Source organism: Luteolibacter algae, assembly GCF_042683045.1.
In the GTDB taxonomy this organism is placed as follows: Bacteria; Verrucomicrobiota; Verrucomicrobiia; order Verrucomicrobiales; family Akkermansiaceae; genus Luteolibacter; species Luteolibacter algae.
In genome coordinates this window covers 1-56,846 of sequence record NZ_JBHUIT010000026.1, presented here as the reverse complement: position 1 = coordinate 56,846, position 56,846 = coordinate 1, and the positions used below count along the sequence as shown (strand labels likewise).

General features: G+C 53.1%; 54 protein-coding genes (1 of these 54 running past the window's edge). 20 read left to right on the top strand and 34 right to left on the bottom strand.

Annotation, left to right across the window (positions count from 1 at the left end; all coding sequences use genetic code 11):
- A protein-coding gene (locus ACFSSA_RS11620; protein ID WP_386820620.1) for an alpha/beta hydrolase crosses the window boundary here: on the top strand, positions 1–233 show its 3' end. It extends 568 nt beyond the left edge of the window; 233 of the gene's 801 nt are visible here — the last part of the coding sequence; its start codon lies beyond the left edge, outside the window; its stop codon occupies positions 231–233.
- Positions 234–246: 13 nt separating this feature from the next.
- On the opposite strand, the gene ACFSSA_RS11615 is transcribed toward ACFSSA_RS11620, so the two are convergent.
- The gene (locus tag ACFSSA_RS11615) at positions 247–663 is read right to left on the bottom strand and encodes a protein kinase family protein (protein WP_386820619.1); all 417 of its coding nucleotides are present in this window, start codon (positions 661–663) and stop codon (positions 247–249) included.
- A 132-nt stretch (positions 664–795) separates the two neighbouring features.
- Entirely contained in the window at positions 796–3,318 is a 2,523-nt protein-coding gene (locus ACFSSA_RS11610; protein WP_386820618.1) for a DEAD/DEAH box helicase, read from the bottom strand.
- A gap of 203 nt (positions 3,319–3,521) precedes the next feature.
- Between ACFSSA_RS11610 and ACFSSA_RS11605 the strand changes: the two genes are divergently transcribed.
- The 3 genes from ACFSSA_RS11605 (at position 3,522) to ACFSSA_RS11595 (ending at position 5,728) form a co-directional block, all read left to right on the top strand.
- Positions 3,522–4,355, top strand: coding sequence for an FKBP-type peptidyl-prolyl cis-trans isomerase N-terminal domain-containing protein (locus ACFSSA_RS11605; protein ID WP_386820617.1), 834 nt, complete (start codon positions 3,522–3,524; stop codon positions 4,353–4,355).
- Positions 4,356–4,500: 145 nt separating this feature from the next.
- The gene (locus ACFSSA_RS11600) at positions 4,501–4,671 is read left to right on the top strand and encodes a hypothetical protein (RefSeq protein ID WP_386820616.1); all 171 of its coding nucleotides are present in this window, start codon (positions 4,501–4,503) and stop codon (positions 4,669–4,671) included.
- Positions 4,672–4,708: 37 nt separating this feature from the next.
- Positions 4,709–5,728, top strand: coding sequence for a hypothetical protein (locus ACFSSA_RS11595; protein WP_386820615.1), 1,020 nt, complete (start codon positions 4,709–4,711; stop codon positions 5,726–5,728).
- 32 nt (positions 5,729–5,760) lie between these two features.
- Here ACFSSA_RS11595 and ACFSSA_RS11590 read toward each other — a convergent pair whose 3' ends face one another.
- Complete coding sequence (locus tag ACFSSA_RS11590; protein ID WP_386820614.1) at positions 5,761–6,987, bottom strand: 6-phosphofructokinase; 1,227 nt, start codon at positions 6,985–6,987, stop codon at positions 5,761–5,763.
- A gap of 122 nt (positions 6,988–7,109) precedes the next feature.
- Here ACFSSA_RS11590 and ACFSSA_RS11585 point away from each other — a divergent pair, with 122 nt between their 5' ends.
- Positions 7,110–7,574, top strand: a complete 465-nt coding sequence (locus ACFSSA_RS11585) for a hypothetical protein (RefSeq protein ID WP_386820613.1) — start codon at positions 7,110–7,112, stop codon at positions 7,572–7,574.
- 27 nt (positions 7,575–7,601) lie between these two features.
- Here ACFSSA_RS11585 and ACFSSA_RS11580 read toward each other — a convergent pair whose 3' ends face one another.
- The 4 genes from ACFSSA_RS11580 to ACFSSA_RS11565 all read right to left on the bottom strand — a co-directional run bounded on the left by ACFSSA_RS11580 (position 7,602) and on the right by ACFSSA_RS11565 (position 11,914).
- Complete coding sequence (locus ACFSSA_RS11580) at positions 7,602–9,266, bottom strand: divalent metal cation transporter (protein ID WP_386820612.1); 1,665 nt, start codon at positions 9,264–9,266, stop codon at positions 7,602–7,604.
- 60 nt (positions 9,267–9,326) lie between these two features.
- Positions 9,327–10,136 carry a sugar phosphate isomerase/epimerase family protein gene (locus ACFSSA_RS11575; RefSeq protein WP_386820611.1) on the bottom strand — a complete coding sequence of 270 codons (810 nt, stop codon included), beginning with the start codon at positions 10,134–10,136 and terminating at the stop codon, positions 9,327–9,329.
- A gap of 37 nt (positions 10,137–10,173) precedes the next feature.
- Positions 10,174–11,577, bottom strand: a complete 1,404-nt coding sequence (locus tag ACFSSA_RS11570) for a cryptochrome/photolyase family protein (RefSeq protein ID WP_386820610.1) — start codon at positions 11,575–11,577, stop codon at positions 10,174–10,176.
- 76 nt (positions 11,578–11,653) lie between these two features.
- Positions 11,654–11,914 (bottom strand): hypothetical protein, encoded by a 261-nt coding sequence (locus ACFSSA_RS11565; RefSeq protein ID WP_386820609.1) that lies wholly within the window; start codon positions 11,912–11,914, stop codon positions 11,654–11,656.
- Positions 11,915–12,161: 247 nt separating this feature from the next.
- Here ACFSSA_RS11565 and ACFSSA_RS11560 point away from each other — a divergent pair, with 247 nt between their 5' ends.
- Entirely contained in the window at positions 12,162–13,244 is a 1,083-nt protein-coding gene (locus tag ACFSSA_RS11560) for a DNA-directed RNA polymerase subunit alpha (RefSeq protein WP_386820608.1), read from the top strand.
- A gap of 38 nt (positions 13,245–13,282) precedes the next feature.
- A complete protein-coding gene (gene rplQ / locus ACFSSA_RS11555) occupies positions 13,283–13,711 on the top strand; it encodes a 50S ribosomal protein L17 (protein WP_386820607.1) in 429 nt (142 codons plus the stop codon).
- A 267-nt stretch (positions 13,712–13,978) separates the two neighbouring features.
- Here rplQ and ACFSSA_RS11550 read toward each other — a convergent pair whose 3' ends face one another.
- From ACFSSA_RS11550 to ACFSSA_RS11535, 4 genes are read right to left on the bottom strand one after another with little or no spacing between them, the layout of a single operon-like run.
- Positions 13,979–14,269: a hypothetical protein gene (locus ACFSSA_RS11550; protein ID WP_386820606.1), complete on the bottom strand. Its 291-nt coding sequence runs from the start codon at positions 14,267–14,269 to the stop codon at positions 13,979–13,981.
- 14 nt (positions 14,270–14,283) lie between these two features.
- Complete coding sequence (locus ACFSSA_RS11545) at positions 14,284–14,862, bottom strand: RbsD/FucU domain-containing protein (RefSeq protein WP_386820605.1); 579 nt, start codon at positions 14,860–14,862, stop codon at positions 14,284–14,286.
- 56 nt (positions 14,863–14,918) lie between these two features.
- Positions 14,919–15,158, bottom strand: coding sequence for a CDGSH iron-sulfur domain-containing protein (locus ACFSSA_RS11540; RefSeq protein WP_386820604.1), 240 nt, complete (start codon positions 15,156–15,158; stop codon positions 14,919–14,921).
- Positions 15,159–15,164: 6 nt separating this feature from the next.
- Positions 15,165–15,353, bottom strand: coding sequence for a hypothetical protein (locus ACFSSA_RS11535; RefSeq protein ID WP_386820603.1), 189 nt, complete (start codon positions 15,351–15,353; stop codon positions 15,165–15,167).
- A 142-nt stretch (positions 15,354–15,495) separates the two neighbouring features.
- Between ACFSSA_RS11535 and ACFSSA_RS11530 the strand changes: the two genes are divergently transcribed.
- Entirely contained in the window at positions 15,496–16,146 is a 651-nt protein-coding gene (locus ACFSSA_RS11530) for an HAD family hydrolase (RefSeq protein ID WP_386820602.1), read from the top strand.
- A 24-nt stretch (positions 16,147–16,170) separates the two neighbouring features.
- Here the strand turns inward: ACFSSA_RS11530 and ACFSSA_RS11525 are convergent, their stop codons facing one another.
- Together ACFSSA_RS11525 and rdgB are read right to left on the bottom strand one after the other, a co-directional pair.
- Positions 16,171–16,692: an NlpC/P60 family protein gene (locus tag ACFSSA_RS11525; RefSeq protein WP_386820601.1), complete on the bottom strand. Its 522-nt coding sequence runs from the start codon at positions 16,690–16,692 to the stop codon at positions 16,171–16,173.
- Positions 16,693–16,734: 42 nt separating this feature from the next.
- Entirely contained in the window at positions 16,735–17,337 is a 603-nt protein-coding gene (gene rdgB / locus ACFSSA_RS11520; protein WP_386820600.1) for an RdgB/HAM1 family non-canonical purine NTP pyrophosphatase, read from the bottom strand.
- 72 nt (positions 17,338–17,409) lie between these two features.
- Between rdgB and ACFSSA_RS11515 the strand changes: the two genes are divergently transcribed.
- The 3 genes from ACFSSA_RS11515 (at position 17,410) to leuS (ending at position 20,977) form a co-directional block, all read left to right on the top strand.
- On the top strand, positions 17,410–17,874 hold the full coding sequence (locus ACFSSA_RS11515; protein ID WP_386820599.1) for a thioredoxin family protein: 465 nt from the start codon (positions 17,410–17,412) through the stop codon (positions 17,872–17,874).
- Between the two features lie 7 nt (positions 17,875–17,881).
- Positions 17,882–18,325 (top strand): thioredoxin family protein, encoded by a 444-nt coding sequence (locus tag ACFSSA_RS11510; RefSeq protein ID WP_386820598.1) that lies wholly within the window; start codon positions 17,882–17,884, stop codon positions 18,323–18,325.
- Between the two features lie 111 nt (positions 18,326–18,436).
- Positions 18,437–20,977 (top strand): leucine--tRNA ligase, encoded by a 2,541-nt coding sequence (leuS, locus tag ACFSSA_RS11505; protein ID WP_386820597.1) that lies wholly within the window; start codon positions 18,437–18,439, stop codon positions 20,975–20,977.
- Positions 20,978–21,099: 122 nt separating this feature from the next.
- Here leuS and pyk read toward each other — a convergent pair whose 3' ends face one another.
- The 8 genes from pyk to ACFSSA_RS11465 form a co-directional block, all read right to left on the bottom strand.
- The gene (gene pyk, locus ACFSSA_RS11500; RefSeq protein ID WP_386820596.1) at positions 21,100–22,503 is read right to left on the bottom strand and encodes a pyruvate kinase; all 1,404 of its coding nucleotides are present in this window, start codon (positions 22,501–22,503) and stop codon (positions 21,100–21,102) included.
- 252 nt (positions 22,504–22,755) lie between these two features.
- On the bottom strand, positions 22,756–24,342 hold the full coding sequence (locus ACFSSA_RS11495; protein WP_386820595.1) for an Rne/Rng family ribonuclease: 1,587 nt from the start codon (positions 24,340–24,342) through the stop codon (positions 22,756–22,758).
- A gap of 48 nt (positions 24,343–24,390) precedes the next feature.
- A complete protein-coding gene (locus ACFSSA_RS11490; RefSeq protein ID WP_386820594.1) occupies positions 24,391–26,592 on the bottom strand; it encodes a peptidoglycan D,D-transpeptidase FtsI family protein in 2,202 nt (733 codons plus the stop codon).
- A gap of 8 nt (positions 26,593–26,600) precedes the next feature.
- Positions 26,601–27,179 carry a hypothetical protein gene (locus ACFSSA_RS11485; RefSeq protein WP_386820593.1) on the bottom strand — a complete coding sequence of 193 codons (579 nt, stop codon included), beginning with the start codon at positions 27,177–27,179 and terminating at the stop codon, positions 26,601–26,603.
- Between the two features lie 12 nt (positions 27,180–27,191).
- A complete protein-coding gene (mreC, locus tag ACFSSA_RS11480) occupies positions 27,192–27,998 on the bottom strand; it encodes a rod shape-determining protein MreC (RefSeq protein WP_386820592.1) in 807 nt (268 codons plus the stop codon).
- A gap of 37 nt (positions 27,999–28,035) precedes the next feature.
- A complete protein-coding gene (locus tag ACFSSA_RS11475; RefSeq protein ID WP_386820591.1) occupies positions 28,036–29,064 on the bottom strand; it encodes a rod shape-determining protein in 1,029 nt (342 codons plus the stop codon).
- A 239-nt stretch (positions 29,065–29,303) separates the two neighbouring features.
- Positions 29,304–30,026 (bottom strand): metallophosphoesterase family protein, encoded by a 723-nt coding sequence (locus tag ACFSSA_RS11470; protein ID WP_386820590.1) that lies wholly within the window; start codon positions 30,024–30,026, stop codon positions 29,304–29,306.
- Between the two features lie 94 nt (positions 30,027–30,120).
- Positions 30,121–31,677, bottom strand: a complete 1,557-nt coding sequence (locus tag ACFSSA_RS11465) for a pyridoxal-phosphate dependent enzyme (RefSeq protein ID WP_386820589.1) — start codon at positions 31,675–31,677, stop codon at positions 30,121–30,123.
- Between the two features lie 375 nt (positions 31,678–32,052).
- Here ACFSSA_RS11465 and ACFSSA_RS11460 point away from each other — a divergent pair, with 375 nt between their 5' ends.
- Positions 32,053–32,349 (top strand): hypothetical protein, encoded by a 297-nt coding sequence (locus tag ACFSSA_RS11460; protein WP_386820588.1) that lies wholly within the window; start codon positions 32,053–32,055, stop codon positions 32,347–32,349.
- Positions 32,350–32,417: 68 nt separating this feature from the next.
- Here ACFSSA_RS11460 and ACFSSA_RS11455 read toward each other — a convergent pair whose 3' ends face one another.
- Entirely contained in the window at positions 32,418–33,695 is a 1,278-nt protein-coding gene (locus ACFSSA_RS11455) for a family 16 glycosylhydrolase (protein WP_386820587.1), read from the bottom strand.
- 169 nt (positions 33,696–33,864) lie between these two features.
- Between ACFSSA_RS11455 and ACFSSA_RS11450 the strand changes: the two genes are divergently transcribed.
- Genes ACFSSA_RS11450 through ACFSSA_RS11440 form a run of 3 tightly spaced genes read left to right on the top strand, consistent with a single transcriptional unit; the run spans position 33,865 to position 35,288 of the window.
- Positions 33,865–34,254 (top strand): Hpt domain-containing protein, encoded by a 390-nt coding sequence (locus ACFSSA_RS11450; protein WP_386820586.1) that lies wholly within the window; start codon positions 33,865–33,867, stop codon positions 34,252–34,254.
- Positions 34,255–34,263: 9 nt separating this feature from the next.
- Positions 34,264–34,722, top strand: a complete 459-nt coding sequence (locus ACFSSA_RS11445; RefSeq protein WP_386820585.1) for a hypothetical protein — start codon at positions 34,264–34,266, stop codon at positions 34,720–34,722.
- 47 nt (positions 34,723–34,769) lie between these two features.
- Positions 34,770–35,288 carry a YbjN domain-containing protein gene (locus ACFSSA_RS11440; protein WP_386820584.1) on the top strand — a complete coding sequence of 173 codons (519 nt, stop codon included), beginning with the start codon at positions 34,770–34,772 and terminating at the stop codon, positions 35,286–35,288.
- A 58-nt stretch (positions 35,289–35,346) separates the two neighbouring features.
- On the opposite strand, the gene ACFSSA_RS11435 is transcribed toward ACFSSA_RS11440, so the two are convergent.
- From ACFSSA_RS11435 to ACFSSA_RS11410, 6 genes are all read right to left on the bottom strand, one after another.
- Positions 35,347–36,141: a ParA family protein gene (locus tag ACFSSA_RS11435; protein ID WP_386820583.1), complete on the bottom strand. Its 795-nt coding sequence runs from the start codon at positions 36,139–36,141 to the stop codon at positions 35,347–35,349.
- 93 nt (positions 36,142–36,234) lie between these two features.
- On the bottom strand, positions 36,235–37,740 hold the full coding sequence (locus ACFSSA_RS11430) for a sulfatase family protein (protein WP_386820582.1): 1,506 nt from the start codon (positions 37,738–37,740) through the stop codon (positions 36,235–36,237).
- Positions 37,741–37,823: 83 nt separating this feature from the next.
- Positions 37,824–39,272 carry a sensor histidine kinase gene (locus ACFSSA_RS11425; protein WP_386820581.1) on the bottom strand — a complete coding sequence of 483 codons (1,449 nt, stop codon included), beginning with the start codon at positions 39,270–39,272 and terminating at the stop codon, positions 37,824–37,826.
- Complete coding sequence (locus ACFSSA_RS11420) at positions 39,269–40,636, bottom strand: response regulator (protein ID WP_386820580.1); 1,368 nt, start codon at positions 40,634–40,636, stop codon at positions 39,269–39,271. Before ACFSSA_RS11420 ends, ACFSSA_RS11425 begins: the two co-directional genes overlap by 4 nt.
- 34 nt (positions 40,637–40,670) lie before the next feature.
- Entirely contained in the window at positions 40,671–42,614 is a 1,944-nt protein-coding gene (locus tag ACFSSA_RS11415) for an LTA synthase family protein (protein ID WP_386820579.1), read from the bottom strand.
- Positions 42,615–42,642: 28 nt separating this feature from the next.
- Complete coding sequence (locus tag ACFSSA_RS11410) at positions 42,643–42,834, bottom strand: hypothetical protein (protein WP_386820578.1); 192 nt, start codon at positions 42,832–42,834, stop codon at positions 42,643–42,645.
- 122 nt (positions 42,835–42,956) lie between these two features.
- Between ACFSSA_RS11410 and ACFSSA_RS11405 the strand changes: the two genes are divergently transcribed.
- Positions 42,957–44,963, top strand: a complete 2,007-nt coding sequence (locus ACFSSA_RS11405; protein ID WP_386820577.1) for an ATP-dependent DNA helicase — start codon at positions 42,957–42,959, stop codon at positions 44,961–44,963.
- A 52-nt stretch (positions 44,964–45,015) separates the two neighbouring features.
- Here the strand turns inward: ACFSSA_RS11405 and ACFSSA_RS11400 are convergent, their stop codons facing one another.
- A complete protein-coding gene (locus tag ACFSSA_RS11400; protein WP_386820576.1) occupies positions 45,016–47,100 on the bottom strand; it encodes a M3 family metallopeptidase in 2,085 nt (694 codons plus the stop codon).
- Between the two features lie 39 nt (positions 47,101–47,139).
- Positions 47,140–48,024, bottom strand: a complete 885-nt coding sequence (locus ACFSSA_RS11395; RefSeq protein WP_386820575.1) for an undecaprenyl-diphosphate phosphatase — start codon at positions 48,022–48,024, stop codon at positions 47,140–47,142.
- 178 nt (positions 48,025–48,202) lie between these two features.
- Between ACFSSA_RS11395 and ACFSSA_RS11390 the strand changes: the two genes are divergently transcribed.
- On the top strand, positions 48,203–48,712 hold the full coding sequence (locus ACFSSA_RS11390) for a DUF2062 domain-containing protein (RefSeq protein ID WP_386820574.1): 510 nt from the start codon (positions 48,203–48,205) through the stop codon (positions 48,710–48,712).
- 51 nt (positions 48,713–48,763) lie between these two features.
- Positions 48,764–50,182 (top strand): adenylosuccinate lyase, encoded by a 1,419-nt coding sequence (gene purB / locus ACFSSA_RS11385; protein WP_386820573.1) that lies wholly within the window; start codon positions 48,764–48,766, stop codon positions 50,180–50,182.
- 161 nt (positions 50,183–50,343) lie between these two features.
- On the opposite strand, the gene yidC is transcribed toward purB, so the two are convergent.
- From yidC to rpmH, 3 genes are all read right to left on the bottom strand, one after another.
- Positions 50,344–52,197, bottom strand: a complete 1,854-nt coding sequence (gene yidC, locus ACFSSA_RS11380; RefSeq protein WP_386820572.1) for a membrane protein insertase YidC — start codon at positions 52,195–52,197, stop codon at positions 50,344–50,346.
- A gap of 149 nt (positions 52,198–52,346) precedes the next feature.
- Positions 52,347–52,700 (bottom strand): ribonuclease P protein component, encoded by a 354-nt coding sequence (gene rnpA / locus ACFSSA_RS11375; RefSeq protein ID WP_386820571.1) that lies wholly within the window; start codon positions 52,698–52,700, stop codon positions 52,347–52,349.
- Positions 52,701–52,756: 56 nt separating this feature from the next.
- Positions 52,757–52,942 carry a 50S ribosomal protein L34 gene (gene rpmH, locus ACFSSA_RS11370; protein ID WP_386820570.1) on the bottom strand — a complete coding sequence of 62 codons (186 nt, stop codon included), beginning with the start codon at positions 52,940–52,942 and terminating at the stop codon, positions 52,757–52,759.
- 150 nt (positions 52,943–53,092) lie between these two features.
- On the opposite strand from rpmH, the gene ACFSSA_RS11365 reads away from it, so the two are divergent.
- Positions 53,093–53,974: an HAD family hydrolase gene (locus tag ACFSSA_RS11365; protein WP_386820569.1), complete on the top strand. Its 882-nt coding sequence runs from the start codon at positions 53,093–53,095 to the stop codon at positions 53,972–53,974.
- Between the two features lie 10 nt (positions 53,975–53,984).
- The gene (mpl, locus tag ACFSSA_RS11360) at positions 53,985–55,367 is read left to right on the top strand and encodes a UDP-N-acetylmuramate:L-alanyl-gamma-D-glutamyl-meso-diaminopimelate ligase (RefSeq protein WP_386820568.1); all 1,383 of its coding nucleotides are present in this window, start codon (positions 53,985–53,987) and stop codon (positions 55,365–55,367) included.
- Here mpl and ACFSSA_RS11355 read toward each other — a convergent pair.
- The gene (locus ACFSSA_RS11355) at positions 55,358–55,939 is read right to left on the bottom strand and encodes a hypothetical protein (protein ID WP_386820567.1); all 582 of its coding nucleotides are present in this window, start codon (positions 55,937–55,939) and stop codon (positions 55,358–55,360) included. The genes mpl and ACFSSA_RS11355 overlap by 10 nt on opposite strands.
- Positions 55,940–56,846: the final 907 nt, after the last annotated feature.

Sequence of the window (56,846 nt, the reverse complement as noted above, 5' to 3'; positions counted from 1 at the left end):
CGGAGCTGCATGTCGTGGAACAAATTTTGGAAAACAGGGAGAGGATTGGCCCATTTCGTTTTGACTGCGGGACGGAGGATCTTTTGATCGAGCAGAACAGACGGCTCGCCCGCCAGCTTCAAGCCGAGGGAATTGATTTCAGCTATCAGGAATTCCCGGGAGGTCACGAATGGACCTATTGGGAAGAGCATATTGCGAAATCCTTTGAATTTTTTGCCTCCGTTTTCAGCTAATGCGGGAGGCGGGCTACTTTGATTCCGTGGGTGGCCGCATAAAATTCAGAAGCTCTACGGCGAACCGGATGTCCTCTTGCTTAATCATCTTGCCGGCTTCGGGATCAATCCCGGGATTCTTGATTACGCGTTCTTTTTCATCCCGGAAAAGATCATATTGAGCCATGTCTTTTTGCTCACTGGTCAACTCCGTAGAGACGGGCTGGGAGGCCTTTACTCTCTCGATCTCCGGAAGCGTGGGATTCTCGTAAGTGAGGAGAAAAATGCTCGCCCACAGAAATAACAAAATAACTGGAATTCCGATCACCCAGCCGACCCTCGATCCTGTTTCCTTGAGCTTTCTTTGTTTTCTCAACTCAGCTTCTTGAAGTAACTCGGAAAGCTCTTGTTCGCCGGATTCGGCCAAGGATTTGTGATTTCCTGAGTCCACTTGGGCAAATTCTATGTGCAGGGTGACAGGCTGTCAAAGCTTTCACTTTGAGGGAAGCTCAGGAGAGCGGGGATGATTCAAACAGTAAATTTGGAATTGGTTTCCATTCAGGAAACCCGGGGAGTCTTTGTTCTAAATTGCCTCGAATCCTTGCAATCGTAAAACCGGGGCGGACGTTTCATCGGACTTTTCCAAATCCAGCTCAAGGATGACTAAAAAATCATTCAAGCCTTCTTCATCAATGAGGGTTTGCTCGATTCTCCAGAGTTTCTTCCCAGGGATTTCCTCGATCTTCGTGTGCTTCATATTGCGCGCCTCGGGATCGAGTCGGATAAATCCATGCGTTTGGTGATACTCATCCATGATGCCGGCCAGCTGCGGGATGGTAAGATCGCTCGCTACGGCTGCGAGCGCCGCTTCGTAATTGTATTGGGAGAGCGACTTTACAAAACTTAGCACGGCGGCGCGTGTGTCTTTGATGAATGCTTGTTTTCTTCGGGTGTAGGGGACCGCTCTTTGCTCATGACGATCTTGTTTCTGCTCGGGGATGGACTCCGGGTTGCGCATCTTTTCCCATTCATCCAGAAGCGAGGAATCTGTCGCACGGAGCATTTCCTCGAAATAGCTCTCCGCTTCCAACAGCTCTTCGGTTTTCAGGGATGGAGGAACGGTTTGCGCGAGTATTTTGTAGACCTCCGATAGATGCCGCAGCAGCACTGCCTCGCTCCGTTCCAAACCGTAGGTTTTGATATAGTCCTCGAAAGAGCTGTAATCCTCGAACATTTCCCTGGCGATCGATTTTGGCCGGACGGAAGCCTCTTTCGCCCACGGATGGCTGAGGACAAATTCATTGTAGGTATCGTAGATGAAATCTTTGCCTGGCTTCGGGTGCTCTACCTGATCAAGCGCATCCATTCGCGCGTCGTATTCGATGCCGTCCGCTTTCATTTCCGAGACGAGCTTATCCTTCGCTTTGTCCACCTGTTTGCGAAGGACCTGGGCGGGATCCTCGACAATCGCCTCTGCCAGGGAAATCACATTTAGCGGATAGGCGGGATCCTCGATATCGAGACGGGGAACGGTTTCCACCAGATACAATCCTAGGGCTTGATTGAGCGAGAAATCGTCCTGGAGCTCAATATTGAGCGCGATTTTTACTGGGCCGGAGCGTTCCGCTTTGGGGATGATTTTGAGGATATTGCCTTCGACCAATCCGCGGAATAGCTCAAAGGCACGTTTGCGTAATGCCGCTTTTTTCGAAGAGGTTTCGTGGGAGTCCCGGATGATTTTCCGTAGGGCTTCACAGCCATCTTCCGTGCTCCGGGAAAGGACATTGAGCAGCATTCCGTGCCGCATAACGAAGGAGGAACTGAGCTTTTCCGATGGTGAATCAATAAGCTTGCGGAAGGTGTTTTCATCCCAGTTAACAAAACCTTTCTCAGGTGGCTTTTTCTTCTGTGCCTTGGATTTTCCGCCTTTGGCTGCAGCCTTTGCCTCTGCTTTGATATTGGCAATGACGTGCTCGGGAGCCTGTGCAACCACATAGCCGACATCGTCGAACCCACGACGTCCCGCCCGTCCGGCAATCTGCTTGAAATCCCGGACCGCGAGAGTTTTCGTGGACTGGCCTCCGTATTTGAACAGCTGGGTGAAGACGACGGTGCGGATCGGGACATTTACACCGACCCCGAGCGTATCCGTGCCACAAATCACTTTCAGCAAGCCTTTTTGCGCAAGCTTTTCCACGAGGGTCCGGTATTTCGGGAGGAGTCCGGCATGATGAAGTCCCAGTCCGTGACGGAGTAGTTTCTTGATTTCTTTTCCGTAGGGACTACGGAAATCGGCGTCGAGCAGCAGCTCGTTGATTTTTTCTTTCTCTTCCTTGGTGCAGAAGTTCCGGCTCATGAGGTCTTGGGCGGTCTTCGCGGCGGCGAGCTGGGAGAAGTGAACGAGATAGATTGGAGCCCGGTTGGCTGTGACAAGTTCTTCAATTTTCTCCTCCAGAGCGATCGTTGAAAAATCGAATTCAAGTGGCACGGGGCGATTCTCGGATTTCACGAGAACCGTAGGCGCTTGGGTGAGATCTGTGATGCATTTCTGGAAAAATTCCGTATCGCCGATTGTTGCGGACATCAGAAGGAAGCGCGCATTGGGAAGTGTCAGCAGGGGAATCTGCCAGGAAATTCCCCGCTCGTGGTCCGAGTAGTAATGGAACTCGTCCATGATGATATCGTCCGCGGGAGCAGCCGAACCTTCGCGCAGGGCGAGGTTTGCGAGAATTTCAGCCGTGCAACAGATCACCGGAGCGGTGGCATTGACCGTCGCATCTCCCGTAATCATTCCGACGTTTTCCGGTCCGAAGGTGTTGCAGAGAGAGAGGAATTTCTCATTGGCGAGAGCCTTGATCGGAACGGTGTAGTAGCTACGCCGCTTCATGCAGATCGCGCGGAATTGCAGAGCGAGCGCGACCAAGGATTTTCCGGAACCGGTGGGAGTGTTGAGAATGACATTGTTCCCCGCGAAAAGTTCGAGAATCGCTTCTTCCTGATGATCGTAGGGCGTGGTGCCCGTGGTTTCAAGAAAGCCTAGAAAGACATCTAGAATTTCATCGGACGATGAAGGGTCGGAAAGGTTTTCGGGAGAAAGAAGAGGCATCTGCGGAAGACTTTAGGGGTAATTTCCCAAACTCCAAGAACAGGGACCGCATAGCCGGGGAAAAATGGAAAACGGACCAAGTATAAAGCACCCGGGGTGTTTCTTTGTGGAAAGAAGAGGATGATTCTTTGCGTAATTTGTCTGAAAGCCGTTCTGGACAGGCTGGGAGACGGCTCCTAGTGTGCGCGGACATATTAACAATTATGAGAAACTCCCTAAACAATAGTGCCGCTATCATGGGCATCATCGCTCTTGCGGCAGCTGGATTTGCAACAGCTCAGGAAGCTCCCAAAGAGGCAGCCCCGACAGCTGAAGCGGCAGAAGCCGCACCAAAGGCAGATCCAAAAGAAACCAAAAATGACTCCTCTTACGCCCTCGGTTATCGCACCGGTGGTGGTTTTGCCCAAGAATTCGGCCGTTATGGCGTAGGACTAGACGATCTTGAAATGGAAAATTTCGTGAAGGGCTTCACTGCTGCTGTCAAAGGCGACCGTCCGGAGCTTGCCGATGAGCGTCTCCAAGAAGCCATGGCGGCTTTCGGCGAAATGCTCCAGGCACGTGAAAAGGAACTGGCGGCATCAAACCTGGAGGCTGGCAAAAAATTTCTTGAGGAAAACGGCAAGCGCGAAGGCGTCACCACAACCAAGAGCGGTCTTCAGTATGAAGTGCTCGAAAAAGGAGGCGAAACCAAATACGAAGCACCGAAAGAAGGCGAAACTGCTGAAAAGCAATTCATGGTCAATTACAAGGGCACGTTGATTGACGGCACCGAGTTTGATGCGTCTCCGGAAGGTTCTCCGGTTCCGATGACCCTGCAAGTTGTCGAAGGTTTCCGTGAAGCTCTGACCACGATGCCAGTTGGTGCGAAGTGGAAGCTGTTCATTCCTAGTGAGCTCGCCTATGGTGAGGAGCGTCGCAGTGCGGAAATCGCCCCAAACACCACTCTGGTTTTTGAAATCGAACTTGTCGAAATCAAGGACGCACCTCCGGCTCCTGCAGGTGGTGGCTTCCCGATGCCAATGCCACAAGGTCAATAAACTGGCTGCGGTGTTATCGAATACCGAATGATCTCCAGGCCTTCACGGATTGATTCCGTGGAGGCTTTTTTTATTAGCATAGGGAAAAGGCTATTAAATTTAGGCGTTGGTGATCATGCTTGGTATACAACGAAGTTGATTTGCTATGTCCAGATCCTGGAAGAAATTTTTATCCATCCTGTTTCACCTGATTGTCCTTGCTGGAATGGTAATGGTTTACGACAGCCTTATCGATTTCGCGAAGAATATGGGCTGGGTATCTTCCAAACCTGCTTCCTCCGAGAAGGCAGAAGATGAAAAGCGCTCGACATATTGATAGTTGGGGCGCTGCTACGGATTCTTTGAGAAAGACTATGAGAACTGCGAATTTGTTATCCACCTGTGCGCTCTTCTGCGCGTTGCTTGCTGGCTGCGAGAAAGCCAAAATGTTTACCGATGAAGTGCAGGCAAAGCTGGCGGGGAAGGCTGCATCCGGGTTGATGGAATTAGGCGGTCCCGAGATGGATCCGGAGCTGGAAGCGCTCGTGGATAAAACCGATGAAGGATATCTGTTCCGCAGGGATATAAGCTTTCCCCAGGAGATGGACATTCGCGCGGAAGAGGTCATCGCTTTTGATGAATGCCAGGTTTTTGGAAGGTCCCCTTATGGAGGGGTGAAGGATCGGCTCAGCCTGACGAATCGTAAAATCAGGTTCTACAAAAGGCGCTCCGGCAGCATCGATTGCACCATTGAGGTGGATCAGATCGAAAAAGCGCTTGATGAGAAAATGAGCGAGGAGGAGAGAGCTTCCGCAATCACGAAGAGCAAGGACGCAGGTGCACAGGTTTCGTTCAACTACACCGGTGGATCATGGACGACCAGGAAAACAACAGATTTTGCCAAAGCGATGGCGAATCAACGCCATGAGAAAGAGCTGGATGTCCGTTTGTCTGAGGATGGACTGATGAGCAGAGCCCGGTGGTTCGGCCAGAAGCGGATCAAGATGGGAAGCAAGGTCCAGCTTTCCGTAGACCTGTTGGATTTGGTCTTCCCCCGTGGGACGGAGGGTAGCGCTACGATGACTCTAGTGGGAATTGAAGGGGTGCACGGGCATCCATGCGGCATTTTTGAGATTACCGGCAATCTTGATTTCATCGAGCCAGCTACGCAGGAATCCTTGGAGGCAGACGGCAAAACATCTTTGGAATCCGGCAGCAAGGTTTGGCTCTCGCTTCTCTATCCGGTGGTTCTGCGGAAAGATCTTCACACGGTGACCACTCTGAAATTCGGTGAAGTGAAGAATGGGGGAGGAATCATCAGCGGTAAAATGAAACTGACCACGCTTCTTGATTGGCAGATCGCCAGTAATAAAAAAGCCGCTGCTCCAGAGTAGGAGCAACGGCTTTGCGGGAAGCTGATGAAGTATTATTTGTGAAGAATTTTCGGCACGACCGGCGCACGTAGACGATGTGGCTCCGGAAGATTGGAGCCAAGCAAAGGACGGCAATAGTTGTGGAAATCCTGGGTGACACCGTTGCCAGCTTCGTTGATGAAGTTGTCAGGCATGTGGCGGGTTTTGCCAGCGACTTTGGCGATGTCAACAAGCTCGTAGTCCACCGAGTAATCAAGGACCGGACGTTTGATGGCCACGGAGCCATCAACATTGTCCCACATTGCGAACTGAACTGCTTTTTCGCCCACTTCACGTGCTTCACGCGCATCGCGGTCTGACTGAATGCCCATGAAGGAACGTTGAAGGTAACCGAAGGTATCGGAGCGCACCCGCTTGATCTTGAGGCCGTCACGAATGGTGTCCGCAAGAAGGTCACCGAGGGCACCCGTGCCGGAAAGCTGGACATTGCCATGAGAGTCCCGCTCTTCCTTGCCGAGAAGCTTGACGATCATCGGAGTGCCTTCTTTGTCGGAAATTCCTTCTGAAACGGCGATGGTGCAGAGACCATGCTTTGAGTAGACGCGGTCGACATCGGCAAGCAGTTGCTCGGTATCGAAATGGCGCTCCGGCATGTAGATTAGGTGCGGGCCGTCATCAAAATATTTCTGTGCCAGAGAGGATGCGGCGGTAAGGAAGCCGGCGTGACGACCCATGATGCAGCCGATGTAGACGCCTTGCAGGGCCCGGTTATCGAGATTCACACCCATGAATGCCTGGGCGACGAAACGGGCAGCGGAGCCGAAGCCCGGGCAGTGGTCGTTTTCCATAAGATCGTTGTCGATCGTTTTTGGAATATGGATTGCGCGGAGCTCGTAGTTCGCAGCCTTGGCCTGCTCGTTGACGATGCGGACCGTGTCGGATGAATCGTTTCCGCCGACGTAGAAGAAGTAACGAATATCATGGGCTTGCATGACCTTGAACATGCGCTCGCAGTATTCCTCATCCGGCTTATCACGGGTGGAAAGAAGTCCGGAGGACGGGGTGCCGGCTACCTGCTCGAGATTGTGGGTGGTCTCGCGGGTGAGATCGACGAAGTTTTCGTTGATGATACCACTGACGCCGTGAACGGCTCCGTAGATGGAGGTAACCTGCGAGAATTTGCGAGCCTCAAGGGCTACGCCAACGACACTCTGGTTAATAACTGGTGTGGGGCCGCCGCCTTGGGCGACGAGAACTTTTCCTTCGAGGCGATTACTCATAACGCCGCGAGGATTCACAAAACGATGGGTGCGGGAAACTCTAAACTTCAGATTTTCGGTTTATCCGAAAACTCCCCGAAACCAGCTGGAAAGGCGGCCAGTTATGGTATTTTGTCTGTTGTATGCAACCGTGCCCGTATCTTCCGCAAGCCTACACAGACAGGCCGCTGAGGCATGGGGAGGGGAGGGGTGCCGGCTTTTATTACGATGCCCTTTGTTTTGCCCAGGAATATTGGATCAAGAAAAAGCCAGCTCAAGCGATCCTACAACTTAACAAAGCGTTCTCTGCTGATCTCAGGGGCGATGAGGTGATACTAAAGACCTGGCCCCAGCCTTACGCGGCGCTCGAGTGGATAATGGCGAATGCTGCTGATGGCAGCCATGGTTTTCTGGGTAATCCCGTGCGACATTTCCAACATTTGGCCACCCGTATGAGTGGGCCGCGCCGGGAAATCCGGGTTCGGCGTGCGTGGTGTTGCTTTTGGATTGCCCGCCGGGCGCTGGAAGGCCGGGGGGATTTCCCGTTGGATGGCCGACAAATCGCCAGGGAAGGGATCCATATACCGCGGGATCCCGGCCCGGTGTGAGAAACGTCGGCGGACCGTAACGAAAGACTATACGCGGTTCTTTTTCATAAAGCCCAAGGTGCCCAGGATAAAAAGAATCGCAAGGACGACGAGAGCGCTGACCGACATGATTCCTTTCAGGCCGGGAGTGCCGACTCCCTGGTAAGTGACCCAAATCGCACCGTAGGAAACCAAGCCTGTGGCAAAAATCATAAGCACGTTCCAACGGATGCGGCGCCCACCGATCGGCATTTCGGCGCCAAGTGCGGTTTTCGAATTCATCAGGAGGAAGAACGTGTAGTAGGCGATCGGGATCAGCGCTCCAGCAATCGTCGATGCGGGGATTGCCAAGGCCGCCTTGGAAGCGCCTGTCCAGATTGCCGGGTTGAAAAAGCCGATGATGCCCGGGAGCATCGCGCCGATGAAATGGACTGTCTTATTATCGGGCTGGCCAATGGCCTCCGTGGCGCAGAAACCATTGATCAGCATGAGCATAATGATCGTGGAAAGCGCCATGCCGAGAACCCCGAAGCCAAAGATCTTTTGAGCGAGAAATTTTCCGGTGAACGGCTCGAGCGAAGAAGCCAGCTGCGCAACGTCTCTGTCGGCCAGCATGGCGGCGATTCTCTGGTCGTCCGGAGTGACCAGTGCTTTGGCGGATTCCATGCTCTCGGCGCGCCCTTCGGCTACGATTTTCGTTAGGAGCGGGGCGAGCTTGCTTTCGTAGGAGGCTTGCATCTCCGGCCGGGGAAGGCCGTTGTCATCCAATACATCGGTGGTCTTTCCGTAAAATTGGGAGGCCGAGGAAATGACCAGGCAGCCGGTGGCGATAACGAACGGGACGATAAGCCCGAGTGAAAGATCGAAAATGGCGAGACCACGGTGGCGTTTCCCCCAATTGCGTTTCAGGATGGAATAAGGGAGCAGGAATGTCATATTGATCCCCACAGCGGTTCCGAAAGCTGCAATGATTTTCCCCGCGTGATCGCCGGTTACAATCTCCGTCCAGGCGGATGAATTTTCCCCCGTTTGAGCAATTGCGTCTACAAATGCCGGAGTTGGATTCGTGAAATACTTCAGGCTCGGGATATGCCCGGTGAAAACAGCTCCGAAATCGACAGCACCCTTGGCAATCAGCGTAATGGTGACTCCCACAAAGGAGAGCACGATGAGTCCCACCATCACCTTGAGAATACGTTCGAACCAAAGGACGCCGGTCCCTCCTTTGTTATAAGCACTAACGATAAGTGCGGCGACGGCAAGGATACCCCCACCGATGACATACGGACTTACCGATGCGGTTCCAGGTGCGATATTCTGCTGAATGGCTGCCGTGGCCAGGGAAAACTGCGGGAGGCAGAAGACGAGGTTCGCGATTGCGGCTGCGATAATCCATGCCCAGGCAAGGAAAGGGGAAACCCGGCGAATGACCAGGCCGAACGGACGCTCACCGGTGGAAAGTGTTACGAAGGTAATCGCTGAAAGCATGATGACTCCGCAAATCATCGCGAGCGGTTGAAGCCACAACATATGTGGACCGAAGAGAATACCGAGGTAGAGAGCGCCAGCCAGTGAGCCCCCGCCCAGGGTGATCGCTCCCTGTAGCCAGCCGGGGCCGGATAGCTTCGCATAAATCGCAGCCTTGCCCAATGGGCCTTTGGTTTCTGCCTGTTCCAGCAGCTCGGTTTCGGTTTTTGAAAGATGGGTCTTCATTTGATGCGGGGGATTCCTAACGCAGTTACGCCAGTGGCGGCGATGGTTTTATCGAAAAATTCATGCAAAAAACTTGCGAAGATTTGTAAGGCTCTCTGTGGCAAGCGTTTCCGGTGAGATTTCGGTGTCAAAAACTTCTACGGAAACCCACTTGTCGTATCCTCCGGCGATCAGCTCATCAGCGATTGGCTGGAAGTCGACTGCGCCCATCCCGGGGCCTTGGAGGTTGGGGTCATTTGCATGGAAATGAGCCGTCCACGGCAGGGACTCCCGGACGATTTCTGGTATCGGCTTATCATCGGCGGCCATCGCTTTGACATCGAGGTGGAGCCGGACATTGGGCGAATCGATGATTTTCAGAAGCTCTATGGTTTCGGCTGCTGTATTGATAAAGTTGGTTTCCGCGGGCCCCAGGAACTCAAAGGCGATAGTCACGTCCGCCGCTGCCAGATGGGGCGAAAGGCGTTGAAAGAAATCGATAAAACGTTTTGTCGCTTCTTCCCGGGACCAATCGGGCTCCAGCGTGCGTTGCTGAGGACTGCCCCAAACCATAATATTGCCTCCCATGCTGGAGCAGATTTCAGCCAGATGGCGTGCGTAATCGAAGGTTTTCGATTGGATCTTCCCGTCGGGATGGGTCAGATGGTAGCCATGGGTGTGAGCTAGCAGCCAATGCAGGCCGACGACTTCCAGGCCGTGCTCGCGGATCACCCGCCCATAATTTGCAGCTTCCGCCATGGTGAGCGTTTCCGGTTTCCCCAGCGTGAAGGGTGCGACTTCCAATCCAGTGTAACCATGGCGTGTGGCTTCGGCGCATGTGCCGGCGAAGTCATGATTCCGGAAGGTTTCGTTACAAATCGCAAATTTCATTGCAATGTGAATACCCCCTCATGAGAAGGCTATGAAGTTAAATTTTCTTGTAATTTTTGAATGTCGCCAGAGTCCGCTCCCGCTCGGTTTTGTGATCCACACATGGGAGGGGATAGCCTGAGGCAAGAGCAGTGCCGCCTTCGGGGGGCTTCTGGAATTTCTTTGGATCCACGTTTTTCAACTCCGGGATCCAACGCTTGATGTAGATTCCCTCCGCGTCATATTTTGCGGTCTGTGACCATGGATTCTGGATTCTGAAATAAGGTGCTGCATCGGCTCCGGTGCCGGCAGACCATTGCCAGCCGCCATTGTTTGAAGCGATTTCCCCATCTGTAAGATGCTGCATGAACCATGATTCACCGAGCTTCCAATCGATATGCAGATCTTTGGTGAGGAACATCGCGGTAATCATTCTGACCCTGTTGTGCATAAAACCTGTTTTCAAAAGCTGGCGCATCCCCGCATCCACAAGTGGAAACCCCGTTCGTCCCTCCTTCCAGAGCTGAAAGTTTTCGCCGGGTTCATCCCACGGGAGTCCATGCCAATCCGCATTGAACTCATGGGTTAGCACGTCGGGAAAGTGGTGGAGAATGGCGAAATAAAACTCCCTCCATGCGAGTTCCTTGAGGTAGATTTCCAGCGATCCCTTGGTAGCGGGATCTGAAGAGTTCATCTTTTCAGCGACTTTTTTGTAGAGTGTCCGGATCGAGATCAAACCATGACGAAGGTCTTGGGAAAGGCGGGAAGTGCCTTCCTCGGCCGGGAGGTCGCGGCGTTTGCCATAGCTCCCGATGATCCCGGAAATGGCATGATTCATTCTCTCCGTGGCAGCCTTCTCGCCAGCTTGTGGAATTTTTGCCTCCGGCGGCTCCAAATCCCAATGCTTTACCGATGGAAGATCCATGGAGGTGACGCCTTTGGGAGTATTCAGCACCCGTGGTTTTGGGTGCGGGGAAGGCTTTTCCAAAGACTTCCAGTTGTTATAATAGGGCGTGAAAACCTTATAGGGGGTGCCGGATTGGGTTTTTATCTCCTCGGGGTTATGGAGGGCGATATCATCATGCCCGTAACATTCCACACCGAGTTTCGAACAAAGATCAGAGAGCTCTTGCTCCATCCGTCTGCCAAAGGGATCTGGATCCCGGTTGAAGTAGATCGCCGTGGCCTTGGTTTCATGGATAAGCTTTTCAAGCTCCGCTATCGCTCCTCCTTCGCGAATAGTCAGGGTGCCGCCTATCGTCTCTAAATTCTTTGAAAGAGATGCGAGGGAACCGCACAGAAAGTGCTGCCGGTTAGCTCCAGTCCAGAAGTGCTTTTTTTTCCAGGAGCTAAGGAAATAAACCGGAATTACGGGCTGGCTACAACGACTAGCGTGGAACAACGCGGTGTTGTCGGATATGCGTAAATCGCGCCGGAACCAATGGATTACAGGTCTCTGCATCCGGCATTAGAGCACGGAATCGTCCGTAGCAAATTAGAAATTGATCGAATTCACTTGGGGTGGTTCGTTCCTGCGTTCAATATTTAGCGAGGAACTTCTCCGCTTTTTTGATCGTCGTCGCGGATAATTTGCCGTTGACGCGTTTGGAGGCGACCAAAATGGCTTTGAGCTCTTCAAGAGCTTCCTCGGCCACTTTGAGAGAACCAACCGGGCCATCGTATTTCTTGTCCGGAAAATACTTGGTAAAAGTGGTCCCTGCACGGCTGATGCACAGCCGCCAGCCCTCGAACGCCGCATTCTCATACGTAAAGCGCGTTAGATTTTTTTTAGACTTCATTGTTTTTGTTAGATTTGATCCTATGGGTGTTATAGTGAAAAACGGCCATAAACCAAGCCTGAATCGAGTGAGCAATCCATAAAATAGCAATTTTTCTGAATATTTTCGAGAAAAAACATTGCCAGAAGCCTTCGCAGGCTTTCTCTTCGCGCTCCGCGAGTATAAGAAATTAACCGCCGTCGGTCCTTTGGGTGTTGAAAAACACCCCTGCTCGCAAAAGAGGGTAACCCGGCAACCAATACTAGAAATGTCTACAACTACACTGGCTCGGTTCGAGCTTCCTAACCGCCTCGTTCGCAACGAGGAAACGGCATCAGATACATTTGCTCAATTCATTGCAGAGCCTTTCGAACGTGGGTATGGCCACACGATCGGGAACTCACTGCGTCGCGTAATGCTCTCATCGCTTGAGGGTGCATCGATCACATCCGTTCGTATCGCCGGCGTGCAGCACGAATTTTCCAGCCTTCCAGGTGTTGTGGAAGACGTGACGGACATCGTTCTCAACCTGAAGAAGGTCAAGTTCGCCCACAACGACAAAGAGCCGAGAATCCTTTCCATCAAAGTCGAAAAAGATGGTGTTGTAACCGCTGGGGATATCCAGGACGACAACATCTACTCCGTAGTTAATAAAGACCAGATCATCTGCACTCTCGATAAGAAGGTGAAGTTTGACTGCGAATTCGAAGTCCGCGTAGGTCGTGGCTTCTCCACTGGTGATGAAAACAAGCGTAAGGATCAACCAATTGGCGTGATCGCTATTGATTCGATCTTCTCGCCGGTAACGCGTGTTAAATACAGCGTCGACTCCACACGGGTAGGACAAATCACCGACTATGACAGACTGACCCTTGATGTCTGGACTGATGGTCGCATCACTCCTCAGGAGGCATTGCTGCAAGCATCTGCAATTCTTCGCCACCACCTCGACGTCTTCGTCAATTATGATGAAAACGCAGTGGACTTCGAAGAAGCACCTGCGGAATCCAGCGAAGAAAATGCAGCTCTCAAGAAACTTCTCAATATGTCCGTGAACGAAATCGAGCTTTCCGTCCGCGCGGCGAACTGCTTGAACAACGCGAACATCACTTCCGTCGGTCAGCTGGCCATGAAATCGGAAGCCGAGATGCTGAAATACCGGAACTTCGGTAAAAAATCCCTCAATGAGATCAAGGACAAGCTCGTCGAGCTCGGCCTCGGTCTTGGCATGTCCTTCGAGCCTAGCCTCCTTGCCGGTGGCTCCATTGCAAACCGTGGCCCACGCCTCGGAGCGGAAGACGAAGCACCTGTCGGACTGGCTGATCTTATCGCCCAGAACCTTGACGACTAATTACAAACCTTGATTCAAACCACTAACGGAAGCAACCGATGAGACATCGCCGCAATACCACTAAGCTTAAACGCAACACCGCCCACCGTAAATCCCTGCTCGCCAACCTTGCTTGCAGCCTGATCCAACACGGTCGTATCAAAACAACCTTCGGCAAAGCAAAGGCCCTGCGCCCTGTAGCTGAAAAGCTTGTTACCCAAGCCAAACGCAACGACTTGCATTCACGTCGTCTCGCAATCGCATTTCTTCGTCAGAAAGATGCTGTGAGCACGCTTTTCGATAAAGTCGCACCAGCTGCGGCAAATCGTCAGGGCGGCTACTGCCGTATCACAAAACTCGGTCAACGTATGACCGACGCCGCTCCGATGGCAATCATCGAGTGGGTGGATCAACCGGAGGTTGAATCCGATGAACTGGTAGAAGCTGTGGAGGAAACTCCAAAGGCTGAAGCAGCAGCTGCTGAATAAGCTGCACTTCCCGGAAATAACTTGGAAAAAGGCCCTCTCACTAACCAGTGGGAGGGCTTTTTTTATGCTCTGACAGCTGTTTTTTCTAATCTAGCTGTTAGCTGAGATCAGCCAGGTAGGAAAATCCGTTTGATTGTGCCGTGCGGAAAAGCGGTCGTCCCCATACAATGGCTGCGGCTACCAGGAGGTCCCCGCTGCGAGGGATATGATCTACTTTTCAGTGGATGATTCAGTGGGGAGTAAAACCGGTCAGCGGGCAAAAGCCGCTCACTTGGTTTTTTTCACAATCTGCTTTCTGAACAATGGCAGATATTTGGTCTCGATATGATCGTGGGCTGCCCTCAGGCCTTCGGCACGATAAATATTACCGATAATTGCTTCGACACTGGTTGGATTGCCAAACGCGCTGAGAAATTCGTTGGAGGTGAGATGGGTGAACCAGATCCCATCCATGCAGCCCCGCTCGCGAAGAACGAATTCACGGGCATAGAGGGCAAGGACGGCATCGCCGATCCAGGCTGCTTCACGTTCGATTTTGAGCGCTTCGTTTTTGGTCACAATGGAGGATTTGGTTACGGGATAGGTCTGGTTACTCTGTCCATGCGCTCACGGCGGATCCTTTCGCGGAGCCGGTCCTCGGATTCCGCATCCCAGTAACCGGGCTGAAGTTCCAGAAACACTGAGGTATATGGGAGGGCGGTAGGCGTGCGGATGACGAGCACGTCGAAATTCTGGTTGGCAGATTCCATCAGGGTCACCAGCGACTGCTGATCAAGCTCCGTGGATTCGTGTCCGTGGAGGGCTCCCACGATTTTTTTTCGTAATTCATTGATGCCTGGTGCGAAATCATTTTCCACCGCGCGCATTTCCCTCGTCAGGTAAACATGGGGTTTCACATGCTGGGTTTCTTCCAGCGCATTGAAAACGTAGTCCAGCACTTCGGGGATCTCGGCATCGGCATTGACTTGGCGGATGCCCGGCCGATTGTGTGCCGGAAAAGAGGCTTCCGCGATGACGATCCAGTTTCGGTAGCCGAGCTGGTGGACTTGATTGTTTACAGAGTCCTGCCAGGTTTTCTGATGTCCCATTGTTCCACAACCCACGCTGAGAGCGGTGAGAATGATGGCGGTGAATCGACCGAGGAAGCTCATGGATGGCAGAATATTAGCGGATGGGAACCAAGTCAATTGGAGGCTTGGTGCGGGAGTCAAAGATTGCGATGACTGCCATCGCAGAATGGTGGCTTCCGGGTCGCTTTACATTGGCAAAAGCTGAACGTTCCTTTCTCCGTAACTTCCAGGCGTTTTGGCTGCAATCCGGTCCCTTTGTGCGAGCCGTCACAAAAAGGGCTGTGACTGCTCCTGCCACAGCTGCACCAGAAATAGATTCCAGGCTCAAGATCCATTCGGATTGGCTTGGTATCGGTGCATATTGGCTCGTCCGGCATAGATGCTTAGTGTCTCGCTGAGACGACTGGATCGACAGTAGCGACGATCTCTTTCGAGGAGATGCCTACCTCAAGTTTTGCGGAAGTGCGCTTTTGCTGAGGATAACGTTCCGCTGGAACTTTATGAAAATAGGTGGCGCCTAGCCATGCGAGAAGAACTGCGGAGGACGCTCCAATGAAGTGACGAATACTCATTATATTGAAATTAGATGAGGGAGGGCGCAGGGCTTATGCCAATTGTAGTTTATTTTGCCAATAAAAATCGAATTCGCTGACGTTTAGGTGCTTGGTGGAAATTGAAACTTGATGAGGTGGACTCATCACGCAACGAATAGACATGTTGCCATCCGCAGTTTTATTCGATTTCGACGGTGTTCTTGTGGATACCGAGTGGGCTATCTACCAAGCTTGGCTGAGAACGTTCCAGCGACATGGACAGAATCTGCCGCTTTCGCTGTATACCCGTTGTATTGGTTCCGATTTCGACGCGTGGTCGCCTAAGCTCTACCTGGAGGATCTCACCAAGTTGGAGTTCGATTGGATAAAAATGGACGAAGAGCGACAGGTGGAAATCCGCGCCGATTTGGAGAAGGAGGGTGCCATACCGGGTGTCATAGATGTCCTTGAGGAGCTCGAAACGCGGGATGTGCCACTGGCAGTGGTTTCCAGCTCATCACATGATTGGGTGGATGGATGGTTGGAGAAGCTGGATCTCAGAAGGTTTTTCCGTGAAGTGGTCTGCAAAGGCGACGCTCCGCGCATCAAGCCTGCGCCGGATCTTTACCTGGCTGCCGCGGAAAAATTGGGGCTGGAGCCCGGGAAATGCCTGGTGATTGAGGACTCTCTCAATGGATTGAATTCTGCGAAAGCTGCCGGGATGGATGTGTGGGTTGTGCCTAATCGGGTCACGCGGGATCTGGATTTCGGAGCGGCAGATAAGGTCCTCACAGATTATGGACAAATGTGTGAGGACTTATTCAAAGTATGATCGGAAAAGCTTTCCCGGAGCTTTTTACAATCCGCTGGGGTGACGCATTACGTGGCCGTGGCCATTGCGGGTAGCGGTTTTCCAGCGGGGGCCGCTTCGTGCGCCACTGCCGCCGGTATCCAGCCTCAATCCCGCGACGGTCATAAAGACATGGCCGTTGCGGACGTAAACGGTGATCCATTTGCCTTCGCCTTTTTTACCGTATTCGAAAAATCCTTTCGATGTCAGGCAACCTTTCAAGAGGCCGGCTTCTCTTAGGACATAAGAAGTCGTGCCAGAACAATCATAGCCGGTGTCTTCGAATTTCGCGTGGCCGCCGCCCCATTTGTATGGTTTGGATTGTAAGCGATTTCCGGCAGCGATCGCTTTTTTTACAGCTGCGGGAGCACCTTTTGGCGCATACGCGATACCATTTTTGATCATCGCGGTGCGCCCATGATCAAAGCGGTAGGAGACGGGTTGCTTGGCCTTTACCTGGCTTGAGCACGATGAGAGGAAGCAGACGGCTGGCAATACGAGGAGTGCCAAGAGAGAGAAAGATTTCATGCGGGAATTTTTTCAAATATAGTAAACTTTTTCAAACTATTTTTAAAAGTTAATGGACTGGTTTTCGATGGCATCCACCATGGCCTTGAGCGCCCGGGCGCGGTGGCTGAGGGTATTTTTGATTGTTGGACCGAGTTGTGCCAGGGTTTGTGTATGCCCGGCAGGAATAAACAGGGGATCATAGCCAAAACCGCCACTTCCTGACAATTCCCGGCCGATTGTGCCCTCGACGCTACCGCTGAAAACGCCTTGCTCTTTTCCATCCTTCGCGAGGACGAGTGTGCACTGGAAGCGGGCTGTGCGTCCATCCACACCGGACATTTCCTCGATCAGCCGCTGGTTGTTTTTCGCATGATTGCCTTCTTCGCCTCCGAAGCTGGAAGACCAGACCCCCGGGGCGCCGTCCAGGGCATCGACTTCCAGTCCGGAATCATCTGCAAGAACCCAGCCGCCCATGAGAGAGCTGATTCCAAGGGCTTTTAGCCTCGCATTTTCAACGAAGGTGCTCCCGGTCTCTTCGATCTCGGGTAGACCCGGGAACGAGCGGACATCCGTGATCTCAAAACGATGACCGAGAATCTGCCGTATCTCTTCTGTTTTGTGCGCATTTCGGGTGGCAAGGATCAGGCGGGGAAGGCTTTGCATGGGGATTGAGTCCCAGTTTTTTCGCACTTAGCCAAGAAATTTAGAATAAAGCGGCTGTCTGTTCCGTCTTCTATGATGATGAAAGCAATTACCCACCTTGCCGCAGTGTCCTTCGGAGCAGCTGCTCTTGTGTCTTCCGCCTTTGCCAAAGCTCCCGAAGGCTGGGAAACCAATGTCGATGAAGCGATCGCGCTGGCCAAAAAAGAGAATAAAGCCGTGATGCTTGAGTTCACTGGCTCTGATTGGTGCCCGCCGTGCATCATGATGAACAAGCAGGTTTTTTCAAAAAAAGAGTTCGTGAAGCCTGCTTCCGAAAAATTCGTTCTTGTTCACCTGGATTTCCCGAATGGCGATCCCGAATTAAAGGAAAAGAATCAGCCATACGCGGAGAAGTATCGTATCGAGGGTTTTCCGACAGTCATTCTTCTCGATTCAGAGGGTAAGGAGTTCGATCGATTTTTTGCCTCCCAGTATCCTGATGTAGACAAGTTTTTGGGTCATCTTGACGAGTCCCTTGAGAAGAAAGATCTAGACTGATATTAAGATGAAAAAATTTTTATGTGTGATTAGCTCGATGGTTGCGATGTCGCTTGTAACGCTCGCAGGTGAAGCAACGTGGCTGCATGATTTTGAGGCTGCCAAAGCCCAGGCGAAGGCGGAGAATAAACCGATATTCATCAATTTCACCGGCTCTGATTGGTGCGGGTGGTGTATCAAGCTCGAGAAGGAGGTGTTCTCCAAAAAAGAGTTCCAGGAGTATGCGAAGGAAAACCTGGTGCTGATGGAAGCGGATTTCCCACGCAATAAGGAGCAATCCGCAGAGGTGAAGGCGCAGAACAAGGCACTTGACGAACAATTCGGTATTGAAGGCTACCCAACGCTCTTTCTGCTGGATGCGGATGGCAAAAAGCTCTCCGAAGATGTCGGCTATCGCGCGGGAGGACCTGCGGCCTACGTGGATCATTTAAAAAGTCTGTTGAAGAAATAGTCATCTTTTCTACAAACGCCCTTCAAATATCCCTGTCTGGTTTCACACCCCGGCAGGGTTTTTCTTTTCATACGCCAGCCGATAAACCAAGTTTCCCGCTCACTTCCGACCATGTCAGACTCCCGCAAACCATTTCCTTTCGCCGATTTCGAACCAAAGTGGCAATCCCGCTGGGATGCTGAGAAAACTTTCCGCACGCCTAATCCAGGCGAGGAGGGATTCGATGCCAGTAAACCCAAGTATTTCGTGCTCGATATGTTCCCGTATCCGAGCGGTGCCGGCCTTCACGTGGGCCATCCGGAAGGCTACACAGCTACCGATATCATCGGCCGTTACAAGCGGATGAGAGGCTTCAATGTGCTTCACCCAATGGGCTATGACTCCTTTGGCCTCCCGGCTGAACAATATGCGATCAAAACCGGGCAGCATCCGGCAATTACCACGGCTGCGAATATTGAAACGTTCCGCCGTCAGCTGAAATCACTCGGTTTCGCTTATGATTGGGAACGGGAGATTGCCACGACCGATCCCGAGTATGTGCGTTGGACGCAGTGGATCTTTCTGCAATTGTACAATTCCTATTTCTGTGAGGAGGAGAATAAGGCAAAGCCGGTTTCCGTGCTTGAGGAAAAAGGTTGGTCCCGGGATGAGATCGATCAGGTGAGGCTGGCCTATGTCGCCGATACACCTGTCTGGTGGTCTCCGGATCTGGGCACAGTCCTCGCAAACGAAGAGGTTGAGGAGTGGAAATCCAAAGGTCATACCGTCGAGCGGCGGCCGCTGCGTCAATGGATGCTGCGTATTACAAAATACGCGCAGCGTCTCATTGATGAGCTCGATACGCTGGATTGGCCGGAAGGCATCAAGCTTCTGCAGAAAAACTGGATTGGCCGAAGCGAGGGGGCCGAGGTCGTTTTCACAATCGGAGAAAAACAGGTAACCGTTTTCACAACGCGTCCTGATACGCTTTTCGGGGCGACATATATGGTATTGGCACCCGAGCATCCGTTCGTTTCCGAGATCACCACCGCCGGACAGGAAGAGGCTGTCGAAGCTTACAGGAAGAGCATCTCCGCAAAATCCGACTTGGACCGGACTGATTTGAACAAGGACAAGTCCGGGGTTTTTACCGGCGCCTACGCGGTGAACCCGGTTAGCGGGGAGGAGATCCCGGTTTGGATCGCCGATTATGTGATGATGGGCTATGGCACAGGTGCGATTATGGCTGTCCCTGCGCACGATGAGAGAGATTATGAATTTGCCAAAAAATTTGATCTCCCCATCAGACAGGTCGTGCAGCCGAAGGATGAGAGCAACTGGCAAGGCTACACTGCGGCGGGCACGGCGGTAAATTCAGGTTTCCTGGATGGAATGCCAACAGCAAAAGCCAAGGCCAAGATGATCGAGTGGCTGGTGGCGAATGAAAAGGGAAACCGGAAAGTTCAATTCAAGCTCCGGGATTGGTTGTTCTCACGTCAGCGTTACTGGGGGGAGCCGTTCCCGATCTTGTGGAAAGACGGCAAACACTTTGCGCTGCCGGAAGACGAGCTGCCGCTTTTGGCCCCGCCACTGGATGACTACAAACCCTCCGGCACGCCTGATCCACTGCTGAGCAAGGCCCGGGACTGGGTAGAGCTCCCTGACGGAGTAACCCGTGAAACGAACACCATGCCCCAATGGGCTGGCTCCTGCTGGTATTACATGCGTTACTGCGATCCCGGTAACACTGACCGCTTCATTTCCAGGGAAGCGGAAAATTACTGGGCGGATGAAAAACCGGGAATGGTCGATCTCTATGTCGGAGGCACGGAGCATGCGGTTCTTCATCTTCTCTACGCGCGTTTCTGGCATAAAGTTCTCTTTGATTTGGGTCATGTCCACACTCCGGAGCCCTTCCAGAAGCTTGTAAACCAAGGGCTGATTCTCGGCGAAGATGGACAGAAGATGTCCAAATCCCGCGGAAATGTTGTCAATCCGGATGATGTCGTGAACGAATACGGTGCGGATGCATTGCGGTTATACGAGATGTTCATGGGACCATTGGAGCAGGTAAAGCCGTGGCAAATGAAAGGGGTGGAGGGAGTTTCCCGGTTTCTAGCCCGTGTTTGGCGCCTGGCGGTTACGGAGGAGGGTGAACTTACCGGCAAGATCCAGGACGTCGAATGCACGGACAAAGAGCTGCTCCGTGTGGTCCATGAGACGATCAAAAAGGTCGGCGAGGATATTGAAAAGCTGAGCTTCAACACGGCGATCTCGCAGATGATGATTTGCACCAATGCTTTCACACAAACGGAGGTTGTCTCGCTGAAGGAATTCATCGAATTTCTTACCGTGTTGAATCCGTTTGCTCCCCATCTCAGTGAGGAGATCCACGAGCTGATCTGCGCAAAATTTGACCGTCCGGCGGAAATGCTCTCCGAGATGGTGTGGCCTGAGTATGATGCCCAGGCATTGATCCGCACTGAGTGTGAACTGGTGGTGCAAGTGAATGGAAAACTTCGCGATCGTATTTGGATGGCGATGGATGCACCCGAAGAAATTGCCAAGGAAAAAGCCTTCGCTTCGGAAAAAGTCCAGGAACATATCAATGGGAAAACTCTGCGAAAGCTGATCTACGTTCCCGGAAAAATCATGAACCTGGTCGTCAGCTAGTCCTCTGCCGACCGGTAAACTCTAAAAACGAAAGTGCCCGGTGCGAGAGATTCGCGCCGGGCACTTTTTTGGAATGGAAGTGGATAACTCGATCTGAAATCCAGCTAACCGTTCTTCACGGGCTATGCGTGGTGAAGGAGAATCGAGTTCGCCGCAAAGTGGTCCGAAAGGATGTCGGAAACGATTACGATGGGGGTTCCCGGTTTTACCAGATCCAGCTTGCGCAGCTCCTCGGTGGCGCGCTCGATGGTTTCTTCGATGTTGGTGGAAAAGCCGAGCCGGAATGCACGAATCCCTCGGGTGAGAGAGAGCTGGCGGCAGACTGTTTCCTTGGGAGTAAACGCGTAGAAAGCATTTGTGCGCGGTCGCATCAGAGCGATGTGGTTTGCAAGAACGCCGCGGCGGGTGAGGACGATGAAACGCGCATCCGGAAGGGAATCTGCAAGCGTCACGGCGGCCCGGGCGGTCTTCTGGCGTTCGTCACGGAGAATGACGTTTGCGCCAAAGCCGTGTCCACCGGAACGCTCGATGCGGGAGGCAATTTTTACAATCGCGTCCACACAACGCTCCGGGTAACGGCCCACCGAAGTTTCTCCGGAAAGCATCAGGGAATCCGCCTCTTCATATGCGGCATTCATGACGTCGGTTACTTCGGCACGTGTCGGAGTCGGATTGGTGATCATGGACTCAAGTAGTTGGGTGGCAACAATAACGCGGGTGCCAAGCTCGTGGCAGCGCTTGACGATCCGACGTTGAAGAATTGGAAGGTCTTCGAAATCCACCTCGATACCGAGATCGCCCCGGGCGATCATGATGACATCGGAGATTTTGATAATTGCGTCAATATTGCGGACGGCTTCCTGGTCTTCGACCTTGGCGACAATTTGAGCTTCGCCCTCCAGGGCTTCCATTGCCTCGCGGAGCTCCCGCACGTGTGCTGCATCCCGGACGAATGAGCCAGCGATGTAATCGGCGCCGCATTCCACTGCCAGAGCCAGGTCCTTGTGATCCTTTTCGGTAAGTGCCGGGAGATTCAAACGGACACCGGGTAGATTGATGTGACGGCGTGAGCCCATGGTGCCGGGAGTGCGGACATCACAAATGATCCGATCGTCTGCCACCCGTTCGATAAGCATGAGCAATGCGCCATTGTCCACGACGAGGGTGTTTCCTTCTGTCACATCGCCCATCAGGCCGGGATAATTGACCGTGGTGGAAAGCGGAATGGACGGTTCCACATCCGCGCGGCGAAATTCAACTTTGTCACCTTCCTTGAGGTCAAAATTTTCTGCAAGGTCGCCGGTGCGGATGGATGGGCCGGTGAGATCGAAAAGGACGGCGATATGCGCATCACGTTTCTCAGACTCCCGGCGGACACGGCGTGTCATTTCCGCTGCCCATTCGTGAGGGGCGTGGCTCATGTTCAAGCGGATAACGTTTGCACCGCCATCAATGAGTTTCCCGATCATTTCAGGGGTTTCCGTGGCTGGGCCGAGTGTGACGATGAGTTTGGTTTTGCGAGACATGATTTCGTTGGTTGTCTTAAAGTGTTGCGGTGAACGGTTTAGAGCAGGGGACATGCCGCAGATGAAAATTGCAAGCACCAGCGAGTGAAGAGATCGATTTCTGGAAGAATTGCAAGATCTGGCGGAGGAGTTGTTAATTGTTGGCAGTTTTTGGCTCTGTTTCCGCGGTTCTGGTTACGTCGCCAAACAAAAAGAACGCCTCAGGAATTTTTCCCAAGGCGTTTTCCGGAAGAGTGATGAAAGGGGGTTGATCTAGCCCTGCTCGATCGTTTTCTCGGTGGATGCGTCGATGACCGCATAACGCTCGCGATTGAGCGTTGGATCCGAGCGGAAGATCAAACGGCCGGAGTGGGAGCGTTCCAGCTCAACCAATACTTTCGCGTCTTCCTGTTTGAAACGGTTGAGGACATCCGAGTTTACGATAACGATCAGGTCGCCCACTTGATCCCGGCGGCTCTGAATAATGGTGTTCAGACGGCGCTGGATCTCGATGGACATGGTCATCGGAGTCTTTACGCGACCGCGCCCCTGGCAGTATGGGCAGGGTTCATACATGGAATCGCGGAGGGATTCGTTGAGACGCTGACGGGTCATTTCCATCAGGCCAATCGGGGAAATCTGCAGGATTTGGGTTTTCGCCTTATCTTTTTTGACGCGTTCCTTCATCGCCTTGTAGACGGCCATCTGGTCTTTGCGATGACGCATATCGATGAAATCGACGACCACCAGACCACCGATGTTACGCAGGCGTAGCTGGCGGGCGACTTCCTCCGCGGACTCGATGTTTGTCTGGAGAATCATTTTATCGACATCCTTGGAGCCACGGTTACGGCCCGTGTTTACGTCGACAGAGATGAGGGCCTCCGTTTCATCGATGACGATGTAACCTCCGCATTTCAGCCATACCTGGCGTGAGAAAGCCTCATCGATTTGTTTCTGGATATTGACCCGCTCAAAGATCGGTTGAGTGGCGGTAGGCAAGTAATGAATGCGGCGCTTGGCACGGCGGGAGATTTTACCCGCGACTTCCCGGATGAACTCCGTGGTTTCCTCATCGTCACAGAGGACTTGATCGATCTCATCCGTGAGGAAATCGCGTGCGGTGCGTTCGATCAGCCCGGGCTCCTGGAAAATGCAGCAAGGAGCGGGATTATTCGCGCGGCGTTTGTCGATGTTGTCCCATTGCTCGAGGAGCATTGCCAGATCGCGGACGAAGTGTCGTGCGCGTGTTCCTTGGGCGACCGTGCGCATAATGATCCCCATTCCTTCCGGAACGGAGAGTTTTTGGACAATACGGCGGAGGCGTTGACGCTCTTTTGGGTCATCGATCTTGCGTGAGATACCGAACTGCTCGGTAAAAGGCATCAACACAAGATAGCGGCCGGCGAGCGAAATATTGGTTGTGACCCGCGGGCCCTTCGTGCCGATCGGGCCTTTCGAGACCTGGATGACGATTTCCGATCCCACCGGATAGATGTTCGGGATGTCCTTTGAGGTGATTTTTTTCTGCGGCTTTTTAGTTCCTTCCCTCTGGATTTCTTCCAAGCCGCCGTCCAATGCTGCGGGGATGGCATCCCAGAAATGGAGGAACGCGTTTTTATCCAGGCCAATGTCTACGAACATGGCTTTCAACCCTTGTTCAATGTTTTTGACACGTCCTTTGAAGATGCCCCCAACGATATTTTGGTCGCCCTCCCGCTCGACCGTGTATTCTTCCAGCACACCGTCCTCCAGGAGGGCGACGCGGCGTTCGAGTTTTTCTACATTTACGATAATTGAATTGCCTTGTGAGGGGTCGGCGGTGCCGATGCCCAGGAGTCGTTTAATTTTTTGAATCACTTGTTAAGTTTGTTTGAAATTGTCTGAGTTATTACGGGAAACGGATGATCACTCATTGATGGGAGTGGCTCGGGGAATGACTTGTCCCTCGCGGTCTGTTTCCTGGGTAATGGTGGGTTTTGGAGAAGTTATAGCTGGAGTGTTATTGGCGGGAGCTTCCGGCAGGATATCGCCTACCTCGTCACCCGTTTCACCGATTTCATCGCCTTCGGCTGCCGCAGTGACAGGAGCATCAGGATCCGCAACCGGAATTTCCGAAGCTTCAATAGCTGCAAGAACGTCTTTGATAGGCTCGATGCCTTCGATGAATTTGAGGTGCCCCTGATACTCGGTTTGGGGTTTGAGCGGAAGACGCATGCCGTTTTCCTGAGCAAAAATTCCTGTGTAAATCATGTTCACCAGAGGCCCGCAAACGCCACCCCCGGAGCCGGCGGCTTGGGCCATGACGACCACCGCGTAGCGTGGCTCTTCATACGGAGCGAAGGAAATGATCCATGAATTGTTCGATTTCTTACCGTTATCAACGGTTTGTGCGGTGCCGGATTTAGCGGCGACCTGGATGTCTTCCATGCGGACTTTCCCGGCGGTGCCGCCAGCTTCATTGACGGCCATATACATTCCTTTGCGAATAAGGGCCAGATCGCTCTCCTTCACGCCGGATTGCAGGAGATCGACTTCGAGCTTCGGAAAATCCGGAACCAAAACCTCGCCGTTTTCTGCTGTGACCTTTTTGACAACACGGGGCTGATAGTATTTACCGCCGTTCGCCACCGTTGAGACCATGGCCGCCATCTGTAGGGGGCTGGCCATGGTGTCTCCCTGGCCGATTGACAGCATGGCAGTGAGTGCGGGAGTCATTGCCGCGCCAGGAACAGATGCACGCCATGCACGGGAGCCGGGTAGAATGCCGGGATCCTCGTTCGGGAGCTCGATTCCGGTTTTTTTTCCGATTCCGACCATTGAGCAACCATCTACCATTGCTTTCCAGCCGATGGTGTTTGCCAACTTGTTGAAATAGGGATTGCACGACTGCTGAAGGGCTTTCGGTAAAGTCAGAGAGCCGTGGCTGCCGCCTTTCATATTGTAAATCCAGCAACCGATCTTGTGATTCCCGAAGGGGACATAGCCATCACAGGTGAAAGAGCGATTCGCCATCCCCTGGATCGCTCCGGCAACCGCAGTCGGGACTTTCATCGTGGAACCCGGAGTAAATGAGGTGATTGCGCGATTGGTGAAAGGAGAGAGCTGGGGGTTGGAATTGTAGGCGAGAAATTGCTCTCTGGAAATGGATGGAATGAAAGCATTCGGATCATAATCGGGAACCGAGGCCATGGCTAGGACTTCGCCGGTCTTCACGTCCATGACGACTCCTGCCGCGCGGCCTGCCCGGCGGAGAGTATTCTCCAGGAGATATTGTAGCCGGGCATCGATGCTTAGTTCTACCTGCGCGCCTATGCCGGGTTTTGTATAGTCGAGCATGCCAATCGTGCGGCTTTTCTCGTCTTTGAGGATGGTCTTGCGGCCTTCCGGGCCACGGAGATACTCGTCCATGGTTGCCTCCACTCCGGCGATTCCCTTTTCCTCACCGATATAATGGTCGTAAGCGCGTTTATCGGCGGAGGAAATATCCCCTTTTTCCCACTGTTTCAGGTATCCGAGGACGTGGGATGCCAAGGTTCCATACGCATACTGGCGCTGGGGGCGGATGCCAAGCGATACGCCCGGGAATTCCAGGTTCCGCTCTGCGATACGCGCGAAATCCTCGTAGGTGAGATCCGCACGATAGGTGAAGGGCACCAGGCCGCCATGGGTCAGATAATGGGTGCGGAGAGCTGCGGCGTTATAGTTTTTTGCCAACCCCAGCTCCTGGAGCGGTTTGATCGTCCACTCGTTGACGATGGTGACGATGTCTTTCTCGGAGCGCTTGCGCGGGAGACCGTTCTGGGTGGTGAGCCGCTCCAGGGTCGGGCTTTCGCTGTGTTGCAGGCGGTAGGCGTGAAGAATTTCCTCCAGATTAAAGGAAACCACGTAGTTACGGAGATTTCTCGCGAGGGGAATTCCGTTGCGATCAGTGATTTCACCCCGGATGCCCGGTTCCCGGACAGTCACTGTGCGGTTTCCCGGGACAAGAGCCTGGAACTCATCCTTGCGCTCGATCTGGAATTCGTGCAGTCGGGAAAGAAGTGTGCCGAAACCTACAAGAATGAAGGCAGTGAGGATGTATAATCGTAATCTGTAGCGAGGTTCCACGGAATTGGTTATCTGCGTTTTGATTTATGGGCTTCCGGATACAATGAATGATCAAACAATTTTGCTATCCGGAACAGAAGCCAAAACACCAACGGCGAAAATAGCATGGTTAGCAAAGAGGTATAAGTCAGAAGCCTGATGATAGATCGGGTGATGGTGAAATCACCCCTGACAAATGAAATGAGAATAAACTCCGCCGTGAGGTAAAGGAAGATGGCTATACCCGTCAATAGGGCGGAAAATTGCCATTTTCCCTGCCGGAAAAGCGGGTTGAGGCCTTGCATGAGAAAGCCCATCGCAGCAAACAGGAGTATCGAGTAGCCGAAGCGAAGTGACTCCACAGGCTGGGTATAGACTTCCGAGTCAGCAATGATTGGCGCAAGCGAGCAATGCGCATCCCACAAGGTCCCTGCGATGAGCGCCAGGAGTAACATTGTCGGTGTCGCCACGCTGACTGCGCAACAGAGGAAAACCAAGTGCACGATAAGCACCCGCGAATGACTCAGGCCGGTGAACGCAGGCACGAACTGCTGCAAAAGAAATGCGGCTAGCAGAAGAAAAACTGTGCTGAGATTGTAGCGAAACAAGCGATTGGATTATCAAGGGTTTTCAGAAAGCACGACGAATACAGTTCCTAGGTCGCTGAGATCCACAGCGGGTGCGACCAAGGCTTCCGAATCGAGCGGGCCTTTTTCAACCGAGATAATGGTTCCAACTAAAATATTGGGTTGAAAAATGCCACCTCGTCCGGTGGTGAAGACGCGTTGTCCTGGCTTCAGGGCTGCATCTTTTGAAAGGAAACGGAGGCGCAATGTCGGGTTCCTGTCGAACTCGCCACGCTGCCCACTGAGAATGCCGACTTCCGGCGAGCCCTCAACGCGGACTGAAACCTGGCATTTTTCATCCGTGATGAGCAATACCGAGGATCGGTGTTTGAAGGGACGGTCGATAATACCCACAAGGCCATCGTTGGATAAAACCGAAAGCTGGATGCCGATTCCGCGGTCCTCGCCGGCGTCGATCTCCATCGTCTGCCACCAAGTGGTGGGGTGGCGGCGTATGATCTGGGCGGCAACGACATCAAAATTCGTGGCTTTCTTGAAATCAAGAGCGTGGCGCAATTCCTTGTTCTCCCGCTCAAGCTCGTTGAAGCGGGATTCAATAATGCGCAGTCTGCCGATTTCAGGGCGGATTGTGGAAAGCTCCGCCTCCAGGGCTTTCGAATGTTTTGTCTCCTCGAGAAGCTTGCGGGCTTTTGTTTCGAGCGTGGAGCCTACGGTGAGAGTCGGGGCGATGGCTTTGAAATACCCGACCTGAATCTCCCTCACCACGTGTTCACTGCGCGTCAGTGCCCATGTCGCTCCCGCAAGGAAGAGAAGTAAAGCAATGAGATTGAGCGGTTTCATGACCGGGTTTCAGTTCCGGAAAGCCGGATACCTTGGATCAACGATCTGTGTTTGTGACCCGCTTCAGAAGAGCCAATTCCTGAAGTGCCTTTCCTGTGCCTTCCGCTACTGCGCTGAGAGGATCTTCCGCAACGTGGACGGGGAGGCCCGTCTCTTCCCGGAGAAGGCGATCCAACCCCTTGAGGAGGGCACCTCCGCCAGCGAGAACGATTCCGCGGTCCACGAGGTCGGCGGCTAGTTCGGGTGGGCAGCGTTCCAGGGTGGTGCGGACCGCATCAACGATGGTGCTGAGCGGGTCGGCCATGGCCTCGCGGATCTCCTGGGAGGTGATTGTAATGGTCTTCGGAAGGCCCGCCACTAGATCGCGACCTTTGACCTCCATAGTGATTTCCTTGGGCAAGGGAGCTGCGGAACCAAGGCGGATTTTGATTTCCTCCGAGGTGCGCTCTCCAATCATGAGATTGTAGGCACGCTTCATGTATTGAATGATGGACTCATCCAGCTCGTCTCCGGCCGTGCGCACGGACCGTGCGTAAACAATGCCGGAAAGGGAAATCAAAGCGACTTCTGTGGTGCCACCGCCGATATCGACAATCATATTTCCGGATGCTTCCTGAACCGGAAGCCCTACACCAATTGCCGCGGCCATCGGTTCCTCGATAAGATAAACCTCCCGGGCACCCGCTTGTTCCGCGGATTCACGGACGGCACGGCGCTCCACCTCTGTGATGCCTGAAGGAATGGCGATCAAAACACGCGGCGTGGAGCGTCGGCCCTTGTTTACCTTTTTGATGAAATGCCGGAGCATTGCCTCCGTGACCTCGAAGTCCGCGATCACCCCGTCTTTGAGAGGGCGGATGGCTACAATGTTTCCAGGTGTCCGGCCCAGCATTCTTTTTGCATCATCGCCCACTGCGAGGACTTCATTGGTGCCAGCTTTTACTGCTACTACGGAAGGCTCGCGAAGAACAATTCCGTGGTCCTTTACATTGATGAGAGTGTTGGCAGTGCCGAGATCGATTCCGATGTCGTTGGAAAACATGTTTCCAAAAAATTTATTGAACATGGATGGTTAGTAGATGGAAGAAGTTGAAAATAAGAGAGTTGTGTTAGGTCTAACGCATCTACCAACGTTCCGACCCATCGATTTAAGCCCTTATTTTAAGGTTGAGAAAGGCCGCGAGCGTAGCTTTGCGGAAGAAGAGGAGAATCAGAGCCCACTGACAGAGCGTCAAGCGGGAAAGCGAGTTCCACGCAATTGATTCCAAGGTTCCACAGCAACTGTCCCGGGCGGTTCCCGGCTGCCTATCTTCCTTCCGCAATACGCTCAGCGAGCATTTCAGGGAGGCCGGCGGCCAGAATCTTTTTCTGGGTTGTCGCGATATCATATTCAACACGACGGAATACGACGAGATTGCTCTCGTGATCGAAAATTGCGTAGCAGGCTCTGGGATCTCCATCACGGGGCTGGCCGACGGAGCCCGCGTTGATGAAATATTTTGCGTCGGGCTCGATGGCAATCGATTCTGCAGGGACTTCCCGGACCTTGTCGGTTCTAACGTAGACGCGCGGAACGTGGGTGTGGCCGTGGAAGCAGAGCTGTGTGAACTGATAGGAAAAGTTCGACATCGCATCAAAGCGGTTCGTTACGTAATTCCAGTGGACAGGTTGATCCAAAGTGCTGTGAACCACGGTGAAATCGGAAATCTGGCGAACCATTCTCAACCGTTTCAGCCAGAGGCGCTGCTCATCATCAAGCTGCTCGCGGGTCCAGCGGAGAGCTGCGGCGGCGACCGGGTTCATTGAATCAAGCGGATGGTCTTCCGAGGCATCCATGTCGTGGTTTCCTTTGACCGTTGGGCAGTTCATTTCCCTGATACGGTTCAAGCAGGCGACAGGATCCGCGTTGTAACCGACGACATCCCCCAGGCAGACATAATCTGTGACGCCTTGGCTCTCCGCATCCGCCATTACAGCTTCCAGAGCTTCTAGGTTTGCATGGATATCGCCGAAAATTGCTGTCCGCATGAGAGTGTTGGAAAGTTAGGAGGAGTTTGACCTTGGGGAGGTAGGTGTCGAGTGCTTATTGGGAGGCCGGGACCCTTGGGGTTGAAGACTCTGACTATATTTTGCCGGAGGATGCAAGCCTTGCCGACGTTTCCTTATCGAGGGGCTCGCATAGACGGTAGCCTTCGCCCTGAGGCGGCATTGCCATGAGGAACGCATCCCGCTCGAAGGTTGAGGGAAAATCCAGGCCGATCAGGGCGCGCCCGATCCGTTCTCCGGATTGACGGTAGTTGAAGTAGGTGAGATTCGCATTGCCGGAAATTCGCTTGGCGAGAAAATCGTGGAGGGCGCCCGGGCGTTCATAAAAATCCAGCCTCAGAAATGCCGGATGGGTCAGAAGATCTCCGCGGAGAGGGATGGCTCTGAAATCGATATCCGTCGCGCCCGTTACATCCTCCCACTGATATCCGCCATTGTTCAGCTTTTCCGGGATCGCCGCCAATGCTTCCGCTGAATCGGCCGATAGCGTAAAGCAGGGCCAAGCGTTCTCGGTATCAGTTTTCCCATATTGGAAATCGGTGACATCAATTCCCGAAAAGCTGTCGTTGAGAAGATTCAGCATCGCTCCCGGGGTTTCCGGGATGCGGACGCGCAAGGTGCGGTTTAGCCGGGTGGCGGAGCCTTCGGACTGGGCGATCCGGCCGATTTGGAGGAAATCAACGTTCGCGCCACAGAGAACAACCAGGATTTTTTTGCCGGCCAACCGATCTTTTTCTGCAAGAGCAGCGGCCAAGCCCATCGCGCCAGAAGGCTCGGAAATACAGCGAAGCCCTTCCCACAGTGTGCGGATCGCGGAGGTGACTTGCGCGTTTGTGACGGTAGTCATGCGGTCCAGACTGCTTTTGCAGATTTCAAATGGGAGCTCGCCGGCCTGTTTCACCGCTGTTCCGTCGCAAAACAGATCGACCTGAGGTAGTTGGATCCGTCTCCCCGCCTCTATAGCTGCTTTCATGGACGCCTGTCCGATCCCTTCGACTCCGATGATCTCGATTCCCGGCCAATAAGTCTTCAGCCAAGTGGAGACTCCCGCGGCCATTCCGCCACCGCCGATCTGAAGGTAGGCCGCATCAAAAGGACCGTTTCCGGAAAGCACGATTTCATCCGCCAGGGTGCCCTGCCCTGCCATGACCTGAAGATCATCGTAGGCATGGATATACATTGCCTTCGTGCTTTGTTCGTCAGACCGGGCAGCCTTGACCGCCTCGTCATAACTATCACCGACAAGATGGATGGAAACGTATTCCCCGCCATGCTGGAGCACCGCGTTTTGCTTCACCTTCGGAGTAGAGCATGGCATGTAGATCCGCGCACGGATCCCGAGCTTTTTTGCAGCCAGAGCCACCCCTTGGGCGTGATTCCCAGCGGATGCTGTCACAACCCCACGGGCGGCCTCCAGTTCGGTGAGGGTCGCCATCCTATTGGCGGCGCCCCGCCACTTGTAGGCTTTGATCGGAGAGAGATCCTCACGTTTCACCCATATTTCGAGATCACTGCCCGGCAGGGAGAGCAATTGAAGTGGGGTGGCTTGAGCGAAATGATACACCCGCTCTCTGGCAAAAAGTATTTCCTGCCGGAGTTTCCGGTCTAGCGGAAGTGATTCATCGCGTGTCATGCAGGCAATACAAACAAGGATCGCCCGGTGTTACACCAGAATTATATCCGGGGAGGCATTTCAGCCCGGATCAATCGGAACCAGCACCCACGTTGGTGGGGTGTCCTGGTTGATGATCTCAACAGGTAGTTTTTGGGTGCTCTCGGTAGCCTTGGGGGGTGAGGTATTACCGGCTCTGGTATTTTTCCATGCCAAGGCGGAAGCCACAGGAGCAGCCAACAGTAGAAGGGCAAGAAATGATACGGACTTATTGTTCGGCGGTTTGATTTATCGAAAGTCTCAAATTTCTCAAAACAATCAAGTTTCCGGTAATATTTTTTGGAACTTATGGTTGGTTATGTGGAATAGCCGAAGTAGATTTTAAAACGTAACGCGATGAGTGATAAAAATTTTACAGAAAGCAGAAGCAGACAGATCTTTGTGGGGGTTGGGATTATCCTGACTTTTACCGTGGTGATTGTGAGCTTTCTGGCATTCTGGCGCAAAGTTCCCGGTGTGCTCGGGGAGGGGCTCGGCATGGTGGCCGGAATCATCTCGACGCCGTTTTTCATGGAGGCTTCTTTCTTTGTCATGGGGATGATCATCGTGGTCGCGGTCAATACATGGCGCCGTCACAAGGGAGGCGATGAATTGATCTATCTCAATGAGAAAGACTATCCGGACGACCTATAGTCCGGCGGATTCTTCTGCCCACCACGGAAAGCCGGAGGGCTGATCCTCCAGCTGTATTTGGGTGGGTTCTACTTCGGGAGATAATGCCGGACGTAGTCTACCTTCATGCTGGTCCCATCGATTTCGTCGCCAGGCGTTCCAGACCAGGCAATGATCGCCAGGCTGAGATAAATCGGAGCTTCGCTGAAGCTGAACTCATTTTTGGTGCGTCGGATTTCTTTGCGGTCGAAGTAGAAAACCAGCTCGTCCTCGTTCCACTCAAGCCCGTAGGTATGGAATTCGTCGGCGAAATTCGTATTTTCTTTTACATTCAACGATGAAATATCGACCCATTCGCCATCCTTCTCATACTGGAGATCGTATTGCGAGATCATCCCGGTCCAGGTTCCTTCGCTCTGCCAGCCATTGAGAAATTGGACCGCACCAATGGTTTTCTCCTCCGGCCACTCGAACTGGACCCACTTTTCTCCATCGGTCTGGGTGGTCCATGCGGTCTTCAGATTGCCATCCGTCAGGTGTTCCAGCTTTGTCTTTTTATTGAAAAGCCCACTACCGGTGATTTTCACCGTAGGATCCTTTGCATGATCGATAAGGGTTGGAAACTTCTCCCCGTCCACCTGATCGAGGACATCGGGGAAGCGGCGGTCGTTATCATTGAAAATGCGGAAGTTACGTAGATGGAAATGTTTCGGCTCTTTTGATTTGAAGCGCAGCTTTCTGGTGGTCACCGGGATTTCCAAGGGCATGGAGCAATCGTATCTCACGCCATAGAGGAAGCCCTTGTGGCTCGAGGGATGGGTTTTCCTGCCGCTCTCATCGATCGTGATATCGGACCAATTGTGAATATTGGTATTCACCTCGTTTGGAAAATGTCCTTCGTTGATATCCAGCTCGAAGCGCTTACCCACAGTCGGATCCGCGCCTTTGGTCATGAGCCAGAACGAATTGTTGGTTGCGTTTGCAGCAGCATAACGATACCGGCACTCGAAGTATCCGTATTTAAACTGCTTTTTTGTCCAGATACTTCCGGAAGTCCATTCCTGTCCCGCCCGCTTTTCCTTTCGGTTCGTGAGATAGAGTATCCCATCTTTCACCGATACATTTTCGCGCCAACGGCTGCAAAGAATGTGCCTATTGGGGCCGTTCTGGGACTCCCAGATTTCATCCAGTTTCGGCTCGTCGTAGTCGAACTCGTCTTGCCAAGCGAGCTCCCACTTGGACAGGTCAATAGTTCTTGGCTGTCCTTCGGCCACGGTTTCCGAAGGCTCCGCCCCTTGCAGCGGGGAAGCGCATGTCAGAATCGATAGGGTGGAAAATGTGGCGAAGTAAAAGCTGGATCGGTTCATGCTGTTGAAGTGCTGTATTTCCAGAATTTACCGCAGTCCTTGAAAATCTTTTTCAGAACTGTGCGAAAGGAGGCGAAATAGCCGCAAATGCGTAAATTATCGACGTGATAGTGTATGTTTTAGTGGGGAATGCATCAATTTTTATGGGTTTCTTGAAGATATGGAAAAAATGAATGTAATCAAAGTTGATATGGGATTATCGATAAAACCAGCTGTGGAAACGGAAGTAAAAATACTGCGGGAAGAAGTGTTCCTGAAGATGGCGCGGGGCGATAAAGACCAGTTCGCGGAGATTGCGTGTGAATTTTTCGAGGAGACAAGAGAAGTCGTTGCCGGATGGAAGTTGGCTCATGCTGGCGGGGATACTGCGAAAATCGCTATGGAACTGCACCGTTGCCGGGGAGGTGCCTCATTGTTCGGCTTCGAGTATTTGCAACAGCTGATCCGGCGGTGGGAGAGCGACCTCTCGGATGGTCGTCTGCAGATCAATGAATCGGAAATTCTCGGTGCTCTGCGGGATGCGGAAGCCGCGCTTGCCGGTTTGCTATTTTCCCGATAATCAGCCGGGATGGTCAGCGAGCCCCAGAAAGAACTCCGTTTTACCCGTTCCGGGCAGGCTGTTCATTTCTGTATTTTCGGTGCCCTATGGGTCGCGGGAGGTGTGACGCTTCTCGCCACATCCATCTATCGTGAGGCCAATCCGGAGCTGCCCCATCCCTTGTGGGCGATACCTTGTTTCATGATAGCTGCAGGAGCTTTCGTATTGGCCCGGCATTTGGCGAAGCACGCTTACCTGATTTTGACTCCACTGGGGCTCGAAATTTTTCCATTTTTCCGCCCTGCCAAAAACGTGCAGATGCTCCTCTGGCAAGAGATCACGGATGCGGAAATCGATGCCGCGGGGCGATGGATTACACTGCATTTCAACGAGCAAAAGACCGCCGGTATGCACTTGTCGCTAAGACCGATCCGTTCTCCGCTGCGGGAGTTGCTTGGCAGAGCGTTGCTCGGCCGGGTGAAACAATAAATTTTAATCTTTAAAGTTCAGATGCCAGGGCTGATGAAGACGGCAGTATGAAAAGGCATTCGAGGCAGATTTTATCGGTTGAGGAAATTTTCGGGAAGAACGGCTGGCATACGGAGCTTGTCGAAGGGCGCGATGTGCTGCGGGCTGGTTTTGAAGCGCACCACACGAGAGTCGATCTCACAGTCCAGGCGTTTCCTGAGCTCAATGCGTTGAGCGTTGTTTCCGAGAGTCCCGTGTTTATTGCGGAGCCACAAATGCCGGCTGTCCTGGAGCTTTTGATGCGGGGCAACAAACAGCTTACCTTGGGCGGTTTTGAATACGACATCGACCGTGAAATGCTGGTCTTTCGGATTACCAACCTGTTCGAGCGTGAGGTCTACGATGGTGATATCGTGGTTTCCATGGTGCATTGCGCGATCGCCGAGCTGGATCGTATCGTGCCTTTTGTTGCCACTGTCCGGAGCACACCCGCGGATTTGATTGATGATTTGGATCTTGAGCGCTTGTTGCAGCGGGAAGATCTTATTCCACCGGTTCCGGGGGAAGAGGAAGAAGAGTTTCTCTAGATTCCGGACGTCTTCGCGAGCCGGGAGAAAAGTGCTTTCCCGGAGCTGTTTCGCCTAATTACTTCGCCGCAAGTTCGGGACCGACACGGGCGTGACGGACAAGGAACTCATCTGCCATTTTTCCGTAGGCAACCGCTCCGATTCCTGTCGGATCGTGCTCGAAAATTGTCTTTCCGTGGCTTGGCGCCTCGCCGATACGGATCGTGCGAGGGATGACATTCTGGTAGGTTTCCTCGGGAAAATAGTTTGTGACTTCTTCCACCACCTGACGTGAAAGCAGGGTGCGGCCATCATACATGGTCATGACGATTCCTTCGAGTGCCAGCTTTGGATTGGCGCCCGAGGAGCGGATTTCATCAAGGATACCGACGATTTTGGCGAGGCCTTCGAGCCCGAACCACTCGCACTGGAGTGGAATAAGAATTTCATCCGCGGCAGCCAGCGCCGCCGTCATCAACACGCCTAGGGATGGGGGGGTGTCGAGAATACAGTATTCGAAAAGGTCGTTTGGCTTCAGGCCCTGTAGAATGCCGCGGAGACGCGTGAGGTGATCATCGGAGCGCGCCAGCTCGATTTCGATACCTGCAAGATCCATTTCCGATGGGACAAAGGACAGATTCTCCCGGCCGGAAGGCTGAATTTTCGAGCGGACATCCGCATCGCCGAGCAATACCGGATAAATACTGGAAAGTGGAGCCGCCTCAATGCCCAAGCCGCTGGTGCAGTTCGCCTGGGAATCGAGATCCATGAGTAGGACGCGCTGGCCACGCAGGGCGAGCGCGTGAGAGAGATTCATTGCGGTGGTCGTTTTACCGACTCCTCCCTTTTGGTTTGCGATGGCGATGACTTTCACGAGCGCTCAGGATGGCGGGAAAATCTGAATTTCAAACTGCAAACTTCAAATAATGCCCGGAGGGAGACCGAAGCGGCAGAAAAAGCAGCGGATTTACGGCTTTTCTAGCCGGGGAGAGGAATAGCCCTGGGTGCGGATTTTCCCAAGTTGCCGCTGGAGATTTTTCACCACTTCCGGGTGGTCGGAAGCAATGTTGTTTTTCTGGGAGGGATCTTGCTTGATGTCGTAGAGCTCGACGGGGGAGTTGTCGTCCGCCGGATAGCCGCGGGTTTTCTCCCATTCCGGATCCACGGCGGAGGTGTAGCCGTTCTGTGAATCGATAAGCAACCAGTCGTTCTGACGAATGGCATACTTCTCGGGCGAGGTATTGTGGACGTGGATGCTCCGCGGTGAAGATTCGGTTTCGCCTTTGAAGTATGGAAGAAAATCGAAGGAATCTTCCGCGGAGTTTTCCGGAAGCGGGTATTTCACCACGGAGGCAAGGGTGGCCATCAGATCAACCTGGGAAATGAACGCATCGGAGACCGATCCAGCCTTCAGAACTCCAGGCCAGCGGATAATGAAGGGGACGTGGTGGCCACCTTCGTAGATATCGCGTTTCAAGCCGCGGAAATTCCCCGATGACCAGTGCCCGTATTTGCGCACCCGCTCATAGGCATATTTTTCCGGCCCATTGTCCGCGGAAAACACGACGATGGTGTTTTCGGTTTCGCCAATTTCATCTAGTGCCCTGAGTATACGGCCACAGGCGTCATCCGTCTGATAGACGAAGTCTCCGTATGGGCCTGCTTGGGACTTTTCATCGAATTCATCGGTAGGGACGATGGGGGCGTGCGGGGACGGGAAGGGCAAATAGAGAAAAAACGGCTTCTCAGCACCTTTCCGGGAGCGGATGTATTCCACCGATTTTTCAGTGAGAGTCGGCAGGACCTTATAGAAATCCCATCCCTTCACTGCGGGGCCTGGGCGGATCTCCCAATTGCCTTCCTTGGTGATGGCTCCCTCTTCACCTCTCGCCATATCGGTGTCTGGAGGGACGATCAGTTTATCGTCTTCAATCCAGGCATACGGTGGGAAATTGATCACACTGTCCCCGAAATAGTGATCGAAACCATGATCCAGCGGGCCGTCGGGGATCGGTTTGCTCCAGTCAAAATCTTTGTAGGACATGCTCTTTTTTGAGGCGTCCGGTTTGCGCAGGGCATTCCAATCCCAGCCGAGATGCCATTTTCCGATGCAAGCGGTCGTGTAGCCTTTCTCCCGCAGCATTTCCGGGAGTGTGAGCTGGCTGTCCTTGAAGACCGATGGACCGAAGGCATTGACGATTCCATGAAAATCGCGCCAGTGATGCCGGCCGGTGAGAATGGAGTAACGGGATGGGGTGCAGATACCGGATGAGGAATGGCCATCACTGAAACGCATGCCTTCACGGGCGAGTTGGTCGAGATTCGGCGTGGGAATCTTCGAGTTCTCATTTTGGATGGCCAGATCTCCGTAACCCATGTCATCGGCGTAAAGGATGATGATGTTGGGGGATTTGGCGGAGGCTAGCAAATTGAGACCCAGGATCAGGGAGGAGAGTGTGAGGTGGAATTTCATGATGGAATCTTAGATGATTAAAAAGCCTGCGAGGGAATATCTATACGCCACAGCCAACAGTTGTAGGACACGTGGATCGAAGTTTAACCGGCCAAAGGAAGGGACAAGGTAAAACTAATCAGATGATCGGCCGGGCGAGTGGCCCGAAGGCTTCCAGACATGGCCTGTGCCGCATTCTGACTCAGAGTCAGCCCGATGCCCAAGTGTGGATTCATGGATTCCTGACGTGAGGCATCGCGCCGGAAGAGTGGCTCGAAAAGCCGGTCGAGGTCTTCCGGTAAATCCTCCGCGATATTGCAGAAAGTGATTTCTGCACATTCTTTCTCCATAGTGATCGAGATATCGATTTCTGATTTTCCCGGCGCGTAGCAAATGGCATTGTCCAAAAGATTGTTGAAGATGAGCTGGATCAAAACAGGATCCGCCAATACCCGGAGAGGGCCGGAAAATTCTTTGATAGAGACCGTTAGTTCTGCTGCTTCTGCTCTCCCGCGGAATTTCTCCAGGCATGCTTCGAGCAGTGGAAGAATCTCACAAGCTTCGGCTTTTTGGGCGGCATCTAGCTGTCCTACCCGGGCTAAGGCAGACAAGCGCTTAACCAGCTCATTGAGCTCGGCGGCGACCTTGGAGCAATTTTCCAAATGTTTGCGATATGCCTGGGATTCCCGTTCCTTCGAGAGAGCTAGCTCGGTGATGGCGCTCAGGCTGGCGATGGGAGTGCGGAGCTCATGGGAGGCATGGCGGATAAAATCCCGTTCGCGGTCACGGATTGCCGAAACTCTGGTTAGCAGGCTGTCAAAGCTGATCGCCAGCGATCTCAGCTCCTGCGGTAGCTCTCTGGGTAAGCTGATGGCGGCGTCGAGCTGGTTTTCGGCACGGTTTTTTACCTCATCGGCCAATTGGTCAATAGGCCTCAAGGCGTGCCGGATGACGCTGTTGATCAGGAGGAATCCTACCGCCAGCGTGAGCAGATTTCCGGTGATCAGCGCGACATAAAGATGGCTGAGGATCTCACGGAGTTGCTCGGTCTCGCGCGCGACGACAAGCGTGTGGGGATAAGCAGCGGCATCGAAGGTTTTACCCTCGCTTCGCAAGAAAGCCTCCTCTTCCGGCAGCATATAGGGATAGACGATCATCCCGATCGCGCGGGCGTGTCGGCCACTCCCTGGCATGCGTATATGCTCGATATCAGGAAGGCCTCCGGGCCCGGAAAACTTTGGAAGATCCCCATTCCCTAATGCGGGTGAGCGAGTGATCCTGCCTGTGCGTTCATTCCAGTATTGGAAGAGAGCCTGATCGGAAATCGCCGTGTTCGTTCCGATGCCTTCCTCCCATTCGAAAATGATCTCCCCATGCTCGAATTCCACCTGATTTGCCAGAATGGAGGCTGTCTGGGTAATGGATTCATCAAGCTCATCGTAAAGGCCCTTCCGGATCATAAAATAGATGAACAGGGAGAGAAGAATCATCAGCAGGCCCACGCCCAATCCGCAGCGGATGAGAAGTGAGTAGCGGATGGAAGGAGTCTTCATGAGGGCTCCTCCCCGAGGATGAAACCTTGTCCGCGGCGGGTGTGGATAAGATTCGGAAGGTCGCCGGAATTAAGCTTTTTTCTGAGGTAGCCGATATAGACGTCCGCCGCATTGCTGTTGCCGCCGGTTGAGTCTTCGAAAACGTGCTCCCAAATCTCGGTGCGCGAGACGAGCTCGCCCCGGCGATAGGTGAGGTATTCCAGAAGTCGATATTCCAAGGCTGTTAGCTCGATCTGTGAATCCCCGCGATGAACGATTTTTTTCACGGTATCCACACGGAGATCGGACACGCTGATGACCGGGTCTTTTACGGAGTATTTCCGCCGGATCAGTGCATTGATCCGGGCGAGGGCTTCTGCCATCGGAAAAGGTTTTGTGAGGTAGTCATCCGCGCCGCCATTCAGTGCTTCCAAACGGTCTTCAAGTCCGTCGCGGGCGCTGATGACAAGAATGTATACGGAAACCTGCTTTTGGCGGAGTTTTCTGAGTATCTCCATGCCATCGATTTTCGGCAGCATCAAATCGAGAAGAATCACATCGTAAGGCTGCTCAGAAGCATACCAGAGCCCTTCGTCTCCGGTGCCGCTGGCATCCACAACGTATGACTGCTCTTGCAGGTATTGCGTGAGAGATTCCCGTAATCCGGTGTGGTCTTCGATGATGAGTATACGCATTCCTCCGCGGAGTTTGATTCGTGGCCGGGAAAACTCAATGGAAGAACGCACCGGCAGGATTCTTCGCCAGCTCAGGAAAACGATCCAACAGAACATCGCGGTGACTAGCGTGTGGCTCAGGTAATGTGCACCTTTGAGCATTTGATAGATACCCATCACAGATCCCATCAGGAGACCGATGGTCGTGCCAATGATTCGGCCGCGCCGGGTCGTCGCTAAACCGGCAAGGCTGAGAAGTGCGAATCCGCCGCTGGCGTGGCCTGCCGGAAATGCCCGTCCACGCTGAACCGGATGGTCATGGGAAGGGTAGTGCCCGATGACTTTTACGTAAGGAACCGAGCCGCCGTAGCGATAGATTTGAGATGGAGTGAAGGTATTGGTCGTCGCTTTCCCTAGTGCGACCAATGCAGGAGCGGAGACCAGGGTGCCGATCACAACCCATAAATCCCGCCGGAGTGGAAACCGAGGAAACCTGGCGATCACTTTTTTATGAAGCATGGCAGCTCCCAGCACCGATAGGCCGAAGAGCCAGATCGCGACCTTCGGGCCGTTATAGAATAACAGGCGAGGCACTGCGGCATGGGCATCCACCAACCATGTTTTTGACTGGAAATTGTAGAAGTGATCCTGCACCCAGATATCCACGCCGCTGATTTCCAGTAGCAGGAAAATGAGACAGGAAAGGAACACGGAAGGCCAAAGTGTGCGATCCATCGTAGGCAGGCTATTGAGCGTTTCGCTTCAATTTTCCGGAGCCGAACAACCACGAAGCGCTCTGGTAGTAGGCTGTGGTATCGTGCAGCAGCGAGTGGTATTTTTCTGTGTTGTGATCCATAAAGCTGAGCTCCCCGGTCTCCAGAAGGCAGTTGTAGGAAGAATGCTTTTTGTTCGGCTTCAGGATGGTCATGGAATTCCGGGTAATCATCGCGATCTTCTGGTAATTGCTCACAAAAGAACGCTCCGGAACGCTTTCAATAGCCGGGGAGAGGTAATCGAAGCCGTAGCCAAGGGTTTGGTAATTCCAGTTCAATAGGCCAAGGACCGTAGGCATCACATCAATCTGGCTGGCGAGCTTTGTGATCTTCTTTTTCCCGATCAGACCGGGATTGTAGATGATCCCCGGAATGCGATATTTGGTGACATCGATGTCTTCTTTCCCGGCGCTGCTGGCACAGTGATCTGATACGATGACAAACAAGGTTCTCCCGAACCATGGCTTTCCGGAGGCTTTTGCAATGAAATCTCCTATCGCCCAGTCCGCATATTTCACTGCTCCCGCACGCCGGTCCGCCGGGGTGAGATCAATGCGCCCGGCAGGGAAATCATACGGGCGGTGATTGCTGGTGGTCATGCAAAAGAAATTGAACGGCTTACCTTTTGAAAAATCTTTGTCTGCCTCCGAGATCGCTTTGTTGAAAAGGTCTTCATCGCAGGCTCCCCAGGCGGTCTTGAAGGTGGTATCGCTTTTTTTCCACGCATTGGAATCGACGACGCGACAACCGGCGGTAGAGAAGTAGCGGTTCATGAAGTCGAAACGGCCATCACCGCCGTAGAAAAAGCCACAGTCATAATCCCGATCGAGAAACGGCCCGAAGGTGGTTTTCAGATTGGTCCCTTCCGGGCGATAGATGATTGCCTGGCCTGGAGTGGGCGGGAGATTCAAGGTCAGAGCCTCCATTCCGCGGACAGTGCGAGTGCCGGTGGCGTAAAGGTTCTCAAAGAAGATGGAATTTTCCGCGAGGCGATCCAGGTTCGGCGTAAGACGTTCCTTATTGCCTGTATAGCTCATGAAATCCCCGCTCATGCTCTCCATGCAGACGAGAATAATGTTCCAATCTTTCTCATCTTTGTCGGAGTGAATCGTGCGGGAAAGATCCTCCGTGAGATCGGAATAAGCTTTCTCGTTTTCGGTGACGAGCATGCGTTTTGTTGCCGAGAGGGCGGCATTTCCGGGGAGTTCCAGATACCAGCGTTGGTAATCCAGCTCCATCTGTTTGAATGCGGCGAAGAACGACCAGCAGCCATTCTTCGCAATCTCAAGATGGTATTGGTTGCCGAATGTGGGTATCGCGGACTGGCTAACCAGCCGGGTGGTGAGAAATGGAATGAGAAGAAGTATGGCGAGGGCGGAAAGCCGATGGTGCAATGAGGTTGGAGCATTCTCCATAAAGTTGAACAGCCCCATTTTTCTCAGCCCGTATACCACCGATATCGCCAGTAAAAGGATGCCTGGAAGAATTGCGGCCATCGGGTAGGACTCGGAAATGTTGCCCCACACTTCCTGGGTCCAGATCAGATAATCCACGGCGATGAAATTGAAACGTGCGCCAAATTCCTCCCAGAAAAACCATTCAGCTGTGGTGATGAAAATCAGCAAGCCGCAATAAATAACGGCGAGGCCGGCGAGCAAGTATTTCATCCACCGTTTCTGAAGCCACTTTCCGGGCATGAGAATCCCAAGGAGCAACCACGGCGCTGCCGCAAAAATCGCGGAAGCGACATCGTAGCCCATGCCGACTGCGAACGCCTCTGGAAGTGAGAGGTCAAAACTGATTTCGCGCCAGGCGCTGAGGAATAGGGCGAACCTCGAAAGCAACGAGAACGCGAGAAATAGGCAGAACGCGACGAGCGCGAAGCGGGCGGGGATTGATGACAGGAATTTTCTCATGATGGGGATAGGTTCGGGGGAATCCAGTTCAGCCAAGATGGGTGAGATTCGCCTTAAAGAGGTGGAAGTCCCTTTTGAAAAGAAGGCGGTATTGGACGATGAGAAGCGCGGCGATGATTGCTCCCAGCAGGAAGAGCAGACGGGCTGTATACGATTGAAGGAATCTTTGTTGCATGGCAGTTGGGTTCGCCGGATGGTCCGGATCGATGTCCCAAGTCATATCCGCAGGTTTATGATAGAATTGTGAGTAGAAGGCATTTTCTCCGGAAAAAGCCGGGGAGCGAGGCGCGTGGAAGATGGAGGTTGTCAATCATCGCGGCAGCGGGCGATGATCCGCCAAGAATGATTTCGATTTCTGAGAGCGGTGGGGGAAGGACGGATCTTGCCGAAAGAGTGCGTGAGATTTTCACCGGCAGAGGTCCGCTGGCGAAATCAAAGGATTTCGAATATCGGCGGGAGCAGGAGGAGCTTGCCTTCGCGGTGGCGAATTCGTTGATCGATGGCAAGCCGCTCGTCGCTGAGGCGGGGACTGGAGTCGGGAAATCCCTCGCCTATCTCGTTCCTGCCGCAGAATACGCATTGGAAACCGGCCGGAAAGGTGTGATTTCCACTCATACGATCAATTTGCAGGAGCAGTTGGTGAGAAAGGATATCCCGATTGTCCGGAAAATTCTTGGAGAGGATCTACCGGCGGTTTTGCTCAAAGGGCGCCAGAACTATCTCTGCCCGGCACGCTTGCGGAGGGCCTGGGAACAATCAGCGGATCTATTCACCACCACCGAGAGCGAAGAACTCGGGCGCATCCGTGAATGGTCTGAAACGACGCGTGACGGAACGCTTAGCGGGATACCGTTTCAGCCATCCATGAAAGTCTGGCTGCAGGTATGCAGCGAGTCCCATTCCTGCACCCAGCGCTATTGCGGCCCGAAGGGGAATTGTTTCTTTCAAGAGGCTCGCAAGGCGGCTGCCGAGGCCAAGCTAGTGGTCGTGAATCACACACTCTTTTTTGCCCTGCTGAATACCGGGGAATTGGAGCCGGAATCCGATGAGGCGGCAATGCAGGGCTTTCTTTTCCCGAATGATTTCGCGATTCTCGATGAGGCTCACACGATTGAGCAGGTGGCTGCAGTCCAGCTGGGGCTCAGGATTTCCCAGGCCGGATTGAGGTTCGATCTACAGCGTCTCTATAATCCGCGGACGCGTAAAGGGATGCTGAAAAGCTATCGGAAGGCCGCTCCGATGCTGGCGGTGGAGGAAACTCTCGTGGCCGTGGAGCAGTTTTTCGGAGAAATCGGCAATGTGGCGAAGTTCGGCGATTGGTCGAAGGAATTCCGCGTGCGTCAGCCCGAACTGGTGGAAAACTGCCTCGCCGCTCCTCTGCGGAATCTGTGGCAGGAGATTTCCGAACTCGCCGAGAATACGGAAAACGAATCCTCGAAAAACGAGCTGGCGGATGCTGCCCGAAAGCTTCGTGAAACGCATGGATCCATCGGTGAATTCCTGGATCAGAAGGACGAGGATAGTGTCTACTGGGTGGAGCGTTCAGGCCGCGAGGAAACCCAGTTCAGCTGTCATGGCGCACCGGTGAATGTGGCGGAAAGGCTGCGGCCATTGTTTTTCTCCGGGAAGAAAAGTGTCGTTATGACCAGTGCCACGCTCGGTGTGGGCGATCCGGAGCTGACTTACTTTCGCAAGCGGGTGGGAGCGGAAAGCGCGAGAGCACTCTTCATCGGCAGTCCGTTCAACTACAAGCAGCAGATGAAAGTGAGGATTTATAAATCGATCCCTGATCCGAATACGCCGAAGTATGATGAGCTGATGGCAAAAGGTATTATGGATGCTGTCACAGCCAGTGACGGCCGTGCGTTTGTGCTCTTCACCAGCTACCGCACCATGCGGGATGCAGCCCAGCGTTGTGAAAAATATTTCAGGAAAATGGGTTGGCGGCTGATCACCCAAGGCGATGGCATGACACGGCATCGCATGCTGGAGGATTTCCGGCAAGATACGAGCAGCGTGCTGTTTGGCACCGATAGCTTCTGGACCGGAGTGGATGTGCCCGGTGAGGCATTGTCCAATGTGGTTGTCACCCGCCTGCCTTTCGCTGTGCCGGATCATCCTTTGACCGCTTCCCGTTTGGAAGCGATCGAAGCGGCAGGTGGAAATCCTTTTATGGAATACTCCGTCCCGGAAGCGATCCTGAAGCTCCGACAAGGAGTCGGGCGTCTTATCCGGACAAAACGAGACAGCGGTCTGGTCTGTATTCTAGACAACCGCATTCTTACGAAGCGCTATGGAAGCGCATTCATGAAAGCCCTTCCAGACGCTCCGGTGGAGATTGTCAGCTGAGGTAAATAGGATCGAAAAAAACTCTGAAGCGGAAAATCGATCAGCCATTTTCTCAGGCCAGTCCGGCGCGTTCCAGCAATGGAAGCGGGTCTGCGGGACGTGACATAAAGCTTTCGTAGAGAATTTCAGCCGGAGCGGAGTTTCCTTTCGATAGGATTTTTTCGCGGAAATCCATTCCGGTTTCGGGGTTGAGAATGCCTTCCTTCTGGAAGCGGGTGAAGGCGTCCGCATCCAGAACCTCCGCCCATTTATAGGAATAATACCCGGCTGCGTAGCCTGTGGGGGAGCTGAAAAGGTGACCAAAGCGGCGGATCATCGATGGAGACTGGGTTTTGACCGGTGCCCGATAATCAGCGAGAATTTCGCGGTCCACCTCATCGAGATCACGGCCTAGGTATCGGGACAGATGGATATGTAGCTCCAGATCCAGTTTCGCCAGGGAAAGCTGGCGCATAAAGGCGGAGGCGCTCATATAGTTTTTCGCTGCGAGCATCTTTTGGAAAAGCTCTTCCGGGATGGTCTCGCCGGTCTGGTAATGACGCGCAAAGAGATCGAGCGTCTCCCGCTCCCAGCAGAAATTTTCCATGATCTGTGATGGCAGCTCGACAAAATCCCAGGCGACGTTTGTGCCGGCGAGGGCTTTCACCGGGACATCCGAGAGCAATCCGTGGAGAAGGTGGCCGAACTCGTGGAAAATCGTTTCCACCTCGTTGTGGGTCAGAAGGGCAGGACTTCCGTCAACAGGCGGGGACATGTTGCCAATAATGAGCCCGAGATGGGGCTCGCCTAGCTCTCCGGTGTGCAGGGAGTTCATCCAGGCTCCGCCGCGCTTGGTTTCCCGGGGATGCCAGTCTGCATAGAAGGAGCCGAGGTGCTGTCCGGACTTTGAATCGTTTATCTCGTAGAAAGTGACTTCGGGATGCCAGGTTTCCACCGCTCCTCCATGGGCGGCTTCCAGTGCGCTGCCCGGCTCCAGGTAGACGGTGTCTCTGGAGCTAATGGTGATTCCGAAAAGACGGGATGCGATCTGGAACATGCCGTCCATTACTCCTTTTACCGGGAAATAAGGGCGGAGAGCCTCGTCATCGATTGCGTAGGATTCCTTGCGCTGAAGCTCCGCGTAATAGGAGATTTCCCATGGCTCCAGAGGTTCGGGGGCTGTGGCGTCGAGGCCGAGCTTTCTGGCTTTGTATTGCGCCAACTGTTTCGCTTCCGCGAGAAACGGTGTTTTGATTCGGTCGTGGAGTTGCTCGATGAATGCGAGTGCTGCCTCACCGTTGCGAGCCATCCGGCGTTGGAGCGTGAGATCGGCGAAGTTCAGGTGACCTAGAATCTCGGCTTTCTCCTGGCGGAGTTCGAGAATCTTCCAGACCAGATCAGAATTATCGTATGGTTCCTCGGATGCGATTTTTGAAGAGGCTTCCCAGACTTGTTTGCGGAGTTCCTCATCATGGGCGTGTTGCATGACCGGGAACATGGATGGAAACTGCAGGGTGAAGCGGTATGAACCTTCCGGCAGGCCTTTTGACTTGGCATTGGCAGCCGCGGAAGCTTTGGCTGACTCCGGGAGACCGGCAAGGCGGGATGCGTCGTTGATGATGAGATCCCAAGCATTTGTGGAGTCCAGAACATGCTCGGAATACTGCTTGGTAAGAAGTGATAACTCCGAATCGATTGTTGCGATGCGGGCTTTTTTATCGTCCGGAAGATCGGCTCCGGACGTTTTAAAATCCTCTACGGTTTCATCGACATGCCTTTTCTGGATTTCTGTGAGCTCGTCGATTTCCGGACTATTGGATACCGTTTTCAGAACGTTCCAGAGCCGGGGATTGAGCGAGAGCGACGAGTAAAAATCCGTCACGGCGGGAAGAAGCTTGTTGAGTGCCTCCCGCTGGGCGGGATTGTCCGAGACGGAATCCAGGTGATGAAGCCTGCCCCAACCTGCGGAGAGTGATTCCGTCGCTTTTTCCAAGGCTAGAAAGCTGGAGGCGTAGGTGGCCTCGGGAGCAGGCTGTGTTGAGATTTTTTCGACAGCACTTTTCGCTTCTTCCAGCGCGTGTAGGATGGATGGTTCAATGGTCTCTGGTGTGAGCGTGGACCAGCGGATGTGAAAGTCTGTGTTGAGAAAAGGATGCATGGGGAAGTGATGTGGAATGAAAGGTGACCGTCAGCTTGGTTATGGCTCGAGCGTGCCGGTAAGCAGCAGTGAGCCGATGATAATACCCAGGGCAATGCGGTAGTAGCCGAACACGCTGAGACCGTGGGATTGGAGGTATTTCACCAGCCATTTTACCGCGAAAGCCGCGGAGACCGTGGCTGCGACGATGCCAACTGTGAGCGGCACCGCGCCATAGGTGTCCCACATCAGTTTACTGCCTCCGAGCCATACATCGTAAGCCGCGCCGGCCCCATCGATTTTCCAGATAGCTTTTTTAACAGTGGCGGCGGAAAGTGTGAGCACGCCGAGAAGGAATGAATACTCGACTGCGGATTTCACGGAGAGACCTACGATCAAGCCGCCACAGATGGTCATCAGCGAGCGGGATGTCCCCGGCCACATCGCGACGCACTGAAGCAGTCCGATGAAGAGTGCGGATTGCCACGCCAGCTTGACGATATCGCGGCCGTTTCCACGGGGTGGATTTTTCCTGCGCCATGAGACTGTCCAGAGAATGCCGAAGCCGCCGATGATCCAGGCACTGATCACGGGCCAGAGACCGAAAAGCTTTTCCTCGATGATATCATTCAACAGGAGCCCGAGAACTGCTGCCGGAAGGAAACCAACGATGATCGCGATGGCCATTTTCAGGCCTTCGGGATCTTGGCCGAAGACGCCTTTGATCATCTTGAGGACATGTTTGTAATACAGGCCGAGCACCGCGAGGATGGCACCGCCCTGGATACAGATCGCGAAGCAATCGGCGGCGAGTTTATCTGTCTCGCTGAGCGTGCCGATGTGCATCAGGCGCTGTGCCACAATGAGGTGGCCGGTGGAACTAACGGGGAGATATTCAGTGATGCCTTCGATGAGACCGAGGATGATGGCTTGCCAGATTTCCATGGCGGGAGTTTGGGGAAATGTGTCTGGCTGGGAAGTGGAAAAGCGTGAAGATTGTGAGTTTTCAGTTTTCCGGGATCAACGAAGGTTGAGGGTTGATTGATAGGCACGGGATGCGACTGTGTGGCGGCAGTTTTGTATGAAAGAGCGGTATTTGAAAATGGTGAGGAAAACTTACCGGATGTTACGTCATCGGCGTCTTAGGGATAGGCCGTGGTGGCGCACACTGACAAAGCCGCTTTTCGATAGGCATTTGTGGCGGCCATGCAGGGACACTGTGGCCTCCGGACTGGCCATCGGGCTCTTTTTCTCGATGATGTTAATGCCGTTCCAGATGATTGCCGCAGCGATTTTGGCCATGCGTTTCCGGGTGAATGTGCCCTTTGCCGTGGCGGGGTGCTGGGTTTCCAATATGCTCACCCACGTGCCGATCTGGCTGGCGCAGGAGTGGCTTGGTGACTGGATGCGCTATAAGCTCGGCTTTCCGATGCCACATTTCATCTCGAAAGTTCAGTTTCACATCCCCGAGGCTGGCGAGATCAATGCCGCGAGCTTTCTGCTCGGGATGATGGTTTCCGGAATATTGCTCGCACTGGTTTCTTATCCCATCGTGCATCTTTTTTCGCTGTTGATGCCGCATCATCTGCCGGTTTTGAATCGAGCGGGGAAGCACGCCCGCCATGAGGTGTGAGTTTTTTTGGGTGGACTTGAAGGGGAAAGCCAGCGCTCCATCTCCGCAGTTATGATTCCGAACGTCCTGGCAGAAAGATACTCCTCCGCAAGCATGAATGATATTTGGTCCGCAGAGGGGCGGATCGTTTTGGAGCGAGAATACTGGATCGCGGTGATGAAGGCTCAGCGTGATCTGGGCCTTGATATTTCCGATGAAGCGATCGCGGCATATGAAAAGGTGAAAAACCAGGTCGATGTCGCCTCGATCATGGCCCGCGAGCGCGTGACCCGGCACGATGTGAAGGCGCGTATTGAAGAATTCAATGGGCTTTCTGGCTTCGAGGATATCCACAAGGGGCTCACCTCCAGAGACTTGACGGAAAATGTCGAGCAGCTCCAGGTTTTCCGGGGACTGCTTGTCATTCGGGAGAAAGTCGTGGCCACTCTGCGGAGAATGCGTGAGCGTGCGGAACAATGGGACGATATTGTTCTGACTGCCCGCACCCATAACGTGGCGGCTCAGCCGACGACACTTGGCAAACGGATTGCGATGTTTGGCGAGGAGCTGCTTTCCGGCTATCAGGTGCTGGAGGACGTGATCGCAGGCTATGCGGTGCGTGGTTTGAAGGGTGCTGTGGGCACCCAGATGGATCAGCTTTCGCTTTTCGAAGGTGATGCGGAAAAAGTCAGCGAGCTTGAGCGCCGCATCGTCAAGCATCTCGGAATTTCCCAACAATGGAGCAATGTCGGCCAGGTTTATCCTCGCTCGCTTGATTTGCGTGTGGTTTCGGTTTTGACGGAGCTGGCCAGCGGTCCTTCCTCTTTCTGCAAAACTCTCCGTTTGATGGCTGGTAACGAAACTGCCAGCGAAGGTTTCGCTCCGGGGCAAACCGGCTCCAGCGCGATGCCGCATAAGATGAACTCCCGCTCGTGTGAGCGTGTGAATGGTTTCCACGTGATTCTCAAGGGCTACCTGGCGATGGCTGCCGGACTTGCAGGTGATCAGTGGAACGAGGGGGATGTCAGCTGCTCCGTTGTCCGCCGCGTGATGCTGCCGGATGCGTTTTTTGCGCTGGACGGTATGTTCGAAACCTATCTAACGATCCTCGATCAGATGGACGCCTATGAGGGTGTGATCGCGGCTGAAACCGCCCGCTATCTTCCTTTCCTCATGACTACAACTGTCATGATGGAGGCTGTGAAACGTGGCGTGGGGAGGGAAACCGCTCACAAAGTGATCAAAGAGCACGCTGTGGCCACTGTTGCCGATCTTCGCACCGGAGCAGTCGAAAAGAATAATCTTCTTGATCGGCTTGCCGAAGACGGACGGCTTGCTCTGACACGCAATGAGCTGGAGGAGATTCTCAAGAGGGGCGATCGAGAGGTTGGTTCGGCAAAGTCGCAGGTGAAATTCTTCTCGGGAGAAGTTAAAAAACTGGAGGAAAAATGGCCGGAAGCCGCAGCCTACGGCCCGGGGGTAATCCTGTAGTCGCAGCACTCAGATACGAAATAAATTTTAATCAAGCCGGTCATCCTATAGGTGACCGGCTGCTTTTTTGTCTGAAACAGAGCCAGGTCGAAAGGGCATAAAAAAAGACAGCCCGGAGGCTGCCTTTTGAAGAGGGTCGCCAGCGGAAGCTGGCCTTGGGTTCATCCGCCGGTGCGTGGCGGACGCTTTTTCTTGGTGGCCTCTGGCGTGACATCACGCATGTTGCCACCGGCGTTCTTGATTTTCTGCATCTCTGCTTGTTTCTCAGCCATTCGTTGAACCCATGATTTCTTTGCCACACCTTTGCGCTCTACAAGCTCTGGCTCGGGAATTTTGTTCATGAACCAAGTTTGGCCAATGGAGAAAATGTTCTGTGTCGTCCAGTAAAGTGCGAGTGCCGAGGCGTAGTTGTAACAGAAGAAGAAGAACATAAGCGGCATGAACATCATGATGCGCTGTTGCATTTTATCCCCGGTTTTCGGCATCATCGCCATTTGCAGGGCACTGGTGATCGCCATGACGATAGGCAGAACGTTGATCGGAATTCCCAGGATATGGGCGAAGGTGTCCGGTTGCGAAAGATCGTCCACCCAAAGGAAAGGCTGGTCACGAAGCTCCACCGCGTAGTCCAGCATCCGGAAGAAGCCGAAGAAAATCGGGATCTGGATAAACATCGGAAGACAACCGCCAAGAGGATTGATGCCGTATTTGCGATACAGGCCCATCATCTCGGTGTTGAGCTTGTTGGGATCGTCCGCGTATTTCTCCTTAAGCTTCGCCATGATGGGCTGCAGCTTCGACATGCGCTTCATTGAGCGGGTCGATTTCGCATGCAACGGCCAGATGCAGATACGCACGATCAGTGTGAGGCAGATGATCGAGAGGCCCCATGATTCATGGGTTGAAAGATGGGAAAGTCCCGTGTGGAGGAAGTTCAATATGGAATTGAGCAGACGCGAAACCGGGCTGAAAAAACCGTATTGCATCACATCTCCCCAGCCCTCTCCCATTTCGCCGGTATTATCCAGCTTGCGGAGCATGGTATTCGCCTTCGGGCCGGTAAAGATGCTGTAATTCAGGGTGAGCCGTCTTCCCGGTTCGAGGGAAACCGATGGAAGTGAAATTCCGCCGCGGACGGCGTTCAATGCGGAGGCTCCATCGTTGAGAGTGACGAGGTCTGGCTTGCCCCACACCCGGGTGCGTTCTGCTTTTTCCGGACGAATTACCGTTGTGAAAAATTGATCCGTCACACCTGCGAATCCAATAACCTCATCACTGGCACTCGTGATGATGCTTTTCTCGGATGAAATCATGTTGCCCTTGAACTTCGTGGCGGCATTGAAGTGCATTTCTCCGTTTTCATACCAAAAAATGCCGGTATGGGTTGGGCGCTCCTTTTGATATAGCGGGGCCGCGGAACCAAGGAAGAGATCGTATTGGGAAATATCGAAGTTGGACTGAATCGAGTTCTCGAGAACCAGCTCCAAACGGAGGAAATACTCCTTGCCGGGGATGTCGGACTTTTCCAGTGTGAACGTCTTTCTAACGATGATTCCCGTCGAAAGCTTCGTGATATAGACAGCGGACTCGCCCTCAACGGAATCCTTCGCGACATAGCTGTAAGAGGTATTATCCAGAATCTCTCCGGGGCCAACCAGGCCGGCGATGGGGCCGGAACCATGACGGTTGATCTGGACCTGGCTGGTTTCGCCTACATTTTTCTGGTCCTTTAATTCGGCAAATTTAATGCCTCCGCCGATGTTTGAGAGTTGGAAGGCAACCTTATCGTTTTCCAGAACGACAAGTTCCTCCGAGGTGGGTGGAGGGCTGGTCTCTACGGTGAGAGCGGATGATGGGTTGCCCGCCGTTGCGGGAAGTGTGTTGGCGGTGACGGCTTCCGGAGTAGCCAATTCCTTGGCTTGCTGATCCTGGCGGTTTTTTGCTGAGTAATGAATATTCAGCGCGATAAGAGCGCCGCACAGTGCGAGAATGATCCAAGTTTTACGGTCGTACATGGAGATGGAAAATGGTTGGTGAGGATACGCAGAAATGCGGATCGGAAAGGGGTGCTTAGGTGCTCAGAGGGCTGTGGTCAATGCGAAGAAGGCACTAAATAAGGAAGCTTTGTCCCCGGAGGTGGCAAATTCCCTTTCCCGCCGGCATCTCAGGATAGCATTTTCAACCGCTTACAAAGGCGTAGCCAATCGGCCTCAAGTTCCTCGAAACTGGCATTTGCAGAATTCGGGCGGGCGATTGTGATAACGAAGCGGTTTTGGACAGGGAAGCCCGGGGCGTGTTTTTGAATGAGAGCACGGAACCTCCGCCGCAGCAGATTTCTGTCGTGAGCTCGTTTGGCGGCCCTTTTGCTGGTCACGAAGGCGGTTCTGAGGCAGCTCAGCTCCGGATCCTCCAGTGTAGAGATAATAACAAACCGGCCTGCTTTCGCTTGGCCGGTTTTTCGTATGCGGTTGAAATCCGCACGTTGATTGATGCTCTGCTTGCGAGGGAGTCTCATCATGAGGTTCCTTTGAAGCAGGAGCAGCATCGCGCGGACGAGGTGTCCGCGCTTGAAGATTATCTGCCGTGTTGGATGATGTGGCGTTTGAAGTGAAGCTCAGCACCCTTAGGAATGAGGCGCTTGCGACCTTTCTGACGACGGCGCTTGATGCAATCACGGCCTGCTTTGGTGGCCATGCGTGCACGGAAACCGTGTTGTTGTTTACGTGTACGTTTGGTGGGCTGGTAAGTGCGGAAGCTCATGACAGAATGTTGTTAAAAGTTGAGGGCCTGTGAGGGCGCGGGGGCGGGACTTTAGGGGGAAGCGCACACTTGTCAATGCGGCAGTGTCTAGTTTTTGAAAAAAATACGTCTTGTCGGTGACACGCGGTCTTGGTTGCTTATTAATCCCTCATGGCAGCCCCGCAAAACATCATCGCATTGGTTTATGACTACGATCAGACACTGAGTCCGAATTACATGCAGGATGATGTATTATTCCCGCGTTTTGGGATAGATCCGGCTCAGTTTTGGAGGAAATGCAATGCATTGGTTCATGAGCAGAAGTGGGATGGGGAGCTGGCCTATATGAAATGCCTTTTGGATTATCTGGGGATGGACCGGGTGACCAATGATATGCTGGCAGATCTCGGAGCGGGCTTGTCATTTTTTCCCGGGCTTCCTGAGCTTTTCGAGGATTTGCCAAAAGCCGCGCTCCGTCCGGAGCATGAGTTGGTAGGAATAAAGGTGGAGCACTATATTATTTCATCCGGCTTGAAAGCTCTCCTTGATGGCTCCCGGCTCAAGCCCTATGTGAAGGAAATCTTCGGCTGCGAGTTTGGGGAAGACTCCGAGGGATTGATCAGTTTCCCCAAACGGGTGATCTCCCATACGACGAAGACGCAGTTTCTTTTCCGTATCAATAAGGGAATGCTGCGCTACGATCAGGATGTGAACGATCACATGCCTGCGGAGCAACGTCCGATTCCCTTCGAAAACATGGTCTATGTGGGCGATGGACCGACGGATGTGCCATGTTTCACCGTTCTCAATCGGAATGGCGGTCACGGTATTGCCGTTTACAATCCGGAGGATGCCTCGGGCAAATCCTTCCAGAAATGTTTCCAGCTTTGCACCCATGCGGGACGTGTGAGACACATCGCCCCGGCGGACTATCGGGAGGGCTCGCACCTGTGGTTATTGCTTTCACAGATGGTGAGGGAAACCGCGGACAGGATCATGCGGCGCCGCATCGAAGAGCGCGATAATGCGACAATCGCAGCACCTACTTTTTAGATCAAAATTTATGTCAGAGAAAACTCACTTTCACTTCACGGGTATTTGCGGGACAGCGATGGGCGCCGTAGCGGCAGCAATGAAACGCCGCGGATTTGTTGTTACCGGCAGCGATACCAATGTCTATCCGCCAATGTCCGATTTCCTACGGGGAGAAGGAATTGAAATTGCCGAGGGCTATCGCGAAGAAAATATTCCAGGAAATGCGGAAGTGGTAGTCATTGGGAATGCGATTTCCCGGGGGAATCCGGAAGCTGAAGCCGCTCTCGACAGGAAGTTGCTTTATCATTCCCTGCCGGAAGTAATGAAAGATCATTTCCTGAGGGGCAAAAGAAACTTTGTCGTCAGTGGCACGCATGGGAAGACCACCACTTCGTCCATGCTCGCCTGGCTTTTCCGTCATGCGGGTCGGGAACCTGGATTTATGATCGGTGGACTGCCCAAAAATCTCGGCTGCGGGGCCCACTTTCCGGACTCGGAAATCAATGTTCTCGAAGGTGATGAATACGATACCGCGTTTTTTGACAAGCGCTCCAAGTTTCTCCACTACCTTCCGGAATGTGTAGTGGTAAACAATATCGAGTTTGACCACGCGGATATTTATAACTCTGTCGAGGAGATTAAACTCAGCTTCAAGCGTCTGCTGAACGTTGTGCCGAGGAATGGGATGGCCTTTGTGAATGGAGACGAAAAACACTGTCTGGATGTTTCTGAAAAAGCACCTTGCCCGGTAACAACCGTTGGCCTCGGTGAACAAAATTCCTTGAGGATTTCCGAAGTTACCTACGAGGTTTCCAGCAGTAGCTTCCTGTTGGGAGAGGAGTTATATTCCGTGCCAATGACCGGTGAATTCAATGTTCGTAATGCGGCCATGGCAGCAGCTGCCGCACGCTTTGGCGGATTGACCTATGCGGAGGTTCGCGAGGGGTTGGGCGCATTCGAAGGGGTGGCACGGAGGCAGGAACTGAAAGGGGAGAAAAATGGGATCAAAGTCATTGATGATTTCGCCCATCACCCGACTGCGATCCGACTCGCCGTGCAAAGCATTCGCCAAAAATACCCTGAATCCAGGCTTTGGGTGCTGTTTGAACCACGCTCGAACACTACCCGCCGCGCGGTTTTCCAAGCCGAGCTGGCAGAGGCATTGGCACTGGCCGACTATGCCATTGTCGCGGCTATCCCGGATCTGCATAAGATTCCCGAAAACGATCGGTTGGATCCCGCAAGACTTTCCGCAGATATTGCGAAAGGCGGTGGAAAGGGTTTTTACCTGGCCGACAATGAAGCGATCATCGCTCAAGTGAAAAAGAATGCAAAATTCGGAGATGTCGTTGCCGTATTATCGAATGGTGGCTTTGGGGGGATTCATCAGCAACTGCTGGATCAGCTGTAGTTCTCGGTCTTTATGACCCAATCCAAGTGGTTGCGCCGTAGGCGGAAGCTGAAAACCTCAAAGATCATTCTCGCGCTAACAGCATTTACAAGAAGGCTTCCGAGTAAAATGGAAACCGAAACGATACGGTCGGTAGGATCCGCTATCCTGAATTCGGAAAATGAGTATGCGGACACACAGATGGCAATGCCGCTGATCGTCCAAATGAAAGTAAGCCCGATGGCTAGCGCGTTTAGCATATAAGAAATCAGCAACGTTCCAATTCTTCTGGTGACGGCAGAGCGAAGCCGGTGATAAATGAAAACCGGCCTCGATAGCGTCCATGCCATGGCAATCGCCGGAATTAAAACCAGAGCCAAAAGAGGGTCTCCGTCGAAATCCAGAACCCGGAGGTAGAAATATCCCAGCGGTGTGGCAATCAGTAAAAAGATGCAGGATTTTGCGAAGGTTAAACGGGTGGAGACGCCGATTAGCTCTCTGTGATTGATGGGCAGACCCGCGAAAAAGGGAGTCTGATGTCCAGCCAGACCACAAGGTATCAACAACCTCGGAAGGCCATTGGAGATCTGCATAATTCTTCCAAAGAGGCTGACTGCAAGCCCGACCCATAGAAAGGTGAGTATCGTCTGTTTATTGCTGAAATCCGGTCCATATATCTGAAAAAGCCATATAGCCAAAGAGATCAAAGGTAGAAGGATCACTGCCCAGAAAATGGACCGGGACTCGAATTGGTTTTCCCTTCCTAATGCGGCTAGTATTAGCAAATCCCGCTTGGTCAGGCATTTTTTTATCCATCTGTCATATATACTCGATTTATGACTGTTCTGAGATTGCTCCTCCCAGGACGATATATTTTCCTGTAAACTGGATCCTGCAGCAATGGTGGCTTCTTCGCCGGAATGGGGATCCATCCCAAACCAGCCTATACAGTCACTCGGTTTATCATATTCCGCGCCCGCGGTTTTTGGCCACGAGAACCACTTGATCGCTCCCCAGATTATCCAAGCGGCAGCCAAGAGGAGCCCATAAGAATTACCTGGCAATATCCATGTGGCGGGAACTATCCATAGGATAATATTCAGAGCGTGATCGAACCATTCAGGTCTCAGTGGGCTAATCAAGTAGTCTGATTTGAAAATAACGGCGATTACGATCAATGAGCAGATGAGCTTCCAAAGGGTTACAATTCTTGTGTTTTTCAGCCAAGAAGCATGGGTGAGTATGATGGTGGCCAAGATCACACCGATTGATAGAGAGACCTGGATAATGGATTGCGGTATGGAGAGTGAGAGCTGGATGGAGGTGAGTAATGTCAGTGGCGTTAATAATAGTAGTAACGTCACTGAAAACCGTTTTAGAAATTCTCTCTGTCGCCAGGAAATCGCATCGCGGCCTGATATGGGTATGGCCTGACCCCATTTTCTGGACAGTTCTAAACTAGAGCTAACGTGGCTGGTGTTTGTCTAAGGAGAGGGGCGG

Bases quoted from the DNA above. Each gene is read 5' to 3' on its own strand.
- ACFSSA_RS11410 (WP_386820578.1), bottom strand. From the start codon at position 42,834: ATGACTTGGGACATCGATCCGGACCATCCGGCGAACCCAACTGCCATG.
- mpl (WP_386820568.1), top strand. From the start codon at position 53,985: ATGTCAGAGAAAACTCACTTTCACTTCACGGGTATTTGCGGGACAGCG.
- ACFSSA_RS11390 (WP_386820574.1), top strand. From the start codon at position 48,203: ATGTTACGTCATCGGCGTCTTAGGGATAGGCCGTGGTGGCGCACACTG.
- rpmH (WP_386820570.1), bottom strand. From the start codon at position 52,942: ATGAGCTTCCGCACTTACCAGCCCACCAAACGTACACGTAAACAACAA.
- ACFSSA_RS11460 (WP_386820588.1), top strand. From the start codon at position 32,053: ATGAGTGATAAAAATTTTACAGAAAGCAGAAGCAGACAGATCTTTGTG.
- ACFSSA_RS11465 (WP_386820589.1), bottom strand. From the start codon at position 31,677: ATGACACGCGATGAATCACTTCCGCTAGACCGGAAACTCCGGCAGGAA.
- ACFSSA_RS11575 (WP_386820611.1), bottom strand. From the start codon at position 10,136: ATGAAATTTGCGATTTGTAACGAAACCTTCCGGAATCATGACTTCGCC.
- ACFSSA_RS11560 (WP_386820608.1), top strand. From the start codon at position 12,162: ATGTCTACAACTACACTGGCTCGGTTCGAGCTTCCTAACCGCCTCGTT.
- ACFSSA_RS11455 (WP_386820587.1), bottom strand. From the start codon at position 33,695: ATGAACCGATCCAGCTTTTACTTCGCCACATTTTCCACCCTATCGATT.
- leuS (WP_386820597.1), top strand. From the start codon at position 18,437: ATGTCAGACTCCCGCAAACCATTTCCTTTCGCCGATTTCGAACCAAAG.
- ACFSSA_RS11475 (WP_386820591.1), bottom strand. From the start codon at position 29,064: ATGTTCAATAAATTTTTTGGAAACATGTTTTCCAACGACATCGGAATC.
- mreC (WP_386820592.1), bottom strand. From the start codon at position 27,998: ATGAAACCGCTCAATCTCATTGCTTTACTTCTCTTCCTTGCGGGAGCG.
- ACFSSA_RS11595 (WP_386820615.1), top strand. From the start codon at position 4,709: ATGAGAACTGCGAATTTGTTATCCACCTGTGCGCTCTTCTGCGCGTTG.
- ACFSSA_RS11395 (WP_386820575.1), bottom strand. From the start codon at position 48,024: ATGGAAATCTGGCAAGCCATCATCCTCGGTCTCATCGAAGGCATCACT.
- ACFSSA_RS11540 (WP_386820604.1), bottom strand. From the start codon at position 15,158: ATGCCGGACGAGCCAATATGCACCGATACCAAGCCAATCCGAATGGAT.
- ACFSSA_RS11530 (WP_386820602.1), top strand. From the start codon at position 15,496: ATGTTGCCATCCGCAGTTTTATTCGATTTCGACGGTGTTCTTGTGGAT.
- rplQ (WP_386820607.1), top strand. From the start codon at position 13,283: ATGAGACATCGCCGCAATACCACTAAGCTTAAACGCAACACCGCCCAC.
- ACFSSA_RS11570 (WP_386820610.1), bottom strand. From the start codon at position 11,577: ATGCAGAGACCTGTAATCCATTGGTTCCGGCGCGATTTACGCATATCC.
- ACFSSA_RS11470 (WP_386820590.1), bottom strand. From the start codon at position 30,026: ATGCGGACAGCAATTTTCGGCGATATCCATGCAAACCTAGAAGCTCTG.
- yidC (WP_386820572.1), bottom strand. From the start codon at position 52,197: ATGTACGACCGTAAAACTTGGATCATTCTCGCACTGTGCGGCGCTCTT.
- rnpA (WP_386820571.1), bottom strand. From the start codon at position 52,700: ATGATGAGACTCCCTCGCAAGCAGAGCATCAATCAACGTGCGGATTTC.
- ACFSSA_RS11510 (WP_386820598.1), top strand. From the start codon at position 17,882: ATGAAAAAATTTTTATGTGTGATTAGCTCGATGGTTGCGATGTCGCTT.
- ACFSSA_RS11440 (WP_386820584.1), top strand. From the start codon at position 34,770: ATGAAAAGGCATTCGAGGCAGATTTTATCGGTTGAGGAAATTTTCGGG.
- ACFSSA_RS11590 (WP_386820614.1), bottom strand. From the start codon at position 6,987: ATGAGTAATCGCCTCGAAGGAAAAGTTCTCGTCGCCCAAGGCGGCGGC.
- ACFSSA_RS11605 (WP_386820617.1), top strand. From the start codon at position 3,522: ATGAGAAACTCCCTAAACAATAGTGCCGCTATCATGGGCATCATCGCT.
- ACFSSA_RS11405 (WP_386820577.1), top strand. From the start codon at position 42,957: ATGATTTCGATTTCTGAGAGCGGTGGGGGAAGGACGGATCTTGCCGAA.
- ACFSSA_RS11400 (WP_386820576.1), bottom strand. From the start codon at position 47,100: ATGCATCCTTTTCTCAACACAGACTTTCACATCCGCTGGTCCACGCTC.
- ACFSSA_RS11355 (WP_386820567.1), bottom strand. From the start codon at position 55,939: ATGCAGATCTCCAATGGCCTTCCGAGGTTGTTGATACCTTGTGGTCTG.
- ACFSSA_RS11515 (WP_386820599.1), top strand. From the start codon at position 17,410: ATGATGATGAAAGCAATTACCCACCTTGCCGCAGTGTCCTTCGGAGCA.
- ACFSSA_RS11415 (WP_386820579.1), bottom strand. From the start codon at position 42,614: ATGAGAAAATTCCTGTCATCAATCCCCGCCCGCTTCGCGCTCGTCGCG.
- ACFSSA_RS11450 (WP_386820586.1), top strand. From the start codon at position 33,865: ATGAATGTAATCAAAGTTGATATGGGATTATCGATAAAACCAGCTGTG.
- ACFSSA_RS11535 (WP_386820603.1), bottom strand. From the start codon at position 15,353: ATGAGTATTCGTCACTTCATTGGAGCGTCCTCCGCAGTTCTTCTCGCA.
- pyk (WP_386820596.1), bottom strand. From the start codon at position 22,503: ATGTCTCGCAAAACCAAACTCATCGTCACACTCGGCCCAGCCACGGAA.
- ACFSSA_RS11430 (WP_386820582.1), bottom strand. From the start codon at position 37,740: ATGAAATTCCACCTCACACTCTCCTCCCTGATCCTGGGTCTCAATTTG.
- ACFSSA_RS11525 (WP_386820601.1), bottom strand. From the start codon at position 16,692: ATGAAATCTTTCTCTCTCTTGGCACTCCTCGTATTGCCAGCCGTCTGC.
- purB (WP_386820573.1), top strand. From the start codon at position 48,764: ATGATTCCGAACGTCCTGGCAGAAAGATACTCCTCCGCAAGCATGAAT.
- ACFSSA_RS11580 (WP_386820612.1), bottom strand. From the start codon at position 9,266: ATGAAGACCCATCTTTCAAAAACCGAAACCGAGCTGCTGGAACAGGCA.
- ACFSSA_RS11600 (WP_386820616.1), top strand. From the start codon at position 4,501: ATGTCCAGATCCTGGAAGAAATTTTTATCCATCCTGTTTCACCTGATT.
- ACFSSA_RS11610 (WP_386820618.1), bottom strand. From the start codon at position 3,318: ATGCCTCTTCTTTCTCCCGAAAACCTTTCCGACCCTTCATCGTCCGAT.
- ACFSSA_RS11545 (WP_386820605.1), bottom strand. From the start codon at position 14,862: ATGAGCTTCCTCGGTCGATTCACCGCCATCATTCTCACCGCTCTCAGC.
- ACFSSA_RS11425 (WP_386820581.1), bottom strand. From the start codon at position 39,272: ATGAAGACTCCTTCCATCCGCTACTCACTTCTCATCCGCTGCGGATTG.
- ACFSSA_RS11365 (WP_386820569.1), top strand. From the start codon at position 53,093: ATGGCAGCCCCGCAAAACATCATCGCATTGGTTTATGACTACGATCAG.
- ACFSSA_RS11565 (WP_386820609.1), bottom strand. From the start codon at position 11,914: ATGAAGTCTAAAAAAAATCTAACGCGCTTTACGTATGAGAATGCGGCG.
- rdgB (WP_386820600.1), bottom strand. From the start codon at position 17,337: ATGCAAAGCCTTCCCCGCCTGATCCTTGCCACCCGAAATGCGCACAAA.
- ACFSSA_RS11585 (WP_386820613.1), top strand. From the start codon at position 7,110: ATGCAACCGTGCCCGTATCTTCCGCAAGCCTACACAGACAGGCCGCTG.
- ACFSSA_RS11445 (WP_386820585.1), top strand. From the start codon at position 34,264: ATGGTCAGCGAGCCCCAGAAAGAACTCCGTTTTACCCGTTCCGGGCAG.